This is a genomic window from Curtobacterium sp. PhB191 (assembly GCF_004346515.1).
Classification (GTDB): domain Bacteria; phylum Actinomycetota; class Actinomycetes; order Actinomycetales; family Microbacteriaceae; genus Curtobacterium.
Genome location: NZ_SMBV01000001.1, coordinates 592,030 through 648,540 on the forward strand (window position 1 = coordinate 592,030; position 56,511 = coordinate 648,540).

General features: G+C 71.2%; 55 protein-coding genes (1 of these 55 only partly in view). 35 read left to right on the forward strand and 20 right to left on the reverse strand.

Annotated elements, in window-relative coordinates:
* Positions 1–375 precede the first annotated feature (375 nt).
* From EDF48_RS02930 to EDF48_RS02945, 4 genes are all read left to right on the forward strand, one after another.
* Complete coding sequence (locus EDF48_RS02930; RefSeq protein WP_131877986.1) at positions 376–2,943, forward strand: carboxylate--amine ligase/circularly permuted type 2 ATP-grasp protein; 2,568 nt, start codon at positions 376–378, stop codon at positions 2,941–2,943.
* Positions 2,943–4,727 carry an N-acetylglutaminylglutamine amidotransferase gene (locus EDF48_RS02935; protein ID WP_131877988.1) on the forward strand — a complete coding sequence of 595 codons (1,785 nt, stop codon included), beginning with the start codon at positions 2,943–2,945 and terminating at the stop codon, positions 4,725–4,727. The genes EDF48_RS02930 and EDF48_RS02935 overlap by 1 nt, the downstream gene beginning before the upstream one ends.
* Positions 4,724–6,673: a prolyl oligopeptidase family serine peptidase gene (locus EDF48_RS02940; protein ID WP_131877990.1), complete on the forward strand. Its 1,950-nt coding sequence runs from the start codon at positions 4,724–4,726 to the stop codon at positions 6,671–6,673. The genes EDF48_RS02935 and EDF48_RS02940 overlap by 4 nt, the downstream gene beginning before the upstream one ends.
* Before the next feature lie 155 nt (positions 6,674–6,828).
* On the forward strand, positions 6,829–7,746 hold the full coding sequence (locus tag EDF48_RS02945; protein WP_207906618.1) for a GNAT family N-acetyltransferase: 918 nt from the start codon (positions 6,829–6,831) through the stop codon (positions 7,744–7,746).
* 20 nt (positions 7,747–7,766) lie between these two features.
* Here the strand turns inward: EDF48_RS02945 and EDF48_RS02950 are convergent, their stop codons facing one another.
* A complete protein-coding gene (locus EDF48_RS02950) occupies positions 7,767–8,654 on the reverse strand; it encodes an aminoglycoside phosphotransferase family protein (protein ID WP_131877992.1) in 888 nt (295 codons plus the stop codon).
* A 130-nt stretch (positions 8,655–8,784) separates the two neighbouring features.
* Here EDF48_RS02950 and EDF48_RS02955 point away from each other — a divergent pair, with 130 nt between their 5' ends.
* The 9 genes from EDF48_RS02955 (at position 8,785) to EDF48_RS02995 (ending at position 18,324) form a co-directional block, all read left to right on the forward strand.
* Positions 8,785–9,762, forward strand: coding sequence for a matrixin family metalloprotease (locus tag EDF48_RS02955; protein WP_165918698.1), 978 nt, complete (start codon positions 8,785–8,787; stop codon positions 9,760–9,762).
* Between the two features lie 84 nt (positions 9,763–9,846).
* A complete protein-coding gene (locus EDF48_RS02960) occupies positions 9,847–10,866 on the forward strand; it encodes a PDDEXK nuclease domain-containing protein (RefSeq protein ID WP_131877996.1) in 1,020 nt (339 codons plus the stop codon).
* Between the two features lie 44 nt (positions 10,867–10,910).
* On the forward strand, positions 10,911–11,627 hold the full coding sequence (locus EDF48_RS02965) for a GntR family transcriptional regulator (RefSeq protein WP_131877998.1): 717 nt from the start codon (positions 10,911–10,913) through the stop codon (positions 11,625–11,627).
* Between the two features lie 91 nt (positions 11,628–11,718).
* Positions 11,719–12,759, forward strand: coding sequence for a TIM barrel protein (locus tag EDF48_RS02970; protein ID WP_131878000.1), 1,041 nt, complete (start codon positions 11,719–11,721; stop codon positions 12,757–12,759).
* Positions 12,756–13,709, forward strand: coding sequence for a 3-hydroxyacyl-CoA dehydrogenase family protein (locus EDF48_RS02975; protein WP_131878002.1), 954 nt, complete (start codon positions 12,756–12,758; stop codon positions 13,707–13,709). Before EDF48_RS02970 ends, EDF48_RS02975 begins: the two co-directional genes overlap by 4 nt.
* An 11-nt stretch (positions 13,710–13,720) precedes the next feature.
* Positions 13,721–14,500, forward strand: a complete 780-nt coding sequence (locus EDF48_RS02980; RefSeq protein WP_123292891.1) for an SDR family NAD(P)-dependent oxidoreductase — start codon at positions 13,721–13,723, stop codon at positions 14,498–14,500.
* A gap of 139 nt (positions 14,501–14,639) precedes the next feature.
* Complete coding sequence (locus tag EDF48_RS02985) at positions 14,640–16,031, forward strand: MFS transporter (protein WP_123339283.1); 1,392 nt, start codon at positions 14,640–14,642, stop codon at positions 16,029–16,031.
* Complete coding sequence (locus EDF48_RS02990) at positions 16,028–17,734, forward strand: dihydroxyacetone kinase family protein (RefSeq protein ID WP_131878004.1); 1,707 nt, start codon at positions 16,028–16,030, stop codon at positions 17,732–17,734. Before EDF48_RS02985 ends, EDF48_RS02990 begins: the two co-directional genes overlap by 4 nt.
* Entirely contained in the window at positions 17,731–18,324 is a 594-nt protein-coding gene (locus EDF48_RS02995) for a triose-phosphate isomerase family protein (RefSeq protein ID WP_347812844.1), read from the forward strand. Before EDF48_RS02990 ends, EDF48_RS02995 begins: the two co-directional genes overlap by 4 nt.
* 166 nt (positions 18,325–18,490) lie before the next feature.
* On the opposite strand, the gene EDF48_RS03000 is transcribed toward EDF48_RS02995, so the two are convergent.
* Positions 18,491–19,333 carry an NAD(P)H-binding protein gene (locus EDF48_RS03000; protein ID WP_131878006.1) on the reverse strand — a complete coding sequence of 281 codons (843 nt, stop codon included), beginning with the start codon at positions 19,331–19,333 and terminating at the stop codon, positions 18,491–18,493.
* Positions 19,334–19,412: 79 nt separating this feature from the next.
* Between EDF48_RS03000 and EDF48_RS03005 the strand changes: the two genes are divergently transcribed.
* A complete protein-coding gene (locus EDF48_RS03005) occupies positions 19,413–20,144 on the forward strand; it encodes a TetR/AcrR family transcriptional regulator (protein WP_235036037.1) in 732 nt (243 codons plus the stop codon).
* On the opposite strand, the gene EDF48_RS03010 is transcribed toward EDF48_RS03005, so the two are convergent.
* The 3 genes from EDF48_RS03010 to EDF48_RS03020 all read right to left on the reverse strand — a co-directional run bounded on the left by EDF48_RS03010 (position 20,141) and on the right by EDF48_RS03020 (position 23,137).
* A complete protein-coding gene (locus EDF48_RS03010) occupies positions 20,141–20,815 on the reverse strand; it encodes a response regulator transcription factor (RefSeq protein WP_131878010.1) in 675 nt (224 codons plus the stop codon). The two genes, EDF48_RS03005 and EDF48_RS03010, sit on opposite strands and share 4 nt — an antisense overlap.
* On the reverse strand, positions 20,812–22,023 hold the full coding sequence (locus EDF48_RS03015; RefSeq protein WP_131878012.1) for a histidine kinase: 1,212 nt from the start codon (positions 22,021–22,023) through the stop codon (positions 20,812–20,814). The genes EDF48_RS03010 and EDF48_RS03015 overlap by 4 nt, the downstream gene beginning before the upstream one ends.
* Before the next feature lie 343 nt (positions 22,024–22,366).
* Positions 22,367–23,137: an alpha/beta fold hydrolase gene (locus EDF48_RS03020; RefSeq protein ID WP_131878014.1), complete on the reverse strand. Its 771-nt coding sequence runs from the start codon at positions 23,135–23,137 to the stop codon at positions 22,367–22,369.
* Between the two features lie 50 nt (positions 23,138–23,187).
* On the opposite strand from EDF48_RS03020, the gene EDF48_RS03025 reads away from it, so the two are divergent.
* Together EDF48_RS03025 and EDF48_RS03030 are read left to right on the forward strand one after the other, a co-directional pair.
* Entirely contained in the window at positions 23,188–23,601 is a 414-nt protein-coding gene (locus EDF48_RS03025; RefSeq protein ID WP_131878016.1) for a helix-turn-helix domain-containing protein, read from the forward strand.
* Between the two features lie 91 nt (positions 23,602–23,692).
* Positions 23,693–24,484, forward strand: coding sequence for an NAD(P)-dependent oxidoreductase (locus EDF48_RS03030; protein ID WP_131878018.1), 792 nt, complete (start codon positions 23,693–23,695; stop codon positions 24,482–24,484).
* Between the two features lie 490 nt (positions 24,485–24,974).
* On the opposite strand, the gene EDF48_RS03035 is transcribed toward EDF48_RS03030, so the two are convergent.
* A complete protein-coding gene (locus EDF48_RS03035; protein WP_131878020.1) occupies positions 24,975–25,661 on the reverse strand; it encodes an SDR family oxidoreductase in 687 nt (228 codons plus the stop codon).
* A 113-nt stretch (positions 25,662–25,774) separates the two neighbouring features.
* Here EDF48_RS03035 and EDF48_RS03040 point away from each other — a divergent pair, with 113 nt between their 5' ends.
* Positions 25,775–25,981: a hypothetical protein gene (locus EDF48_RS03040; RefSeq protein WP_131878022.1), complete on the forward strand. Its 207-nt coding sequence runs from the start codon at positions 25,775–25,777 to the stop codon at positions 25,979–25,981.
* A gap of 57 nt (positions 25,982–26,038) precedes the next feature.
* Here EDF48_RS03040 and EDF48_RS03045 read toward each other — a convergent pair whose 3' ends face one another.
* Together EDF48_RS03045 and EDF48_RS03050 are read right to left on the reverse strand one after the other, a co-directional pair.
* Positions 26,039–26,689, reverse strand: a complete 651-nt coding sequence (locus EDF48_RS03045; protein WP_243692337.1) for a helix-turn-helix domain-containing protein — start codon at positions 26,687–26,689, stop codon at positions 26,039–26,041.
* A complete protein-coding gene (locus EDF48_RS03050; RefSeq protein WP_131878024.1) occupies positions 26,686–28,203 on the reverse strand; it encodes an APC family permease in 1,518 nt (505 codons plus the stop codon). The genes EDF48_RS03045 and EDF48_RS03050 overlap by 4 nt, the downstream gene beginning before the upstream one ends.
* A 220-nt stretch (positions 28,204–28,423) precedes the next feature.
* Here EDF48_RS03050 and EDF48_RS03055 point away from each other — a divergent pair, with 220 nt between their 5' ends.
* From EDF48_RS03055 to EDF48_RS03080, 6 genes are all read left to right on the forward strand, one after another.
* Positions 28,424–29,917: an APC family permease gene (locus EDF48_RS03055; protein ID WP_123292882.1), complete on the forward strand. Its 1,494-nt coding sequence runs from the start codon at positions 28,424–28,426 to the stop codon at positions 29,915–29,917.
* Positions 29,918–29,997: 80 nt separating this feature from the next.
* Complete coding sequence (locus tag EDF48_RS03060) at positions 29,998–32,031, forward strand: primary-amine oxidase (RefSeq protein WP_131878026.1); 2,034 nt, start codon at positions 29,998–30,000, stop codon at positions 32,029–32,031.
* Between the two features lies 1 nt (position 32,032).
* Positions 32,033–32,659 carry a hypothetical protein gene (locus EDF48_RS03065; RefSeq protein ID WP_131878028.1) on the forward strand — a complete coding sequence of 209 codons (627 nt, stop codon included), beginning with the start codon at positions 32,033–32,035 and terminating at the stop codon, positions 32,657–32,659.
* Positions 32,660–33,222: 563 nt separating this feature from the next.
* Positions 33,223–33,405: a hypothetical protein gene (locus EDF48_RS03070; protein ID WP_123292879.1), complete on the forward strand. Its 183-nt coding sequence runs from the start codon at positions 33,223–33,225 to the stop codon at positions 33,403–33,405.
* Positions 33,406–33,423: 18 nt separating this feature from the next.
* Positions 33,424–33,960 carry a MarR family transcriptional regulator gene (locus tag EDF48_RS03075; RefSeq protein ID WP_123292878.1) on the forward strand — a complete coding sequence of 179 codons (537 nt, stop codon included), beginning with the start codon at positions 33,424–33,426 and terminating at the stop codon, positions 33,958–33,960.
* A 151-nt stretch (positions 33,961–34,111) separates the two neighbouring features.
* Complete coding sequence (locus EDF48_RS03080; protein ID WP_131844991.1) at positions 34,112–34,726, forward strand: TetR/AcrR family transcriptional regulator; 615 nt, start codon at positions 34,112–34,114, stop codon at positions 34,724–34,726.
* Between the two features lie 102 nt (positions 34,727–34,828).
* Here the strand turns inward: EDF48_RS03080 and EDF48_RS03085 are convergent, their stop codons facing one another.
* The gene (locus EDF48_RS03085; RefSeq protein WP_111083744.1) at positions 34,829–35,944 is read right to left on the reverse strand and encodes a Gfo/Idh/MocA family oxidoreductase; all 1,116 of its coding nucleotides are present in this window, start codon (positions 35,942–35,944) and stop codon (positions 34,829–34,831) included.
* Positions 35,941–36,741 (reverse strand): sugar phosphate isomerase/epimerase, encoded by an 801-nt coding sequence (locus EDF48_RS03090; protein WP_207906619.1) that lies wholly within the window; start codon positions 36,739–36,741, stop codon positions 35,941–35,943. The genes EDF48_RS03085 and EDF48_RS03090 overlap by 4 nt, the downstream gene beginning before the upstream one ends.
* A gap of 255 nt (positions 36,742–36,996) precedes the next feature.
* Between EDF48_RS03090 and EDF48_RS03095 the strand changes: the two genes are divergently transcribed.
* The 5 genes from EDF48_RS03095 to EDF48_RS03115 all read left to right on the forward strand — a co-directional run bounded on the left by EDF48_RS03095 (position 36,997) and on the right by EDF48_RS03115 (position 42,072).
* A complete protein-coding gene (locus EDF48_RS03095; RefSeq protein WP_123294465.1) occupies positions 36,997–38,295 on the forward strand; it encodes an MFS transporter in 1,299 nt (432 codons plus the stop codon).
* 4 nt (positions 38,296–38,299) lie between these two features.
* Positions 38,300–39,532, forward strand: coding sequence for an MFS transporter (locus EDF48_RS03100; protein ID WP_131878030.1), 1,233 nt, complete (start codon positions 38,300–38,302; stop codon positions 39,530–39,532).
* A 10-nt stretch (positions 39,533–39,542) separates the two neighbouring features.
* Positions 39,543–40,865 carry a carboxylesterase family protein gene (locus EDF48_RS03105; RefSeq protein ID WP_131878032.1) on the forward strand — a complete coding sequence of 441 codons (1,323 nt, stop codon included), beginning with the start codon at positions 39,543–39,545 and terminating at the stop codon, positions 40,863–40,865.
* Between the two features lie 97 nt (positions 40,866–40,962).
* Positions 40,963–41,553, forward strand: a complete 591-nt coding sequence (locus EDF48_RS03110; protein WP_131878034.1) for a TetR family transcriptional regulator C-terminal domain-containing protein — start codon at positions 40,963–40,965, stop codon at positions 41,551–41,553.
* A 78-nt stretch (positions 41,554–41,631) separates the two neighbouring features.
* Positions 41,632–42,072 (forward strand): NUDIX domain-containing protein, encoded by a 441-nt coding sequence (locus EDF48_RS03115; protein ID WP_131878036.1) that lies wholly within the window; start codon positions 41,632–41,634, stop codon positions 42,070–42,072.
* Positions 42,073–42,141: 69 nt separating this feature from the next.
* Here EDF48_RS03115 and EDF48_RS03120 read toward each other — a convergent pair whose 3' ends face one another.
* Together EDF48_RS03120 and EDF48_RS03125 are read right to left on the reverse strand one after the other, a co-directional pair.
* Complete coding sequence (locus EDF48_RS03120) at positions 42,142–42,330, reverse strand: hypothetical protein (RefSeq protein WP_131878038.1); 189 nt, start codon at positions 42,328–42,330, stop codon at positions 42,142–42,144.
* A gap of 76 nt (positions 42,331–42,406) precedes the next feature.
* Positions 42,407–42,775 carry a VOC family protein gene (locus tag EDF48_RS03125; protein WP_131878040.1) on the reverse strand — a complete coding sequence of 123 codons (369 nt, stop codon included), beginning with the start codon at positions 42,773–42,775 and terminating at the stop codon, positions 42,407–42,409.
* Between the two features lie 54 nt (positions 42,776–42,829).
* Here EDF48_RS03125 and EDF48_RS03130 point away from each other — a divergent pair, with 54 nt between their 5' ends.
* Positions 42,830–43,468, forward strand: coding sequence for a nucleoside/nucleotide kinase family protein (locus EDF48_RS03130; RefSeq protein WP_131878042.1), 639 nt, complete (start codon positions 42,830–42,832; stop codon positions 43,466–43,468).
* A 37-nt stretch (positions 43,469–43,505) separates the two neighbouring features.
* Complete coding sequence (locus EDF48_RS03135) at positions 43,506–44,339, forward strand: SDR family oxidoreductase (protein ID WP_131878044.1); 834 nt, start codon at positions 43,506–43,508, stop codon at positions 44,337–44,339.
* Positions 44,340–44,448: 109 nt separating this feature from the next.
* Here EDF48_RS03135 and EDF48_RS03140 read toward each other — a convergent pair whose 3' ends face one another.
* The 4 genes from EDF48_RS03140 to EDF48_RS03155 all read right to left on the reverse strand — a co-directional run bounded on the left by EDF48_RS03140 (position 44,449) and on the right by EDF48_RS03155 (position 48,636).
* Complete coding sequence (locus EDF48_RS03140; protein WP_243698017.1) at positions 44,449–45,780, reverse strand: MFS transporter; 1,332 nt, start codon at positions 45,778–45,780, stop codon at positions 44,449–44,451.
* Complete coding sequence (locus EDF48_RS03145) at positions 45,777–46,433, reverse strand: HAD hydrolase-like protein (protein WP_123937185.1); 657 nt, start codon at positions 46,431–46,433, stop codon at positions 45,777–45,779. Before EDF48_RS03145 ends, EDF48_RS03140 begins: the two co-directional genes overlap by 4 nt.
* Before the next feature lie 139 nt (positions 46,434–46,572).
* Complete coding sequence (nucS, locus tag EDF48_RS03150) at positions 46,573–47,268, reverse strand: endonuclease NucS (protein WP_111083752.1); 696 nt, start codon at positions 47,266–47,268, stop codon at positions 46,573–46,575.
* Between the two features lie 9 nt (positions 47,269–47,277).
* Positions 47,278–48,636: an MFS transporter gene (locus EDF48_RS03155; RefSeq protein WP_243698018.1), complete on the reverse strand. Its 1,359-nt coding sequence runs from the start codon at positions 48,634–48,636 to the stop codon at positions 47,278–47,280.
* 118 nt (positions 48,637–48,754) lie between these two features.
* On the opposite strand from EDF48_RS03155, the gene EDF48_RS03160 reads away from it, so the two are divergent.
* A complete protein-coding gene (locus EDF48_RS03160) occupies positions 48,755–49,882 on the forward strand; it encodes a LacI family DNA-binding transcriptional regulator (protein ID WP_200849238.1) in 1,128 nt (375 codons plus the stop codon).
* A 57-nt stretch (positions 49,883–49,939) separates the two neighbouring features.
* Here EDF48_RS03160 and EDF48_RS03165 read toward each other — a convergent pair whose 3' ends face one another.
* Positions 49,940–50,536 carry a TetR-like C-terminal domain-containing protein gene (locus tag EDF48_RS03165; protein WP_123294474.1) on the reverse strand — a complete coding sequence of 199 codons (597 nt, stop codon included), beginning with the start codon at positions 50,534–50,536 and terminating at the stop codon, positions 49,940–49,942.
* Positions 50,533–51,624, reverse strand: coding sequence for an amidohydrolase family protein (locus tag EDF48_RS03170; protein WP_131878046.1), 1,092 nt, complete (start codon positions 51,622–51,624; stop codon positions 50,533–50,535). Before EDF48_RS03170 ends, EDF48_RS03165 begins: the two co-directional genes overlap by 4 nt.
* A 48-nt stretch (positions 51,625–51,672) precedes the next feature.
* Between EDF48_RS03170 and EDF48_RS03175 the strand changes: the two genes are divergently transcribed.
* Positions 51,673–52,611, forward strand: coding sequence for an amidohydrolase family protein (locus EDF48_RS03175; protein WP_123680480.1), 939 nt, complete (start codon positions 51,673–51,675; stop codon positions 52,609–52,611).
* Here EDF48_RS03175 and EDF48_RS03180 read toward each other — a convergent pair.
* Complete coding sequence (locus EDF48_RS03180) at positions 52,577–53,215, reverse strand: TetR family transcriptional regulator (RefSeq protein WP_123294477.1); 639 nt, start codon at positions 53,213–53,215, stop codon at positions 52,577–52,579. The genes EDF48_RS03175 and EDF48_RS03180 overlap by 35 nt on opposite strands.
* A 116-nt stretch (positions 53,216–53,331) precedes the next feature.
* Here EDF48_RS03180 and EDF48_RS03185 point away from each other — a divergent pair, with 116 nt between their 5' ends.
* On the forward strand, positions 53,332–55,071 hold the full coding sequence (locus EDF48_RS03185; RefSeq protein WP_131878048.1) for a CocE/NonD family hydrolase: 1,740 nt from the start codon (positions 53,332–53,334) through the stop codon (positions 55,069–55,071).
* Positions 55,068–55,724 (forward strand): hypothetical protein, encoded by a 657-nt coding sequence (locus tag EDF48_RS03190; RefSeq protein ID WP_131878050.1) that lies wholly within the window; start codon positions 55,068–55,070, stop codon positions 55,722–55,724. The genes EDF48_RS03185 and EDF48_RS03190 overlap by 4 nt, the downstream gene beginning before the upstream one ends.
* Before the next feature lie 30 nt (positions 55,725–55,754).
* Here the strand turns inward: EDF48_RS03190 and EDF48_RS03195 are convergent, their stop codons facing one another.
* The gene (locus EDF48_RS03195) at positions 55,755–56,336 is read right to left on the reverse strand and encodes an acetyltransferase (protein WP_131878052.1); all 582 of its coding nucleotides are present in this window, start codon (positions 56,334–56,336) and stop codon (positions 55,755–55,757) included.
* A 166-nt stretch (positions 56,337–56,502) separates the two neighbouring features.
* Here EDF48_RS03195 and EDF48_RS03200 point away from each other — a divergent pair, with 166 nt between their 5' ends.
* On the forward strand, positions 56,503–56,511 hold the 5' end (the start) of the coding sequence (locus EDF48_RS03200) for a GNAT family N-acetyltransferase (protein ID WP_131878054.1). 633 nt of this gene lie beyond the right edge of the window; 9 of the gene's 642 nt are visible here — the first part of the coding sequence; it begins with the start codon at positions 56,503–56,505; the stop codon falls past the right edge of the window.

Consider the following 56,511-nt stretch of genomic DNA (forward strand, 5'->3'; position numbering starts at 1 on the left):
AACCGGGCACGGTGCGTGGAACCTCGCACGGGGTGGCGAGGTGCGCACGGTGCGGGCGGGAGGCGCGTGGCGGGCTGGCGTCGTGCCTCCCGTCCGAGCGTGTGGTGCGTCCACAGCACGGTGCGGCTTTCGCGGACCGGTGCGCGATCCGCGCGGGTCGCACGGTGCGAGGTGAGTGAGCTGGTGCGGGGTTGCGCGCGTGGTGCGCGCTTGTAACCGGGCACGGTGCGTGCAACCTCGCACGGGGTGACGACGTGCGCACGGTGCGGCGGGGAGGCGCAGCGCTCGTGACGTCCGGTGAACGGGCGTGTTACGGACGCGAGTCAGGCGGTGTGCCGCGGCGCACGCCACAGCGGCCGCGCGTAGGTTCCAGCCATGAGTGCAGAGCTGACGCTCGGCGCCGAGGAAGAGCTGCACCTCATCGACCTCGAGTCCGGCCGACTTTCCGCGAAGGCCCCGCGCCTTCTGCCCAAGCTGCCCGCCGACCGCTTCGGCGCGGAACTGCAGCGCACGACCATCGAGACGAACACCCCCGTGGTGCGCACCCTCGACGACCTGCGGCGGGTGATCGTCGACCTGCGCCGGGAGCTCAGCGCCGCGATCGCACCGGCGGGGGTCACCATCGCGTCGGTCGGTACGGCGCCGCGGTCCGAGTACGCCGACTTCGAACTGACCAGCGGCGGGCGCTACGGCCGGATGCAGGAGCAGTACCGGATGCTCGTCGACGAGCAGCTCATCTGCGGCCTGCAGGTGCACGTCGGTGTGAGCGACCGCGACCTGGCGGTGCAGATCGCCCAACGGGTCGCGCCGGTGCTGCCGGTGCTGCTGGCCCTGAGCGCGTCGAGTCCGTTCTGGAACGGGCAGGACACCGGGTACTCGTCGTTCCGCAGCATCATCTGGCAGCGGTGGCCGTCGGCCGGCAGCTTCGGGCGGGTGTCGAACGCGGCGGAGTACGACAAGGTGCTCGACGACCTGATCGCGTCGGGGGTGATCGCCGACAAGAAGATGGCGTACTTCGACGTGCGGCCGTCGTCGCACGCTCCGACGCTCGAACTCCGGGTCTGCGACGCCACCCCGATCGTCGACGACGCGGTGCTCATCGCCGGACTGTTCCGGGCCGCGGTGCGGAAGGCCGAGGTCGCCGTCGAGTCCGGCGCCGAGTGGCACCCCCGCAGCGAACCCCTGCACCGTGCAGCGATGTGGCAGGCGGCGCGCACGGGGCTGAGCGGCGAACTGCTCGGCCTCGGGCAGCACCCGGACCGCCTGCCCGCCGAGGTCGCCGTCCGGCAACTGGTGTCCCGCCTGCGTCCGGAACTCGAGGAGCTCGGCGACTGGGGCACGGTGACGGACCTGCTCGAGGACACCCTGGCCCGCGGCAACTCCACCGATCGGCAGCGCACCGCGTACGCCGAGCGCGGGGAGCTCGACGACGTCGTCGCCCTGGTGGTCGAGGACACCGCCGGCACGCCGTCCGGACGTGACGAGGACCCGGCGGTCGCGGTCCCCGGGTACCGCGTGCGCGCCGGCGACGAAGCGGTCGGCCCCGGTGCCCGCCCCCGTCCGGCGTTCCGCGACCTGGCGACGTACTTCACGGCCTGGGACGCCGACGCCACGAACGAGCACTGCGCCGCGCGCGACGCCTGGACCCGCGAGCACGAGGTCGGCTTCGTCGTGGACGGCGGCGTGCAGGCGTTCGGGTGCGACCTGGTGCCGCGGACGATCAGCGCGTACGAGTGGTCGCAGCTGGAGCGCGGCCTCGGGCAGCGCGCACGGGCGATCGAGCTGTTCCTGCGCGACGTGTACGGCGAGCGGCGGATCGTGGCCGACGGGGTCATGGACGAGCACCAGTTCGTCGGGGCGAACGGCTGGGACCCCGACGCCTCGCGCCTGCCCGGTCACGCGGTGCGGGCACCCGTGCTCGGCTTCGACCTGGTGCGGAACGAGTTCGGCGGTTGGCGGGTGCTCGAGGACAACGTGCGCTCACCCTCGGGTGTGGCGTACGGCATCGCCCTCCGCGAGCTCATGGACGACGTCGTGCCCGACGCGCCCCGTCCGGCGCTGTTGCGGGACCCGCACGGCGTGACCGACCGGCTGCGCGAGACCCTGCGCACCAACGCGACCGCGGTGACCGGCAACCCGGACCCGGTGCTCGCACTCGTCAGCGACGGCCCCGCCGCCGGCGCGTGGTTCGAGCACCGCAGGCTGGCCGACGGAGCCGGGCTGCGCCTCCTGGCCGGGTCTGACCTGGACGTCCGTGACGGACGCGTGGTCGACGCGACGACCGGCGACGTGCTCGACGGGCTGTACCTGCGGATCGACCGCGACGTGCGGGCCCTGACCGCGGACCACGCGCCGGAGCTGGGCGCCCGCGTCCTCGACGTCGCCGAGGCCGGACACGTCCACCTGGCGAACGCCCCGGGCAACGCCCTGGTCGACGACAAGGCGATGTACGTCAACGTGCCGGACCTGATCTGGTACTACCTGGACGAGAAGCCGCTGCTCGAGTCGGTGCCGACGTACCGCACGAGCATCGAGGGCGAACGCCTGTCGGTCCTCGACCGGGTCGGCGAACTCGTGACGAAGCCGGTCGACGGCGAAGGCGGACGCGGGGTCCTGATCGGGCCGAGCGCGAGTGCCCCGGAGGTCGCCGAACGACGGCGCGAGATCGCCGCGGACCCGGCCGGTTGGGTCGGGCAGGAAGTCGTGCAGCTGTCGTCGCACCCGACCATCGGACCGGCGGGCCTCGACCCACGGCACGTCGACCTGCGCGCGTTCGTCTACCTGACCGGTACCGGCGCGGACGACGCGCACCTCGCCGACGTCGCCCTGACCCGGGTCGCACCCGAGGGCAGCATGGTCGTCAACTCGTCGCGCGGCGGCGGGGCCAAGGACACGTGGATCGTGGGATCCGCCGCGAAGGCGGCGGCCGAGGGAGAGCGCTGATGTGTGGACTCGCGGGTGAGATCCGGTTCGACGGCACGGCCCCGGACGTCGGAGGAGTGGCGCGGATGACCGGGTGCATGGTGCACCGCGGCCCCGACGGTGACGGGCTGTGGGCACGCGGGCCGGTCGCGCTCGGGCACCGACGACTGTCGATCGTCGACCTGTCCACCGCCGGTGCGCAGCCGATGGTGCTGCCCCGGGCCGGACTGACGATCGCGTACAACGGCATGGTCTACAACTACGAGCAGCTGCGTGACGAGCTGCGCGGCAAGGGGCACGAGTTCTTCTCGACGTCGGACACCGAGGTCATCGCCGTCGCCTACGCCGAGTGGGGCACGGCCTTCGTCGAGCACCTGATCGGCATGTTCGCCATCGCGATCTGGGAGCACGCCAGCGGCCGACTCGTGCTCGCGCGGGACCGGCTCGGCATCAAGCCGTTGTACGTGGCACAGGTACCGGGCGGGCTCCGCTTCGCGTCGTCCCTGCCTGCGGTGCTGGCCGGCGGCGGCATCGACACGTCCATCGACCCCGTCGCCTTCGCGTCCTACATGAGCTTCCACTCGATCGTGCCGGCACCCCGCACGATCCTGTCCGGTGTCGGCAAGCTCCCGCCGGCCACCGTCCGGGTGATCGAGCGCGACGGCACGTCCCGCGACACCGTCTACTGGGAGCCGCGGTTCGAGCGCGACCCCGCCAGGGCCGACTGGACCGACCAGGACTGGGAGCAGGCGTTCATCGGGTCGCTCCGCACCGCGGTCGAGCGCCGCATGGTGGCCGACGTCCCCGTCGGCGTGCTGCTGTCCGGCGGCATCGACTCCTCCCTGGTCGTCGGACTGCTCGCCGAGGCCGGGCAGCAGGACCTCGCCACGTTCAGCATCGGCTTCGAGGCCGCTGGCGGTGAGTCCGGCGACGAGTTCGAGTACTCGGACCAGGTCGCGAAGCACTTCGGCACCGACCACCACCGCATCCACATCCCGTCGACGCGCCTGCTCGACGGCATCGACGGTGCGGTCGCCGCCATGAGCGAGCCGATGGTCAGCCACGACTGCGTCGCGTTCTACCTGCTGTCGCAGGAGGTCTCGCAGCACGTCAAGGTCGTGCAGTCCGGCCAGGGTGCCGACGAGGTGCTCGCCGGCTACGACTGGTACCCGCCGCTCGCCGACGTCCCCCGCGACCAGGCGGCCGAGGCCTACCGCTCCGTGTTCATGGACCGCAGGTGGCCGGCGCTGCAGGGGCTGCTCGGGGAGCGCTGGAAGAGCGACGACGACACCCCGTCGGCGTTCGTGGACGCTGCGTTCGCGGTTCCGGGCGCGGAGACGAGCGTGGATGCTGCGCTCCGCAGCGACACGATGACGATGCTCGTCGACGACCCGGTCAAGCGCGTCGACAACATGACGATGGCGTGGGGCCTCGAGGCCCGCGTGCCGTTCCTGGACCACGAGTTCGTCGAGCTGGCCGGCGCGATCCCGCCCGCGCTCAAGCTGTCGGACGGCGGCAAGGGCGTGATGAAGCGGGCGTCGCGCGGCATCGTCCCCGACAGCGTCATCGACCGCAGCAAGGGGTCGTTCCCGGTGCCCGCGATCCGGCAGCTCGAGGGCCCGTACCTGGAGCGGGTGCGCGCGGCACTGCACGCGCCGGAAGCACGTGAGCGCGGCCTGTTCGACCCGGGTACGGTCGAGCGGATGCTCCAGGACCCGAACAGCACGCGGACCGAGATCGGCGCCAACGCGCTCTGGCAGCTCGGCCTGATCGAGATGTGGTTGCAGCAGCAGGGGGTGCGGTGAACGTGGGTTCGATCCGGACTGGAGGCTCGGCGAGCGTCGCGTCGTCGGTCGACGTCCGTCCCTCGGTCACGACCAGGGCCGCGGCCGACCTGGGTGAGCGGCTCGCCGCCGCCTGGGGGTCGTGGGGCCCCACCATGACCCGGAACGCCCGGCGCGTGGCGTTCGTGAGCGACCGGCACGGCACCCCCGAGGTGTTCGTGCAGGACGTCGTCGTCGACGGCGAACTGCCGGAACCGGTCCGGATCGCGCTGTCCGACGACCCCGTGATCCGGGTGTCGTGGTCGTCCGACGGGGAGTGGCTCGCCGTGGCGATCGCGACCGACGGTGGCGTGAAGCAGCAGGTCTGGGTGGTCCGGCCGGACGGCACCGACGCCGCGCAGATCGCCGGTTCGCGCTACCAGCACGCCGAACTCGGCCCGTGGAGCCGCAGCGGGCACCGGGTCGTCATCACGCTGCCCTCGACCGAGGCCGACCAGCCGGCCCGCTCGTACCTGGTCGACCCGGTCTCCGGCGACCGCGACGACCTGGCCGTCGGCGAACTCATCCACATCCTCGACCTGTCGGTGGAGGAACGCCTCGTCGTGCTCAGTGACGGGCAGCGCGGCCAGGAGTTCGTGGTCGTCGTCGACCGGCTGACCGACGAGAGCCACGCCCTGTTCGCCGACGACCCCGACGGGTCCGCGGAGATCGCGTTCCTGCGGCCCTCGCCCGCGAGCGAGACCAGCCCCCTCGTCGCCTACGTCGCCACCGAGGCCGGACTGCCCCGCCGCGGACTCGTCGCCCAGCCGGTCGGACCACACGGCTGGCGTGGCACACCCCGACGGATCATCGAGCGCGCCGACGCCGAACTCGAGTACCTCGACGCCGACGACGCCGGCCGCACGCTGCTGCTCGTCTGGAACGTCGACGGGCGCAGCGAACTCGACCTCATCAACACGCACGACGCCTCGCGCACCCCGGTGCCGGACCTGCCCGGGTACGTCGTCACCGACCCGGTCCTGAGCCGCGACGGCCGGAGCGTCCTGCTCGCCGTCGAGGGACCCACGCGACCGCGGGAACTCTGGCGGCTCGACACGAACGCGCTCACCTGGAGCCGGGTCACCGACGTCCCCACGCTGCCCGATGTGCAGCTGGTCGAGCCGACGCTCGAGCGGTTCGCCGCGCGTGACGGACTGGAGCTGACCGGCTGGCTGTACCGGGCGGTGGAGCCGGCCACGTCGTCAGCCGTCGGCGCTCGTGCTGCTGCTGCCGTGCCTCCCGGCCCGCGCGCAGCGCTCGTCCACCTGCACGGCGGACCGGAGTCGCAGGAACGACCCACGTTCTCGCCCCAGCACCAGGCGCTCGCCGCAGCGGGCGTGACCGTCCTCGCCCCGAACATCCGCGGATCGTCCGGGTACGGACACGAGTTCGTGCACGCCGACGACCTGGCCCTGCGTTGGAACGCGCTCGCCGACGTCGTGGACTGCGCACGGTTCCTGGTGTCGAACGGGTACGCCGACCGCTCCCGGGTGGCCGTCGAGGGCCGCTCCTACGGCGGGTACGCGACCCTCGCGTCGTTGGCGTTCACGCCCGACGTGTTCGCGGCAGGTGTCGCCGTGTGCGGGATGAGCGACTTCGCGACGTTCTACCGGGACACCGAACCGTGGATCGCCTCTGCCGCTGCGACGAAGTACGGGCACCCCGTCGACGACGAAGCGCTGCTCGCGGCCCTGTCGCCGATGCGGGCGATCGACGACGTCACGGCGCCCTTGCTCGTCGTGCACGGTGAGCTCGACACGAACGTCCCCATCGGCGAGGCGCACCAGGTGGTCGCGGCGCTGCGGGAGCGGGCGCACGACGTCGAGTACCTGGAGCTCGCGGGTGAGGGGCACGAGTACCGACGGGCGTCGTCGCGGGCGCTGCTGGTGCGGCGGATGGTGGAGTTCGTGGCGTCGCGGCTGGGGTGAGGCGGGGCGCTCGGTCTGGTGGGGGTGCTCGCTGGTGCGAGGTTTCACACTCGGTGCGAGGTTGTTTCCTCGCACCAGGTGAACAACCTCGCACTGTGCCGTCACGGGGTGCAACGATGCGGTGGCGGCGCTCGCCGCGGGCAGAGAATGGTGGGATGACGACGACTGCGCCGACCTCGACCGCGCTGCCCCGACCGGGAGAGGTCCTCGTGGCCTCGGCAGCGGACGTCGAGCAGGTCGTCCAACGCGCCACGAACCACTACGCCTCCGGTGTCGTCGCGGACACCGCCGGGTGGGCGGACGGCGATCGTCGGCGGATCGAGGACCTCGGGTTCCGCGGTGGTGATGCCCGCGGCGAAGCACTCCGGACCCTCGACCTGACGATCGCCGACGACGGCACCCCGACGCGCGTGCTCGACGCACCCGCCATGGCCGCGCTGAACAGCCACCACGCACGGTTCGCCGAGCGGCGCGGCGACGTGGTCCGTTACCAGACCGACGTGTCGGTGTGGACAGGGATCCCCGAGCAACCCACTGCGCAGGACTGGGAGGACGTCCGGGCACTGCTCGGATCGGGCGGGATGCTCGGCGTCGGTGCGGCTGCCGTCCTGCCGTCGGGGTGGGAGCTCGTCGAGGGTGCCGGCGGCGTGCAGCTCACCGGCGAGGCGATCGAGGGGGCGCCCGACGACGAAGCCGTCGTGCTGACACCCGACGACGTGCCGGAGATGACCGCCCTGGTGGAGCGGACGAAGCCGGGGCCGTTCCTGCCGCGCACCATCGAGCTCGGCACGTACCTGGGCATCCGGCGGGACGGACGGCTCGTCGCCATGGCGGGGGAGCGGTTGCACCCGCCGGGGTGGACCGAGATCAGCGCCGTGTGCACCGATGCGGAGTACCGAGGCCAGGGGTTCGGGCGGCGGCTGGTGCTCGCCGTCGCGCACGGGATCCGCGAGCGTGGGGAGACGCCGCTCATGCACGCGGCCGCCGGGAACACCGGGGCGATCGGGTTGTACCAGCACCTCGGGTTCCGGCTGCGGGATCGCGGGGCGCCGCGGTTCGTGCGGGTGCCGTGAGCTGGGCTCGTTCCTGACCGTCAGAAGGCGGTGAGGGCGCGCCGGAGCATGTCGTGGCCCTGCGCCTCGAAGCCCTCGTCGCCGACGGCGTAGGCCCAGGTCGCGGTGCCGACGGCCTCGCGGAGTTGCAGCCAGCGCCAGGCGTCCGACTCGCGCGGATCGTCGCCGTAGCCGTCGAAGAACGCCGCTTCGAGGGCCGGATCGTCCTGCCAGTGCAGCACCGCGAGGCGGGTGAGGTCGAAGGAGGCCGGGCGCCAGCCGAAGCGGCCGAAGTCGATGACGCGGAGCCTGCCGTGGCCGTGGCCGTGGCCGTGGCCGTCGCCTTCGTCGTCGACGATCCAGTTGCGCGGGTGGAAGTCGCCGTGGGTCGGGACCAGGGGCTCGTCCGGGTGGTCGGTGGGGAGCATCTCGAGTGCCGCGCGGGTCCGGGCGACGACGTCGGACGAGATCCGGTGCGGGGTATCGAGGGCACGGAAGGCCTTCGCCTGTTCGTGCAGCAGGAACGTCGGGTCGTGCCGGGTGCCGTGGTCGTGCAGACGCCGGAGGACTGCGCCGGCCTGCCGGTGGACGTCAGGGGCGTGCTCGTCCGGGGTCCCGAGGGCGAGGTAACCGGGGACGCGCTCGAGGATCAGGACCCGGTGCTGTTCGTCCGCGGCCACGAGGGCACCGGTGTCCCCGGCGGCGCACAGGTCGTCGGTCACGGTCCGGTGCGCGTCGAGTTCGCGGGGAAAGTGGGTGTTGTCCTGGCCCGAGGCCTTCACGGTGTAGCCGACGTCGCCGTCGACGACGTGCAGGACCCTCGTGTCGAGCAGGCCCCACGAGTCGTCCGCCACGAGGACGGCATCGGGGAGCGTGTGGAGCACGAACGCGATCTGGTGGTCGTCGAGTCCGGTGTCGCCCCAGTGCATGGCGGCACGTTACCCGGTCCGCTCTGCGCACCGCGGCCGTTCTGGGGGCTTGTCGACCCTTCCGCACCCTCGGACACTGATGCAGCCGTCCGCCACCGGGGTGCGGGTGCGGCGTGATCAAGGAGGCGCTGTGCGCACGTCGTCGAAGGCCGCAGCCGCGGTCGCACTCGGGCTCGCCCTGACGGCGGTCGTCGCCGCACCGGGAATCGCGGGAGCGCCAAGCTGCCAGGGGAGCAGCATCTCGATCCACGACCTGGCGTCCGGGTGTCGCGTCAGCTCCGGCGTGGTCGCGCTCGAGGACGGCCGGACCTTCGCGGTACCCGCAGCCGGCGTCACGCTCACCGCTGCCCCGGTCGCCGAAGGGGACACCGACCCCGGTGACGTGGTGATCGCGAACCGTGGTGCCGCGGGCATCGCCGTGCAGGTCGACGAGGTGTGGGCCGGATCGCCCACCGCCGTCCGGCAAGAACGCGCAGCCCAGCAGCGCCGAGCGCTCGGAGCGACGATCCGTGGCACCGTCTCGCACAGCGGCGCCACGACGTCCGCGAGCTGCGGGAGCAAGGCGTACGTGCTGACCGGCGCGCACTGGGAGTCCACCGTCCAGTGGCGGTACAACCCGACGGGGTCGAAGGTGTCGAACGTCGCAGCGATCCAGCGCGGTGCTGAGGCCTGGACCGGCACGATCACGGCGTGCGGTGAGAAAGTCCAGTCGACGGCGGCCCAGGAGTACCTCGGCACCGCGACGCAGAAGCCTGCGGTCACCGCCGATGGTGGCTGCGGGACCTCGAACCGGACGAGCGTCGTCGGGTGGGGCAAGCTGCCGTCGAAGACCCTGGCGCTGACGTGCATCTGGTCCTTCACGGGCGGGGTCGCATTCGAGACCGACCAGCGGTACTCGACGAGCCACCGGTGGGCATCGACCAGCACCTGCTCGGGCAACCGGTTCGACCTGCGCGGCATCGCGACGCACGAGTGGGGGCACTCGTACGGGCTCGGGCACACGGCGCAGAAGTCGGGGCTCGTGATGAAGCCGTCGTCCACGGTGTGCGACACAGCGCAGCGGACGCTCGGGCTCGGCGATCTGCGGGGGATCGCGGTGCTGTACTGAGCGGACGCGACGGCGTCGTCGATCTGTCCACAGGATCAGCTGGACGGGCCCGCTGACCGCGCGCACTGGCTACGGTCGTTCGCGATGACCCAACCTGCCCTGCCCGAGAATTACGCGGCAACGCTCGATGCGCTGAAGAAGCGCGTCCAATCCGCCAGGTTCACGGCGCAGCGCCGTGTCAACACAGAGCTGGTCCGCCTCTACTGGCAGATCGGCGCAATGATTCTCGACCGCCAGCAAACCGCAGGGTGGGGGAGTGGGCTCGTGGACCAGTTGGCGCGTGATCTCCGGACCGCCTTTCCTGAGATGAAGGGCTTCTCACGGCGGAACGTGTTCTACATGCGCAGTTTCGCGGCAGCGTGGCCTGGTCCGGATGTCGTGCAACAGCCTGTTGCACAACTTCCGTGGGGTCACATCACCGTGTTGCTCGGTCGCCTCGACGGCCGAGAGCGCCGTGACCGGTACGCGGCGCAAGCGCTCGAGCACGGTTGGTCCCGGAACGTCCTCGAGCACCACGTCGCGACGAACGCCCACGAGCGATTCACCTCAGCACTGACCAACTTCGACCGTGTCCTCGACGAGGCTGACTCCGATCTGGCGCAGCAGATCACGCGCGATCCGTACGTGCTCGACTTCTTGGCGCTCGACGCAGGTGCAACGGAGCGACAGCTGGAGGAGCGGCTCGTCGACCGCATCATCGACACGCTCCGGGAGCTCGGCACTGGGTTTTCGTTCGTCGGGCGGCAAGTCCACTTCGAGGTTCACGGTGACGACTTCTTCGTCGATCTTCTCTTCTTCCACGTCGACCAGCTCCGGTACGTCGTCGTCGAACTCAAGAGCGGCAAGTTCAAACCCGAACACCTCGGCCAGCTGTCGTTCTACGTGTCCCTGGTAGACGACCGGCTCCGGCGCCAACAGCACTCGGGCACCGTTGGGCTCCTGCTCGTGGCTGACAAGAACGACCCGGTCGTGCGGTACGCCCTCAGCGGGCACGGAGCCCCGGTCGGCGTCGCTCGGTACGACCTCCTTCCATCGACGCTTCGTGCGGCACTGCCCTCGGAGGACGACCTGACGGGGATGCTCGCCGATTCTGCCGTCAACTGATCAGGGTCGAGCTGTCGGATTCGTGGATTCTCTAGGATCGACCCATGTCCACGACCATGCCCGGCTTCGGGACCGAACGCATCTCGCAGCTCGGCCTGCGTGACCGCGTCTACGACCGGGTGCTCGAGGTCCTGATGGGCCACGACGTCGAACCCGGCATGCGGCTGTCGATCGATGGGCTCGCCCGAACCCTCGGCGTCTCCCCGACGCCGGTGCGCGAAGCCCTCGTGCAGCTCGAACGCACCGGCCTCGTCACCCGTGAAGCGAACAAGGGGTACCGGGTCTCCCCACCCCTGGCCGGCGACCAACTCGAGGCCCTGTTCGACGCCCGACTCATCGTGGAGAGCGGCGCCGTCGAGCTCGCTGCGCGCGGTGACGTCGACGCCCTGCGGGAGCGGCTCGGCATTGCGCTCGACGAGCAGACTGCGGTGGCCGACGAGGTCGCGGCGGTCGGTGCGGCTGAGGCGTCGGAGGAACTCATGGCCCGCTTCTTCCGGAGCGACTGGCAGTTCCACCAGCTGATCTTCGATGCCACGCGGAACCCGTTCCTCGAGGAGATGTCCGAGATCATCACGACGCGGGTGCACCGTATGCGGCAGATCGTCGAGGGCGGCGGGGACGACACCGACCGCGCCGTGCACGAGCACCGAGCGGTGGTCGATGCCCTCGCGGTCGGGCCGGCTGAAGCGGTCGCGGCGATGCGGCACCACATCGACGCCGTCCGGCTCCGGTCGCGCGAGGACGCTTCGCACACGAGCTGATCCCGCAGGGGTTGCGCTCTGTCGAGGTGCGAGTATCTTTCCTATAGGAAAGAGGTTCACCGCCGAACCCCGACATGCGAAGGAGCATTCCGTGAGCACACCGCAGGACTGGGTCGACCAGGATTGGGACCCCACCACCTGGACGTCGGACACCTGGCCGATCGCCGCCTGTCTGCACGGCTTCGCCCAGGTCACGCGCGACGGCACTGCGTTCCACGATGCCCCGGCTGAGGTCTGGGACGACGTGTTCGCACAGATCGCAGCCGCAGGGTTCTCGCTCGCTGAACTCGCCGACAGCCACATCCGCCCCGCGGACCTCGAGCGCTCCCGCCGCGACGAGCTGTTCGCCGTCGCGAAGGTGCACGGCATCGGGATCCCCTCGGTGCACCTGCAGCGCAAGAGCGTCATCCAGCCCGGGCACGAGGAGGACAACCTCGCCTACGCCCACCGCACCATCGACGCGGCGGCCGAGTGGGGCATGCAGGTGTTCTCGACGGGCCTGCACCAGCCGTTCACCGAGGCCCAGAAGCGCGCGCTGTGGTTCTGGACAGCGCAGGGCCCGAAGGACCCGGACGACCCCGAGGTCTGGAACGCGGCGGTCAAGCGCCTGCGGGAGCTCGGTGAGCACGCTGCGAGCGTCGGACTGCCGATGGCCCTCGAGCTGTACGAGGACACCTACCTCGGCACCGCCGACAGCGCCGTGCGCCTGGTCGAGGACATCGGGCTCGACAACGTCGGCTTGAACGCGGACGTCGCGAACCTCATCCGCCTCCACCGGCCGATCGAGGACTGGCGGGAGCTCTTCGCGAAGACCATGCCGCACACGAACTACCTGCACGTGAAGAACTACACGCGTGACGAGGCCGGCGACGGCAGCTGGGCGACGAGCGCGCCGAGCACCATGGAGACGGGCCTCATCAACTACCGCCAGGTCCTGCGCGACGCTGTCGCCGACGGGTTCCGCGGGATCGTCATGACCGAGCAGTACGGCGGGGACAGCCTCGGCGTCTGCGCCACGAACCAGCAGTACATCCGATCCGTCCTCGCGACGACGAAGCTCGACGCGACGGCGACGGCGACGGCGACGGCGACCCCGACTGCAGCAACCAGCACCGAAGGAGCAACCCGATGAGCACCCTCGACATCGCCGTCGTCGGATCCGGCTACATGGGCGGCGGGATCGCCCAGGTCCTCGCCCTCGCTGGCCACACCGTCCGGATCGCCGACGTCTCGGCCGAGATCGCCGCTTCCAACCGAGCCCGGCTCATCGCAGAGACCGAGCAGTTCGTCGCGGACGGCCTGTTCCCCGCGGACGCCGTGGCACGCGTCGACGCCCACCTCAGCGCAGCCGCCTCCATCGAGGAAGCAGTCGCGGAGGCCGACTTCATCGAGGAGGCCGTCCCCGAGAAGATCGAGATCAAGCACGCGACCCTCCGCCGCATCAGCGAAGCCGCCCGCCCCGACGCGATCATCGGCTCGAACACCTCGACGATCCTGATCGAGTCGCTGGCCGAGGCGGTCGTCGGCCCGGAGCGGTTCCTCGGCGTGCACTTCTCGAACCCGGCGCCGTTCATCCCCGGCGTCGAGCTCATCCCGCACCCGACCACGAACGAGCACGCGATCGCGGTCGGCGAGACCGTCGTCGCCGCGACCGGCAAGCAGTCGGCGCGGGTGAAGGACTCGACCGGGTTCGTGCTGAACCGCCTGCAGTACGCGCTGTTCGAGGAGGCCACGAAGATCGCCGACGAGGGCATCGCCACCCCCGACGACATCGACACCATCGTGCGGACCACGTTCGGGTTCCGCCTGCCGTTCTTCGGCCCGTTCGCGATCGCCGACATGGCCGGTCTCGACGTCTACGCGTTCTGCTTCGAGTCGCTGCAGACCCGCTGGCCCGAGCGCTTCGCCACCCCGCCGTCGCTGCAGCAGCACGTCGACGCGGGCGAGCTCGGCACGAAGTCCGGCGCCGGGTACCTCGAGGTGCCGGCCGACCGCACGCCGGAGCTCGTCGCCTACCGCAACAAGGCCTACGTCGCGATGCAGAAGCTGCTCGACGACCTCGGCCCGGCGCCGATCCACTGAGGGGGACGAGCATGAACACGAACACGAACACGCAGAACCAGCCCCGCACCGCCGTCCTGACCGGAGCGGCATCACCGCGGGGCATCGGTCGTGCCACCGCCCACCACCTGGCCGAGGCCGGCTGGGACATCGGCATCATCGACCTCGACCAGACGGCCAGCGAACATGTCGCCACCGAGATCCGCGAGCGGCACGGCGTCCGTGCGGTCGGCGTCGGCGCGAACGTCGCCGACGAGACCGCGGTCCGGGCAGCGTTCGACACGATCGAGGCCGAACTCGATCCCGTCGTCGCCCTCGTCAACCTGGCCGGCGTCTCGTCCGCGCACGCCTACCTCGACCTGCCCGAGGGGGAGTGGCACCGCGTGCTGTCGATCAACCTCGACGGCGTGCACTTCGCCAGCCTGCGGGCAGCGGAGTCGATGGTGCAGCACGGCTACGGCCGCATCGTGAACCTGTCGTCGGTCTCGGCCCAGCGCGGTGGCGGCACCTTCAGCAAGACCCCGTACACGGTGGCGAAGGCCGGCGTGATCGGCCTGACCCGTGGCCTGGCCCGCGAGCTCGGCCCGCGCGGCGTCACCGTCAACGCGATCGCTCCCGGCCCGATCGACACCGACATCATGGGCGGCACCCTGACCGAGGAGCGCAAGACCGAGATGGCAGCGGACGGCGTGCTGCCGCGCATCGGTACGCCGCGGGACATCGCCGCGGCGATCGCGTACCTGATCAGCGAGGACGCCGGGTTCGTCACCGGCCAGACGCTGAACGTCGACGGCGGCCTGTACATGCACTAGAGCCGACCGGCCACGGATCGCGCGCCGTCCGCGCGACGCGATCCGTGCCTCCCGTCCGACAGGCCGAACGGCCAAACGGCCACCAGGCCCCACCGCCGGACGCCCCGAAACCGCACCGTGCTCGCAAAGGAGCGAACCCGTGTCACTTCCCCCTGCCCCCGCGCTCGGGTCAACGAACGACCCCGGCCTCAAGTCCGCCATCGGCAAGGCGACGAAGCACCTCATGCCGATGCTCGTCATCCTGTACTTCGTCGCGTTCCTCGACCGCACCAACGTCGGGTTCGCCGAAGAGGCCCTGAGCGTCGACCGCGGCATCTCCGACGCGGCCTTCGCGCTCGGCGCCGGCATCTTCTTCATCGGCTACGCGATCTTCGAGATCCCGTCGAACCTGCTGCTCAAGCGCTTCGGTGCCCGGTTCTGGCTCGCCCGCATCGCGGTCACGTGGGGCATCGTCGCCGCGCTGTTCGCCTTCACGACGAACGACACGATGTTCATCGTCCTGCGCTTCATCCTCGGTGTGACCGAAGCGGGGCTGTTCCCGGGCGTGATCATGTACCTGTCGGAGTGGTTCCCGAACAAGGTGCGCGTGCGGATGTTCGCGATCTTCTACCTGGCGCAGCCGTTCTCGCAGATGATCGGTGCCCCGTTGTCCGGCGGGCTGCTGAGCTTCGGTGACCAGGCGACCCCGTTCCACGGCTGGCAGGTCATGTTCTTCGGCGAGGGGATCCTCGCGGTGCTCGCCGGCATCGCGGCCCTGGTGTTCCTGACGAACAGCCCGCAGCAGGCGAAGTGGCTCGAACCGGGCGAGAAGCAGTCGCTCACCGCGGCGATGGCGCGCGAGGACACCGCCCGCAGCGCGGACGGCCCGACCGGCATCTGGAAGGCCATGGCGAGCGGCCGGGTCTGGTACTTCACGATCATCTACTTCTGCCTGCAGGTCGCCGTGTACGGCACGACGTTCTACCTGCCGCAGCAGGTCTCCTCGCTGCTCGGGCAGGACGTCGGGTGGCAGGTCGGCCTCGTGACCGCGATCCCGTGGCTCGTCGGACTCGTCGCTTGCTACCTGGTCGGCTCGAAGGCGGACTCCGTCGGTCGTCGTCGTCGCTGGGGCACCATGTTCTACATCACGACCGGACTGTCGATCCTCGGGTCGGCGTGGGCCGGTGCGAACGGGCAACCGATCCTGGGCATCGTGTTCATCACGCTGGCGGTCGCGAGCTTCCTGGCCGTCGGCCCGATCACCTGGGCGTACCCGACGGCGTTCCTCACCGGGGCCGCCGCTGCGGCGGGCATCGGCCTGATCAACTCGCTCGGCAACCTCGGCGGGTTCGTCGCCCCGATCATGCGCACGGCGATCAACGAGGTGGTGCCGACCGACAGCGGTGCGTTCGGGATCGTCTCGCTCGGGGTCCTGGCGTTCGTCGCGGCCGTGATGATCTTCTGCACGAAGTTCTTCCGGGGGTCGAAGGCGGATGACCTCCTCGACACCTCGCATGTCCGCACCACGACGTCGAAGGAGACGAACGCGTGACCAGACTGTTCAACGACCCGGTGGACTTCGCCGACGAGGCGACCGACGGCTTCGTCGCCGCGAACGAACGATGGGTGCGGAAGGTGCACGGCGGCGTTGCCCGCGCCACCACCAGCCCCGACGGCACGGTCGCCGTCGTGATCGGTGGCGGCTCGGGCCACTACCCCGCGTTCGGCGGGCTGGTCGGACACGGCCTGGCCGCCGGTGCCGCGATGGGCAACCTGTTCGCCAGCCCCAGCGCCCAGCAGGTGGCCGGCGTCGCGCGGGCCGCCGAGCACGGCGGCGGGGTGCTGCTGAGTTACGGCAACTACGCCGGTGACGTCCTGAACTTCGACGCCGCGGCCCGCACACTCGAGGCCGACGGCATCCCGGTCCGGACCGTTCGCGTCACCGACGACGTGGTGAGTGCGCCCGCGGACCGCCCGCAGGAGCGGCGTGGCATCGCGGGCGACCTCTGCGTCTTCAAGGTCGCCGGCGCCGCCGCCGAGCAGGGCCGCAGCCTCGACGAGGTCACGGCCGTCGCCGAGCGCGCCAACAACCGCACGCGGTCGTTCGGCGTCGCGTTCTCCGGGTGCTCCCTGCCCGGTGCCGACGAACCCCTGTTCACGGTGCCCGAGGGTCGGATGGCCATCGGCATGGGCATCCACGGCGAACGCGGGATCGACGAGACGGACGTTCCCACCGCGGACGGCCTGGCGTCGCTGCTGGTGACCCGACTGCTCGACGAGCTGCCGGAGGGCGTGACACCCGACGGCGCGCGCGTCGTCCCGATCCTGAACGGGCTGGGCAGCGTCAAGTACGAGGAGCTCTTCGTCGTCTACCGCTCGGTGCAGCAGCGGCTCGCCGACGCGGGGGTCGTCATCGTCGAGCCCGAGGTCGGCGAACTCGTCACGAGCTTCGACATGGCCGGCGTCTCGCTCACCTTGTTCTGGCTCGACGCCGAACTCGAGGAACTCTGGGCAGCGCCCGCGGACACCCCGGCGTACCGCAAGGGCGGCGCCGTCCCGCAGGAACGCGTCGACCCCTCCACCGTGGAGGCGGACGCCGAGGGCGTCGCCATCGGCGCTGCGAGCGACGACTCGCGCGCAGTCGGCGAGCAGGCTGCGGCCGGCTTCGCCGCAGTCCGCACGCTCCTCGACGAGCACGCCGACGAGCTCGGCCGGATCGACGCCGTCGCGGGTGACGGCGACCACGGCATCGGCATGCAGCGCGGGGCGCACGCCGCAGAGGCCGCAGCCGCGGATGCAGTAACCGCCGGCGCAGGTGTCGGTTCCGTCTTGCGGATCGCTGCAGACGCCTGGTCCGACAAGGCCGGCGGCACGTCCGGTGCGATCTGGGGAGCCGCCCTGGAGGCACTGGGTCGCGTCCTCGGGGACGACGAGCGTCCGTCGGCCGCCACGGTCCAGAGCGCGGTGCACGCCGCCACCGAGGCGGTCCTCGCGTTCGGCGCGACGGTCGGCGACAAGACGATGGTGGACGCGCTCGTGCCGTTCGACGAGGTGCTCCGCACCCGGGTCGACGCGGGAGTGTCGCTCGCGGACGCCTGGGCCGACGCCGTCAGCGCCGCTCGCGACGCCGCCGACGCCACCGCGTCGCTCGTGCCGAAGATGGGCCGCGCACGCACCCACGCCGAGCAGGCCGTCGGCACACCGGACCCCGGAGCGGTGTCGTTCGCGCTCATCGTGGAGACCCTCGCGCCGTGATCACCATCGGGGTGTCGCTGAAGACGTACTTCTCGCACGCCCGGACCCTGGAGTGGTCGGGGGCCGTCGCCGAGATCGCCCGGCGGCACCCCGCGACGCGGTCGGGAGCGGCCTCGCTGTTCGTGGCGCCGACGTTCCCGGCGCTCGTGCCCGTGCGCGATGTGCTCTCCGGGTCGGGAGTGCTCCTCGCCGCGCAGGACCTGTCGTGGGCCGACGAAGGAGCGTTCACCGGCGAGGTCTCCGGCGCCGAACTGCGGGAGATCGGGGTCGACCTGGTCGAGATCGGGCACGCCGAACGACGTTCCCTGTTCCACGAGGACGACGCGACCGTCACCGCGAAGGTGCACGCGGCCTTCCGCAACCACCTGCGTCCGCTCCTCTGTGTCGGGGAGACGACCCGGGCCTCCCATCCGGGTGCAGCGGAAGCGGTGGCGGAGGTGACCGCGCAGCTCGACCGTGGTGTCTCGACGGCCATCGCTGACGGACTGGCCGGGGCGATGACCGTCGCCTACGAGCCGGTGTGGGCGATCGGTGCGCCCGCGCCGGCGCCGGACGACCACATCGTGGCGGTGCTCGCGGGGCTCGAGTAGCACCTCGCCACGCGACCCGAGCTGCGCGGGAGCACGGTCCTGTACGGGGGCAGCGCCGGGCCCGGTCTGCTCACCCGTGGGCAGGGGCGGATCGGCGGGTTGTTCCTCGGTCGGTTCGCGCACGACCCGGCTGCGGTCGAGGTGATCCTCGACGAGGTCGCAGCCCTCAGCTGAACTGGTCCTCGACCGTGCGCGGTGCACGTCCGAGCAGTTCACCGAGCAGGGGATCGGTGCCGGCGAACAGGCCCTGTGCTGCAGCCTCGTACATGCCGAGCAGGAACCCCACCATGTGCGGGTCCTGTCCGGCGGCGACCGCGCGAGCTCGCCACTCGTCCTCTCCGAGGGCCTCGAAGCCGATGGTCCGGCCGGTGCGCTCCGATGCGGAGTCGGCGAGGTCAGCGAAGGTCGGGGCCGCCGGCGCGGTGAGCGTCACCGGGCCGTCGAAGGGCTGCTCGGCGAGCAGGATGCGAGCGGCCGCCTCGGCGGCGTCCTCACGCGCGGTCCACGACACCGGGCCGTCGACGGGCACGGACACGGTGCCGGTGGCCTGCCACGGTCCCATCAACCACGTGGTGCTGTGGGCGTAGAACCCGTTCCGCAGGCTCGTCCACGGCAAGCCGGACTCGCGGAGCACGTCCTCGGTCGCGGCGTGGTGGGCCGCGGGGACGAACGGCGACCCGTGCGCCGCACCCTGGTGGCTCGTGTACAGGACGCGCCCGACACCGGCGGTCACCGCCGCGGCCACGGCGGAACGGTGCAGCGCGACGGCGTCCGCACCCGGGTCGTTCGACGAGACGAGCAGGAGCTGGTCGGCACCGGCGAAGGCGCGGGCGAGCGTGTCGGGCTCGGCGTAGTCGCCGCGGCGGACCTCGACGCCCTGGTCGGCGAACCGCTGGCCCTTCGCCGGATCGCGGGTGACGACCACGAGCTCGCTCGGGTCGACCTGTCCGAGCAGGTGGTCGGTGGTGGCGCCGTTGAGTGCGCCCGTGGCGCCGGTGATGACGATCATGGGATCTCCGAATCAATGGTAACGGTCAAGTTGTATCGACGGTAACACACTGATAGCACGGATCCGTTATCGTTGTTCCGTGATCGACCAGGGAACCCAACGCGAGGAGACACGAGCGCGCATCGTCGAGGTCGCGGGCTCGATGCTGCGGGAACTCGGCGCGGCCGCGGTGACCACCCGCGCAGTCGCCGACGGCGCAGGCGTGCAGGCGCCGACGATCTACCGGCTGTTCGGCGACAAGGACGGGCTGCTCGAAGCGGTGGCTGAGCACGCGATGACGACCTTCGCTGCGGTGAAGGCCGACGCGGTGCGGGCAGCGCGTGACGGACGGACGGACCCCGTCGACGACCTGCGCGCCGGGTGGTCGATGACGATCGGGTTCGGGCTCGCGAACCCTCACCTGTTCGTGCTGCTGAGCGACCCCGAGCGTGGTCGGCGCTCAGCAGCGGCGCGGGCCGGCACGGCGTTGCTCGCCGAACGGATCCAGCGCGTGGCCGAGGCCGGGCGGCTCGCCGTGCCGGAACGACGTGCCGTGGAGCTCGTGCACGCGGCCGGCACCGGCGCCGTCCTAGCGGTCCTGGCCGCCCCGGTGGACGAGCGGGACCCGTCGCTCGCCGACGACGTGCTCGACGCCGTGCTCGGTCGGATCCTCGTGCCGAGCGCGTCGACGACGGACGACGGTGGCACGGGCGGCGACGCCGTGACGAGCGCCGCGATCACGCTCCGTGCTGCTGCACCCCGGCTGGATCGGCTGTCGGCTGCCGAGCGGACGATGCTCGCGGAGTGGCTCGATCGGATCGCGACCGGCTAGGACCCGTCGCGGGTGCCCGCCAGTCCGTGGTCGTGCGCGTAGACCACGAGCTGCACGCGGTCCCGCAGCGAGAGCTTGCCGAGGATGCTCGAGATCTGCGTCTTCACGGTCGACTCGGTGACGTACTCCTTCGTCGCGATCTCGGCGTTCGAGAGCCCGCGCGAGGCCCAGCCGAACACCACCCGCTCCCGCTCGGTCAGCGCCTGGAACTCGGGTGGCTGCGGTGCGGGCGCCCTCGCGACGTCGGCCCCGAACAGTTGCGCGAGGTCGTTCGGAGCGATGACGGAGCTGCCCTCGTGGACCGCCCGGACCGCCGCGAACAGGAACGTCGGGGTGGCGTCCTTGAGCAGGAACCCGCTCGCACCGAGCCGGATCGCGGTCGCGGCGGCGGGGTCGAGGCCGAACGTGGTGAGCACGACGACGCGGGGGAGCGGACCCTCGACGGCGCCGGAGAACAGCTGCCGGACGGTCTCGACGCCGTCCATGCCGGCCATCCGCATGTCGAGCAGCATCACGTCGGGTCGGAGTTCCTGGATGCGGGCGAGGGCCTCGGCGCCGTCCGCGGCTTCGCCCACCACCTGCATGTCGTCCTGGGCGTCGAGCACCACGCGCAGACCCGCGCGGAACAGTGCCTGGTCGTCGGTGAGCAGGATCTTGATCGGTTCGGTCATCGGACGGGTCCCCCTTGGACGTCGAACGGGATGCGGGCGCGTGCGGCGAACACGTCGTCCAGCGCGGCGGCGTCGAAGGACCCGCCGAGTGCGGTGAGGCGGGTGTGCATGCCGTCGATCCCCCGGCCGGAGCCCCCGGTGGTGCCGTCACCCACGACGTTCTCGACCTCGAGCACGACGTCGGCGCTCCGCCAGGTCTCACGGACCACGACGGGCAGCCCCGGGGCGCCGTGTCGGAGCGCGTTGGTCAGCATCTCCTGGAGCACGCGTCGGGCTGCCGTGCCGGTGTCCGGGCGGAGCGGGACCGGGACGCCGCGCACCGTGCGGTCGACGTCGACTCCGGCGTCGCGGATGCCCTGCACGATCTCCTCGAGCGAGCCGGGATCGGTCGTCTCCCCGGAGCCGTCGATGTGCCCGAGGACCTGCCGGACCTCGAGCAGGGAGCTGCGGGCGGTGCTGGCGATGGTGGCACTGACCTCGCGGATGCGGGCCTCGTCGGCCAGGAACGGCACCGAGTCGGCCTGCGCGATGATCACCGCGAGCGAGTGGCCGACGACGTCGTGCACGTCACGGGCGATGTCCGCGCGGATGCGCTCCGACTCCGCGACGTCGATGGCCCGGGTGGCGGTCGCCTCGGCTTCGCTGGCGACGGCCTCGGCGCGCGACGCGGCAGCCTCGGCATCGGCTCGACGGACGGATTCGCGGTCGCGCGACCGGAAGGCCCGGACGGCGACCCCGCCCGCCCACACCCCGAGGAGGGCGGCGACCGGTGCGGCCATCGCGAGGAACGCCTGGTCGCGGGGGCCGTTGAGCAGCACCAGGTACCGGAAGCCGGTGACGGCGAGGTAGAACGTCGCGCCGACACCCGCGACGAGCGCGAGCACCCCGGAGAGGATGACCTCGGTCCGGGTCCCGACGACCGCCGCCGTGCCGATGACGACGAAGATGGCGAGGTCGACGAGTGACGGGCGCTCGCCGCCGCCGACCTGGATGATCCCGAGGACGACCACCATGAGCATCGCCGCCGACGGGGAGACCCGACGGAGGGCGATCGCGCCGGCGGCAGCGAGCACGGCGAAGAAGCTCGCGTGCTCGAGCTCGACCTCGAGCGGCAGCAGGAAGACCAACGCCGCGAGGACCGCCCACGCCACGTCGACGACGATCGAACGGGTGGCGAGCGGCCGGATGAACGTGCGCCGGTCCGTCACGGCTCGATCATCGCATGCCGCCCACGCCGGGCAGCGCGGACCGACGTCACGCGCCCGGGGTCATGGCGGCGAGGGCGATGACGGTCGTGGCGACGATCGCGGCGCAGAGCAGCAGCGTGGCGATCGTGTGTTTCGTCGAGGACTCCATGTCACCAGACTCGCGGTCCGGAGTCGCCGGGGCATCGGGCGCACGGGCGAAGCGCTTCGTCCCTGCGGGTGAAGCGAGGGGCGAGCACCCGGTACTCGGCGTCGACGAAGACACCCGCAGTTGGGCGACCGGTCGTCCTGCACGGTCCCCGCGCGGAGCCGCGTTCCTTCCGGTGTGTGCCGCCGTGCGTGCTGGTCAGCTCAGGAAGGCGTCGATCGCGGCCCAGGTCGCTTCGGGTGATTCGAGGTGCGGGAGGTGACCCGCGGCCGGGATCTCGGCGTAGGCCGCACCCGGTACCGCCGCGGCGACTGTTCGCCCGTAGGCCGGAGTGACGACGCGATCGCTTGCGCCCCAGACGACGAACGTCGGCACGTTGACCGCATGGAGTCGGCTGAGCAACGTCGGGTCGCTCATCGCCGCGCCGGCGACCGCTGCCATCGTGCGGCCGTTGGACTGCTGTACCGCTCGTTGCTCTTCGGTGGAGTCGGCGGGATCCGTGTACCCGCGTTCGGGGTCGTGCCACGCGACCTCGGCCAGGCCGCGAGCATCGAGGGCGAAGAAGTCGGCGATCGGCTCCCCGTCGACGATGGCACCAACGGTGTCGATGACCACCACGGCCCCGATGAGGCCGGCGAACCGCTGGTCGGCTGCGGCCTGGACGGCCATCTCGAGCGCGATCCATCCGCCGATCGAGGACCCGACCACGACCACGTCGCGGTCGCCGTGTTCGGTGAGCCGCGCGAGGTACGCGTGGGCGAGCTCGGCAACGGAAGCGATCGACTCAGGGCGTGCGGTTCCGTCCCAGCCCGGGTGGGTCGGGGCGAGGGCGTGCATGGTCGCCGACAGGTGTCCGACGATCGGCGCCACGGTCCTCGGCCCCCCGCCACCGTGCAGGACGAGGGCGGTGCGAGCGGTCGAGCTGCCGGCCTCGATGACCGGCAGGGGTTCGGGGAGGGAGCTGTTCATGATCGTCCTGTCTAAACATGTTGATGTAAGCGTGTTGATACAGTAACACCATGGCGGCGGACCTCGAGGTACTCGGACAGATGATCAAGCGCGCGCAGTACCGGAACCACCGGACGATGGACGCGGCGCTCAAGGACGTCGGCGTCTCTCTCGTGCAGTGGGATGCGCTCCGTGCCATCGATCGGATGCCCGGCGCATCGGGCCACGAGCTGGCCGTCGCGACCTTCCAGAGCGACCAGGCATTCGGGACCCTCGCGACACGGCTGGTCGAACGAGGGCTCATCACCCGGTCGGCAGGGCGCGGACGGCGTCTCGAGCACGCGCTGAGTGGTGCCGGTCGGACTGCGCTCCAGGACGGCCACTCGGTGGCGTCGAGCGTCCTCGATGTCCTCTTCGCTCCGCTCGACGGCGACCAGCGCAGCGACCTGCTCCACACGCTGCGCCTGCTCACCGAAGCGGACTGAACCGGAACGGCGGCGAGACGTCGCTCAGGCTTGGCCGCGATCGAAGACCCGGACAAGGCCGCTCCGCTGGCGTCGCCAGTACGATCGCACGATGTCGAGCATCGCCGGAAGCCGTTGGGTCGTCACCGGTGCTGCCGGGAACATCGGGTCTGCGCTCCGGTCGGCGCTGTTGGAGCGCCATGCGGTCCTCGTCTCCACCGACATCCGTCCGATCACCTCCAGCAGCCCACAGGAGTCCGTCGCATCGGTCGACCTCGCCGACCTGGAGAACCTGGTGGAACTCTTCGCCGGAGCTGACGGTGTGGTCCATCTGGGCGGAATCGCGGACGAGGCTGACTTCCACGACCTGGCCGAGGTGAACATCGTCGGGACCTACCACGTGCTCGAGGCCGCCCGGCGGGCACGGGTACGTCGGGTCGTGTACGCGAGCAGCAACCGCCTGACGGGCTCGTACACCGCGGGTCACCACGTGACGCCCGACATGCCGCCACGACCTGACGGCTTCTACGGAGTGTCGAAGGCCGCGGGGGAAGCACTCTGCCGGCTGTACGCGGACAAGTTCGGCATGAGCACCATCTCGTTGCGCATCGGCAGTTACGAGGAGCAGCCGTCTTCGGCTCGAGAGCAGCAGACGTGGCTCAGCCCCGCGGACGCGATCCGCGCCTTCGTCGCGGCGATGACGACCACCGAACACACGGCAGTGTTCTACGCCGTCTCCGCGAACACCGATGGATGGTGGGACCTCCAGCCCGGGGAAGCCGTCGGCTTCTTCCCGCAGGACGACGCGGCTGCGTGGAGCACGCGCGCGCCCCTTGCCCCGGACGTGCCGCAAGGTGGGAGGTACGCCACACCCGAGTACTCAACCGACCGCATGCGCCGGTAGTGGAGCGTCCATCCGACGCTTCACAGTGCCGTCGACCGCTGTTCCGATCGACGCGAGAGGTTCCGAAGTCGACGGCCGGAGAGACCCTCGCTCCAGCGCGCCGTGGACCCGGGCAGCACGGCGACGTGCATCCCGTCGTGCGCGGGGGCCAGCCCGCAGCGCCACCGATCGAAGACGCTGCCGCACCACTCCTGCGGGCAGGCTCCAGGGACCGACGGCGCTCCGTCGGCAATCGAGGGTGGACCGCCGGCGCCATCGGATCCAGGAGCGGGCAAGAGGTTCTCGGTCATTCATGATGAAGACGGGGAGCGGCCCCGATTCGTCACGAACTCGGCGTGCCGGTCAGCGCTCCGTGGCACGGCACCGCCTGGCGTGCGCGAGCGGCACGTCGACGCAGCACGGACGGACGTGGGGCTCGCCTCCGGAAGCCCACCTGCGGTGCACCGGTACTTCTGCAGGCAAGAGCAGATCCTGACACTCGTACTCGGGATCAGATGACGACGGATCCCCGCTGGCGGTGCGCGATCGAGACGGACTCGCCGGACACCGCGTTCAGCGGCGACGACAGGAACGCGATGAGATCAGCGATCTGCTGCGGGGTCGAGTCGCCGGGGCCGCCCGGGCGGACCTCGGCGGACGGGGTGTCCGTCACCGTCCCGGGGTTGACGACGTTCACCGTGACCCCGGTCCCCGCCACGTCGTCGGCCAGGTTCTTCGCGATGACGCTCACCGCGGTGTTCCGGAGCGACGCCGTGATGTTGCCGGAGAAGTAGGCGTTCTGCCCGCTCACGACGACCACGCGGCCGAACCCGGCCTCGCGCTGAGCGGGGAGCACGGCGTTCGCGACGCGGAGGAACCCGAGCGCCTTGCCGTCGATCGCGTCGAGGACCTGCTCCGGGTCGGACTTCCGAGCCGGGTCGAGGGTGCTCGCGCTCGGGGCAGCGGTCACGACGAGCACGTCGATGCGCCCGTGCCGCTCGAGGACGGTGGCGATGCCCGCGTCCACGGAGTCCTGCGAGGCGGTGTCGATCGACACGCTGCCGTCGGAGTCGTCGGCGCTGCGGGACGCGACGACGACGGTCGCCCCCTCGGTACGGAGACGATCGGCGACAGCGGTACCGATGTACCCCTTGCCTCCGACGACGAGTGCGACACGGTTCTTGAGTTCGAGGTCCACGCGCCCACGCTATGCCGGGGCGCTGCAGTCTGCCCGCCCGTCGCGGCTCGCCGGTCGACGAGCACATGCTCTTCTCGTAGTGTCGGTGGGTATCGCAACGGAACGAGGTGGACATGGGCTCACGATCAGCTGGCAACGTCGCGACGATCATCGCCGCAGGGTGTTTGGTCCTGCTCCTCGTCGTCGTGTGGCTCGGCGGACAGCAGTCGATCGGAGACGCGTTCGCGATCCCGGTCGTGTCCGCGCTCGTTCTCGGGTTCGCCGGCTGCACGGTCTGGGCCGGTGTCGTCGCCTTGCGTCGACGCGGATCCGGGCGCTGAGTACCGTGCACTGCGGTTCGCGGCGGGCCGCAGCGACATCGGACGTGTGACCACGCCTCACCCGAGCAGCGGCTCGAGCCGCGTCACTGCCCGGCGCAGGTGCACCAACGCGTCACCCGGCGACGACACCCGGGCCGCCGGCGCCGACAGGGTCAGCCCCGCCACGAGTTCGCCGCGCTCGCCGCGGACCGGGAGCGCCAGGCACCCGAACCCCGCCGTGAACGCGCCGACCTGGTGCACCGGTCCGAGGCCCCCTTCGGCGTGCAACCGCCCCATCGCACTCGACCCGGGCGTCGCCCGCAGCGCGGCCTCGTCGAGCAGCGGGAAGTCCGGGTCGACGTCGATGTCGCGCACACCGGCGGCGTCGTAGCGCGCCAGGTGCACGCCCGCCCGGACGGCGGAGCGGACGTCGGCGAGCACCGATCGCACGGCTCGGGGCAGCGGTGCGAGTACCGGAGCCGGCGACACCCCGGCCAGGTCGGCGACCTTGTGGCCGAGGGCGAAGCCGCGCAGGTCCGGCAACCGGACGAGGTACTCGTCCTCGACGAGCAGCGTGATGAGCCGGTAGGTGGTGGCCCGCGGCATCCCGAGGGCGTCCGAGATCTGCTGGGCGGTGACACCCGGTCCCGCGTGCGCAGCAGCCTCCAGCACCGCGAGGGCGTTCTGGATCGCCTTCGGCTGCCGCGCGCGGAGTCCGGGTTCGCTCACCGCACCTCCGCCGGCTGGCCGGTTCCGGCGGACGGACGGGAGGCCCCCAGCAGGTCCGCCTCGACCGGCACGTCGTACACGGCGCGGCTCCGACCCCGCCGCCAGGGTCGCCGACGCGTGGCCACCAGGAACGCGACCACCACCGCGGCGACCGTCCCGACGGCGAGGGCGACGGCCGGCCAACGGGACGACGCGGCCTCGACCCCGAGGTAGGTGAGCAGGACGGCGGTCAGCAGGACCCCGGTCGTGACGGCGACGACCGCGACCCCCGCCGTCAGCTCGCCGATGCGCCGCAGGAACACCGGGGCCGCGAAGCACGTCAGGGCGTACGCGGCGATGTACCCGAGGGCGGCGACGACGAGCTCGGCCTCCATGAGTGTCCACGTCGGGATCCCGCTCGTCAGGCCGAGGACCGGCAGCACCGTGAGCACGCCGCACGCGACCGCGCCGGCCACGAACGGGGTCCGGAAGCGCGGCGATGCCCGACCGAGCACCCGGGGCAGGACTCCCTCGCGGCCCATCGCGAACAGGACCCGCACGAGCGCCGTGGTCGAGGCGATCGCGCACGCCGCGAACGACGCCGCGATCCCGAGGTCGAGCGCCCACCCGATCCACTGCATGCCGAAGGCGTTCGCCAGCTCGTTCACGGGCGAGGCGCTCGACGCGAGGTCGGCGCCCACGGCGGCGAACCCCATCTGCTGGGCCGCAGCGCTGACCACGTAGAGGACGCCGGCGACCAGGACGGTCCACGAGATCGCGCGGGGGATCGCCTGGAACGGGCGCCGGGCCTCCACACCGAGCACCGACGCGCTCTCGAACCCGACGAACGCGGTCACGGCGAGGGCGGTGCCGACCGCGAACGACGCCGGCTGCGTCGGCCCGAGGGCGACGGCGGAGGCATCGGCCGGGTGCAGGCGCGCGACCAGCGCGACGATCAGGACCACGATGACCGCCACCGACAGCGACTCCACGAGCAGGGTCAGCCGGGTCGACAACCGGACCCCGAGCGCGATCACCGCGAAGACGGCCGCGCCCATGACCAGCACGACGACGATCGTGACCAGGGCGTCGTCGCCGGCGGCCGGCACGAAGCGGGACAGCAGGTAGTCGAGGTAGTAGCCGCTGCCGGTGAGCGAGAACATCGCGATGAAGCCGTACCCGAGCAGGAGCGCTGCGCCCGCGACGACCCCGGCGACCGGGCCGAGCCCGAGCGAGACGTAGGTGTAGAGCGACCCGGTGCCGGCGACGCGTCGGACGAACTGGTTCACCGTCCGCCCGACCAGGAACGACAGCGCCATCGCGGCCAGCAACGACCACGTGGCCCCCTGGCCGGCGACCGTCGCGACGAGGACCGGGATCGTGGTCGCGGCAGCGGACGGTGCCACGGCCGACACCGACTGGGCGAGGACGTCGACCGGGCCGATGCTCCGCCGCGACAACCCGTCGACGGGGGAGCGCGTGCCGACGCCGGGCACCCGTGGCGGGTCGGCGATGGCTCGGTCGAGCGCGGTCATGCGGCAACCGTAGGGCTGCGCCGTTGCGCCCGTGTCTCGGTGGTGTTTCGGCCGCGTCTCACGTAAATGAGACGCCTCCGACGAGCACGTCCCATTCGGCGGCGACAGGGCTTCACGCCGGTGGAACGGCACCGCAACGGCGGCGCGGGACCGTGGTCACACCCCGCACCACCACCAGCGATCCCCACCCACCCCGTCCCACCCGAACTGGAAGGCCACGATGTCCAGCATCACGAAGGACCCCGCGTCACTCGGAGCCGCACCCGCGCCGCAGCGGACCATGCGCGGCTCGCTCGGCGTCACCGCGATCGTGTTCATGGTCGTCGCGGCCGCCGCACCGCTCACCGTCGTCGGCGGCGCCGCCCCGCTCGGCATGCTGCTCGGCAACGGCGTCGGGTTCCCGTCGCTGTACGCCGCGTCGGCCGTCGTGCTGCTGCTCTTCTCGGTGGGCCTGGCGGCGATGACCCGGCACGTGCCGCGGCCCGGCGCGTTCTTCACGTTCGTCGGGCACGGGCTCGGTCGTCCGGCCGGCGCGGGAGCCGCCACGCTGGCGCTCCTGACGTACACGACCATCCAGGTCAGCGTGCACGGGTACATCGGGTACCTGCTCGGCGTCACCGTCACGGGTCTCGGCGGACCGGACATCCCCTGGTACGTCTGGTCCCTGGTCGTCGTGGCCCTGGTCGGGATGCTCGGCTACCGGCACATCGACCTGTCGAGCAAGGTGCTCGGCGTGATGCTCGTCGGCGAGGTCGGCATCGTGCTCGTCCTGGTCGCCGCGATCGTGTTCCGCGGCGGGGCGGACGGCCTGTCCCTCGCCCCGTTCGAGCCGACGCAGATCATGTCCGGGTCGCCCGGCGTCGGGCTGATGTTCGCCATCGCCGCCTTCATCGGGTTCGAGGCCACCGCGATCTTCCGCGACGAGGCGAAGGACCCGGAGCGGACCATCCCGCGTGCGACCTACACGGCCGTGATCGGCATCGGCGTCTTCTACACGCTCGCGTCGTGGGGGCTCGTGATGGCGTGGGGCCCCGACGGCATCCTCGCCGAGGTCGCGAAGGACCCGGGGTCGCTCATCCTCACCACCGCCGCGCAGTACATCGGCAGCGCCGGGGAAGCCGTCCTCAACGTGCTGCTGCTGACGAGCATGTTCGCCTGCGTCCTGTCGTTCCACAACGTGATCACCCGGTACCAGCACTCGATGGCGAACGCGTCGCTGCTGCCCGGCCGGCTCGGCGACGTGCACCGGAAGCACGCGTCGCCGCACACCTCGAGCCTGGTGCAGACCGTCACCGCCGCCGTGCTGATGGTGCTGTTCGCGGTGCTCGGCCTGGACCCGGTGCTGCAGGTGTTCAGCTGGTTCGCCGGCGTCGCCACCCTGGGCGTCGCGATCCTGATGGCCGCGACGAGCCTCGCCGTCATCGTGTACTTCCGCCGCAACCCCGGTGACCGGCGGGTCTGGAACACCATCGTGGCCCCCGTCCTCGGGTTCCTCGGGCTCGTCGCCGCTGCCGTCCTGATCTGGGTGAACTTCCCGACGCTCGTCGGCGACGTCGACGCCTCGGGCGCGAGCGTCTTCGGCGTCGTGAGCATCGTGCTCACCGGCCTGGTCGTGGTCGTCCCCGTCATCGGCGTGGTGCAGGCCGTGGTGCTGCGACGCCGCAGTCGGAGCCGCTACGAGCTGATGCTCGACCGTCTCGCCACCGAGAGCTGACCCGCCGGGCGCACCACGCGCCTCCCGGCCGAACCGACCCGACCCCACGCACGACGCAACGCGCAAGGAGCACCACGCACATGACGATCACCGACCCGACCACCGTGACCACCGACGCAGACACCACCGCGCACCCGCTCGGCAGCCTGACGCCCGACGAGTTCACCGCCGTCCGCGACCTCGTCACGGCGCAGCCGGACTGGACCGACACCACCCGCTTCGCCTACGTCGGCCTCGAGGAGCCGCACAAGCAGGAGGTCCTGGCGTGGCAGGCCGGCGACGGCCCCCTGCCGGACCGCACGGCCCGGGTGATGCTGCTCGACATGGCGACCGGTCGCTCCACCGACCGCGTCGTGTCGATCACCACCGGCACGGTGCTGCGGACCGACGTGCTCGACGGGTCCCGTGGCCAGCTGCCCGTCCTGATCGAGGAGTTCGACGCCGTCGGCGAGATCGCGAACGCGGACGAGCGCTGGGTCGCTGCCCTGGCGAAGCGCGGACTGTCCGCCGACGAGGTCAAGTGCGTGCCGCTGTCCGCCGGGTACTACGACTACCCGGAGGAGCAGGGGCGGCGCATCCTGCGCGTGCTCGCCTTCAAGCAGGACCACCCGGCCGACCACGTGTGGGCGCACCCCGTCGACGGCCTGTCGGCGTACGTCGACGCGGCGAACCGGGCCGTCACGCGGATCGTGGACGTGGCGGACATGCCCGTTCCGACCACCTCGGGGAACTTCGACGACCCCGCGATGCAGGGCGAACCGCTCGACCTCAAGCCGATCGTCATCACCCAGCCCGAGGGGCCGTCGTTCCGCGTCGACGGCGAGTTCGTCGAGTGGGCGAACTGGCGGTTCCAGGTCGGCTTCGACGCCCGCGAGGGACTCGTGCTCCGCCAGCTCTCGTGGCAGGACGGCGAGCGGCTGCGCCCGATCGTGTACCGGGCGTCGATCGACGAGATGCTCGTGCCGTACGGCGACCCGTCTCCGGTGCGGTTCTGGCAGAACTACTTCGACACCGGCGAGTACCTGTTCGGGCGGTTCACGAACTCGCTCGAGCTCGGCTGCGACTGCGTCGGCGAGATCCAGTACTTCGACGCCGTCCTGGCCGACGAGCTCGGCAACCCGCAGACCATCCGCAACGGCATCTGCATGCACGAGGAGGACTTCGGCACGCTCTGGAAGCACGGCGACATCTACACCGGCTCGCAGGAGGTCCGTCGATCCCGCCGCCTGGTGATCTCGTTCTTCACCACCGTCGGCAACTACGACTACGGCTTCTACTGGTACCTCTACCTGGACGGCACGATCGAGTGTGAGGCGAAGCTCACCGGCGTGCTCTTCACCAGCTCGTACCCGGGGCGCTCGGAGTCCGGCGACGACTACCCCTACGCCTCCGAGGTCGCCCCCGGCCTCGGTGCCCCGTACCACCAGCACCTGTTCTCGGCGCGACTCGACATGATGGTCGACGGGCTGTCGAACGCCGTGGACGAGGTCGACGCCGTGCGGGTGCCGGTCGGACCGGGCAACGAGCACGGCAACGCGTTCACGAAGTCGGTGGCCCGGATCGCGTCGGAGTCGTCGTCGGGTCGTCTCGCCGACGCGTCCAAGGCGCGCACGTGGTTCGTCTCGAACACCGAGGAGCGCAACCACCTCGACCGCCCCACCGGCTACGTGCTGTACCCGCAGGACGCCCCGGTGCTGCTCGCCGACGACTCGTCCTCCGTCGCCGCCCGTGCCGAGTTCGCGCGCAAGCACCTGTACGTCACGCAGTACGACCCGGCGGAGCGCTTCGCCGCCGGCGACTTCGTGCACCAGAACCCCGGCGGCGACGGGGTCGCCCGCTACGTCGAGGGGGACCGACCGCTCGACGGCGAGGACATCGTGCTCTGGCACACCTTCGGCCCGACGCACTTCCCGCGGCCCGAGGACTGGCCCGTCATGCCGGTCGACTACGCCAAGTTCACGCTCAAGCCGTACGGGTTCTTCCCGCGGAACCCGGCGCTGAACGTGCCGGCGGCCATCGGCGCGACGGCGGCGTCGCACTGCTCGCACCACGCGTCCGGTGGCGTCGAGGCGGCGCACGACGCCGTCGCACACGACCACGGGCACGGACACTGACGTGACCGACCTGCTCGGGCTCGCCGCGATCGTGCCGGCGTCCGCCGGGGCCTGCTGCACGGTCGGGGCGTGGCGCCCCGGCCGTGCGGTCGACGTGGTGGCGGCAGTGGTGATGGTGGCCGCGATGGTGGACGGGGCCTTCGGGCCGCGCGTGCTGCCCGGGGTGCTCTGGTTCGTGGTGCTCGCGCTGCTGGCCGTCGTGGTCGCCGCGGTGCACCGGGTACAGAGTGCATCTGGTGCGTCTGGTGCGTCTGGTGCGTCTGGTGCGTCCGGTGCGTCCGGTTCGGACGGGAGGCCCGGGTCGGCTCCGTCGGTCCGGGTCGCGTCGGCGCACGGTCGGTTCGGGCGACTGCACGCGGCGCTCGGTCTGCTGGTGATGGGCGCGCTGGGCGTCGGCATGGCGCACGACCCCGGCATGACCGGCATGACGGGTGTCGGCGTGCACGGGCACGGTGGTGCGGTCGCCGTGACGTGGCAGGTCGTCCTCGGCGGCCTGACCACCGGCTACCTGCTGCTCACCGCCCACATGGTGCGGGACGGCATCCGGCGTCGGACCCGCGCGCTCCCCGTCGTCGAGACGCTCGCCATGGGGATCGCGGTCGCGGTGATGGCCGCAGCGATGGTCTGACGGCTCCGGAAGGCATCCCGCGACGATGGAACCGCCGCGGGATGCCTCGAGCACCTAGCCCTTCCGCCCCAGGTCGTACAAGAACCGCGCCACGGTCACGAGCAAGCTCGCGATCCCCAACCACGGAACCTGACGCCTGCGGTCGGACTCGTTGTCCTTCGACATCGAGTCCTCCTCTCGGTGTCAGCCGGCCGACACGAAAGAGCGGAGAGCCAGGGATGCGTACGCGAGCGTGCCCGCGTACACTTGCTCCCGAGCGCTCAGCTCGGGAAGACTTGTTTCCCTGGCTTTCCACTCGGAGAGCTGATCGAAGCCCACCACCGTTGCTGCGGTGGTGGGCTTCAACTTTGCCCGGATGCACTCCCCGGCGAGAGTGGCATCTGATGTGCAGCGTATCGGAGGGTCTTCGACCGCAGGCCCCCACCGCGCGCTGATGTGCGAAGCGAACGGTTCGGTGCGCGAAACGTACAGTTTGCGAATCGTTCGTTGCGAAAAACGTTCACGTCGTGAAAGAGTTCGAGCGTCCGCAGGGGACGAACGGCCGCAGAAGGGCGGGATCAGACATGCACAGCACGTACTCCGGGATGCCTCGGGCGGCACGGATCGGTGGCAGCCACACCCGCATCGGTCTGACCGACCCGGCCGTCATCGACGCCTACGTCGAGCGCCGCATCGAGGACCCGTCGCTCCTCGCCGGGCGCGCCGAGCCGGCGTACGCCGACTTCTTCACCGTCCCCGCCGCGTAGCAAGGAGCGCATGATCACATGCCGTTGACCGTCGTCCGTCGAGAGCACGTCCACCTCTACGCCCACGAGCCCCGATCCGAGGCCGCGAAGACCGCCGTCGACGCCCTGCTGCGCCTCCAGCACGCCGAGGAGCAGCAGATCGAGTCCGCACGCATCGAGAGCGGGCTGAGCAAGAACGAGTCGCTGGCGATCCGGTACATGCTCCAGGCCCACCGCGACGGCCGCACCATGGGCCCCAAGGACCTCGCCGTCATGCTGACCGTGTCGAACGCCTCGGTCACGAAGCTCGTGGACGCGCTCGTCGACAAGGAACTCCTCGTCCGCACCGCGCACCCCACCGACCGTCGTGCGCAGGTCCTCGAACCCACCGACCTCGCCGCCGAGAAGATCGATGCCTCGTACGCCCGCTTCCACGAGGCCGTGGTCGGGGTCCTCGACCACCTGTCCGATGCCGACAACGCCGTCCTCGCGGAGTCGCTGACCAGGATCGTCGACGCGCTCGCCGACGGTGAGCCGGCACCGGTCGACGAGTACACCGTCGACGACCAGGACTGACGAGCCCGGGCTGAAGCGAGCCGGGCCGACGCGACCGGACCGACGCGACCGAGGCGGTCGACGCGACCACCCGTCGACGGGAGGCGCGGTACCGGATCGCTGCGGGCCTCCAGACGGTGGCGGAAAAACCTTCCAGCGGTAAGTTGGGTGCATGACGCACCCCGCCGACGACGACGCGGCCCCGCCGCGACGCGGCGGGTACCGCAAGGGAGCCGAGCGCCGGACCCAGATCCTCGACGAGATGATCCGCATGGTCGCGGAACAGGGCGTCGACGCATCGTCGCTGCGGTCCGTGGCCGAGGCCCTCGGGATCACCCACGCGGCGCTCCGCCACTACTTCCCCAGCCGTGACGAACTGCTGCTCGCCGTCTACCGCGAGCACGAGGTGCGCGAGCAGGGGGCGCCCGACCGGTTGAAGTCGGCGATCGGGGACATGCGCGACAGTGCCTCGCGCAACCGTGCGGTGCCGGGCCTGGTGCAGCTCTACACGACGCTCGCGGCCGACGCCGTGCAGGAGGGGCACCCGGCGACCCGTGACTTCATGCGGGAGCGGTTCACGCGGCTCCGGGCCGACCTGGCCGCGTTGATCGCGGCGGACCAGGCGGCGGGACGGATCCGCGGCGACCTGGACCCGGTCGACCTCGCTTCGCTGAGCATCGCGGCGTCCGACGGGCTGCAGGTGCAGTGGTTGCTCGACCCCGAGGCCGTCGACGGCGAGAAGGTGCTGCGGTTGCTCGAGCAGATCGTGCCCGCGCCGCCGGAGTGAGCGCGGCGCGTGCGTTTCGTGAGCAGAAATGGTCGGGTCCCCGTTCGGGACCCGACCATTCCTGCTCACCAGGTGCGGCGCGGTGCGCGACGCACGACGTGACTACGCGTTCGCGGCCTCGGCGAGGACCGCGGCGGCGGGGTCGAAGTCCTCGGGGAGCGGCTGGATCGGGTCGATCGACGAGGTGATCTCGACGGACTGACCCGACTCGGCGGCATCGCGGATGCCGAGCATGACGTCCAGCGCGTGCGACGCGACGGCACCGGAGGCGCGCTCCGGGCGGCCCTCGGCGATCGCGCGGGCCAGCTCGACGACGCCCGTGCCGCGGCCCCAGGTGGAGCCCTTGTGCGTCAGCGTGGTCGGCTCGTCCTTGCCGAGCGTCCACAGCGTGCTGTCGCCGTCGAAGACGTTCGGGTCCGGCAGCACGATGGTGCCCTCGGAGCCGTTGATCTCGACGAAGCCGTTGCGGGGCAGCGCGTGCTGGAACGACAGGGTCGTCTGCGCCGACTGGCCGCCCTCGAACGAGATGAGCGCTGCGTGGTGCGTGGGCACCTCGACGGCGAACTCGGTGCCGGCGCGGGGGCCGGAACCGATCACGCGCGTCTCGCGGGACTTCGACGACACGGCCTGCACGCGCGAGGCGGCGCCGAAGGCGTGCAGGAGCGTCGTGACGTAGTACGGGCCGATGTCGAACAGCGGACCGGCACCCTGGGCGTACAGGAACTCGGGGTCCGGGTGCCACTGGTCCGGTCCGGGCACGTGGAACATCGTCGTCGCGGTGAGCGGCGTGCCGATGTCGCCGCGGGCGATGGCGCGGATGGCGGTCTGGATGCCGGCACCGAGGACGGTGTCGGGGGCGCAGGCGTAGCGGACACCGGCAGCGGCAGCGGCTGCGAGCAGCTCCTGCGCGTCCGAGGCGTTCGTCGCGACCGGCTTCTCGCTCCAGGTGTGCTTGCCGGCAGCGATGATCTGCTGGCCGACCTTGGCGTGCTCGGCGGGGATCGTGATGTTCACCACGATCTGGATGTCGTCGCGGGCGAGGAGCTCCTCGACCGTGCCGGACGCGGGGACGCCGTACTTCTCGGCCTGGGACGCGGCGCGCTCGAGGATGAGGTCGGCGACCATCAGGACCTCGACGTCGGCGAACTGGGTCAGGTTCGTCAGGTACTGGTCCGAGATGTTCCCCGCACCGATGATGCCGACTCCGATGCGGCTCACTTGTCGTTGTCCTTCAGCCATGCGAGGGACTCGGTGATGCCCTGGAAGACGTCGCCCGAGTAGGCGTCGAACTCGACGACGCGGATGGCCTGCGGCGCCGCGGCGAGGATGCCCGCCACGTCCACGTCGCCCTGGCCCGCGGGGGTCTGGTTCTCGAACGCACGCTGCAGCGCCTCGGGCACGACGAGCGCGCTCTCCGACGAGGGCAGTGCGGTGAGGATGTCACCGTCGACCTTGCCGTCCTTGACGTGGATGGCGACGACGCGGTCGCCGAGTGCCTTCAGGACGGCGGGGGCGTCGGCGCCACCGACGGTCGCCCAGAAGGTGTCGAGCTCGAGCACCGTCTCCGGGCTGATCTGCTCGACGAAGTGGTCGTAGACCGTGCGGCCGTCGACCTTGTTCGTGAACTCCCACTGGTGGTTGTGGTAGCCGAACTTCAGGCCGCGCGAGGCTGCCTCAGCGGTCAGGACGTTGACGCGCTCGGCGATCTTCGCGACGTCGTCGGCGGTCTGCCAGCGGTCGGTCGGGATGAACGGGTCGATGACCGTCTGGATGCCGAGGCGCTCGGCGGCGTCCCAGATCGGCGCGGTGTCCTCGGCGTCGATCACGGCGACGTGGCCGGACGGCGCCTTGAGGCCGGTCGCGGCGAAGGCACGCTCGAGGTCCGTGGCACGCTCGACGAACGCGTAGGGCTCGACGTTCTCGTACCCGATCTCGGCGACGCGGGCGATGGCCTTGTCGAGGTCTTCGGCGATGGCGTCTCGCAGCGAGTACAGCTGCACAGAAGTGGTGGGCATTGCAGAGGCTCCTTCGGTCCTGTCTGGGTGTCGCGGCGACCAGGTGTCGAAGCACCGGGTGTCGCAGTCCGTCGAGGAGCGATGCTCCACGGCGAGATCGATGACGACGCTACCCCAAAAACCACCCGGTGTGTAGTTTTTGCGTCCCCCCGTGTCGCACGTCGGTACATGAACGACACCTGTCGATGTATGCTCAGCCAGTCAAAACCGTGCACAGGACGGTTTTGGCCACCAGCATCGACTCGAGGAGGCGTCATGAGCACACCCGAACCCGGCAGCCCGGCACTGTTGCACCCCGAAGAGGGCATCACCCAGCCGATCAGCACCGTGAAGGTGGGCATCGGCTACCAGATCGCCCTGTTCCTCGGGCAGTTCGGCCTCTTCGTCGCACTCATGGCACCGGTCTACGTCAGCATGCAGCTCAAGGCGCAGGCCCTGGTCGGCGACGACGCGGCGAACGTCATCGGCTCGGTGCTGCCGATCGGCGCGTTCGGTGCGCTCATCATGAACCCCCTCGCCGGCGCGCTGTCCGACCGCACCCGCACCCGTTGGGGTCGTCGTCGGCCCTGGCTGCTGAGCGGTGTCGTCGTCTTCGCGATCGCCCTCGCCTGGATCGCCTACTCGCCCGACGTCCTGAACCTGACGCTGGCCTGGCTCCTCGCCCAGCTCGCCGCCAACGCGACGCTGGCCACCCTGCTCGCGAGCTTCGCCGACAACGTCCCCCAGCTGCAGCGCGGCCGCTCGTCGAGCATCATCGCCCTCGCGCAGAACATCGCCGTGCTCGCCGGCACCTACCTGTCGGTGTTCTTCGTCGCGAACCTGCCCGTGCTGTTCATCGCACCCGGCATCCTGGCGATCATCCTCGTCGCGGTGTACGCCGTGGTCGCCCGTGACGACCTGCCGACGTACAAGCTGAAGAAGTTCACGTTCCTGAACCTCATCGCCTCGTTCTGGACGAACCCGATCAAGAACCCGGACTTCGCGTTCGCCTGGTGGTCGCGCTTCCTGATCATCTTCGCCACCTTCATGTTCACGACCTACCGCCTGCTCTACATGGAGAAGCACCTCGGCATCGAGGACGCGAAGGAGGCCACCGCGGCCGTCGCCTTCGGTGTGCTGCTCTACACGATCGCGCTCCTGGTCAGCGCGGCGCTGTCCGGCTGGGCGTCCGACAAGATCGGCCGTCGCAAGGTCTTCGTCGGCGGTTCGACGGCGATGTTCGCCGTCGGCCTGGTCGTGCTCGCGCACGCCGACACCGTGAACGGCTTCTACGTGGCCGAGGTCATCATGGGCTTCGCGTACGGGATCTACTCGGCCATCGACACGGCGCTGGTCGTCGACGTGCTGCCGAACGCCGACCGCCCCGGCAAGGACCTCGGGGTCATCAACATCGCCAACGCGCTGCCGCAGTCGCTCGCTCCGGCCGTCGCACTGTTCTTCCTGAAGATCGGGTCGGGCGACGCCGCCGACAACTACACGCTCATGTGCTGGGCCGCCGGTGCGATCGCCATCATCGGTGCCCTTGTGGTGATCCCCATCAAGCGGGTTCGATAGCCGGATGCACACCTCCGGGGTCGACGTGGACCGCAGCCAGCTCGCCGGGTGGCGGAACGCGATCATCGTCGCGTTCGCCATCGGCGGGATCAGCCTGGCCGGCTGGGGTCCCCGGCTCCCGGAGCTCCGCGTCGAACTCGGTGTCGACATCGGCACCATCGGTCTCATGCTCGGCGGTGTCACGATCGGCTCGATCGGCGGCCTGCTCAGCGCCGCCCCGCTGCTCCGGCGCCTGGGCGGCCGACGCGCCCTGACGGCGGTCGCCGTCCTGGTCCCCGCCGCACTGGCACTCATCGGCATCGCCGCTGCGCTGCACTCCGTGCCGCTGGCGAGCGTCGGGTTCGTCGTCGCCGGTGCCGGGATCGGCGCGCTCGACGTCATGGCGAACGTCGAGGGCACGGCGATCGAGGCGCTCGCCGGTCGCACGTTGCTCCCGTTGATGCACGCCGCCTGGTCGGGAGGCGCGGCCCTCGGCGCCGGGATCGCCGCCCTCTGCGCATGGCTGGGCATCGCCCCCTCGGCCCAGTTGATCGGTGAGGCCGTCGTGATCCTGGTGGTCGGCGTGATCGCCATGCGTGCGATCCCGGACGGCACGCGCGCCGAGGAACACGACACGACGCTCACCCCGCGGCAGCGCCTGCGGCAGTGGGCGCGAGGCTGGGCGGACGTCCGACTGCTGCTGATCGGCGTCGTGATGCTCGGCGTCGAACTCGGCGAGGGGTCGGCGAACAACTGGCTCGCCCTGGCGGCCACCGACGGACACGGCCAGACGGCGACGGTCGGGGCCCTCTTCTTCACCGTGTTCGCGGTCTCCGAGGCCGCGACGCGCGTCTTCGCCGGCCCCGTCGTCGATCGACTCGGACGGGTCCGGACGGTCCGCTGGACGACCGCGCTCGGCATCCTCGGCGCCGTCCTGTTCATCGTCGGCACGACCTGGTGGCTCACGCTCATCGGCGTGGTCCTCTGGGCGGTCGGCGTCTCGATGGGGTTCCCGCTCGGCATGTCGGCAGCGGCGCAGAGCGGCCCGAACCCGGCTGCCCGGGTCAGCGTCGTCGCGTCGATCGGGTACTTCGCGAACTTCGCCGGCCCGCCCGTCATCGGCGCGATCGCCGAGCAAGTCGGCGCGCTCAGCGCACTCTGGTTGATCGCCGTGCTCTTCGTGGCCGCCTTCGCCGCATCCGGGTCGCTGCGTCCGGTCGCCGAACCGACCCACGAGCGGGTCAGCGACCCTCGGTAGCGTGGAGCCCATGCTCGACGCGACGCCTGCCCCGTTCGACACCCCGGCCGGTCGCATCGTCGGGACGGTGGACGGCGACGTCGTCCGCGTGCTCGGGATCCCCTACGCGCGGGCCGACCGGTTCGCGCCGCCGGAGCCGATGCCGCCCTTCGCGAGCGAACTGCACGCGTCGACGCCGTCCCCCGTGGCGCCGCAGCCGCACGCGCAGTTCGTCGACCAGCTGCTCGGCGAGGTCGAGGACATCACCGTCGACGAGCACTGCCAGCGCCTGTCGATCACGCTGCCCGCCGACGTGACGCCCGACGAGCGCCTGCCCGTGATGGTCTGGATCCACGGCGGCTCGTACGTCATCGGCGGCGGCGACCTGCCGATCTACGACGCCCGCGACCTCGTGACCGAGCAGCGCGTGATCGTGGTGTCGGTGACCTTCCGGCTCGGGGTCCTCGGGTTCCTGGGCGACGGGGCGTCGATCCCGGCGAACCTCGGACTGCTCGACCTGCTCGAGTCGCTCCGCTGGGTGCAGGCGAACATCGCCGCGTTCGGTGGCGACCCCGACCTCGTCACGGTGTTCGGGCAGTCGGCCGGCGGCGACGCAGCAGCCCACCTGATGATCAGCGACGGCGCGGCCGGGCTGTTCCGCCGGGCGATCATCCAGAGCGCACCGCTCGGGCTGTCGCGCGGTCGGTCCCGGATGAACCGCGCGATGATCCGGGCCGTCGGTGCCGTGCACGCCGACACCCCGCTCGACGACCTGCTCGAACGGCAGGCTCTCGGCACCCGGGCGGCCGCGCCGTACGGACTCGCGGGCGGGATGCCGTTCGGCACCCAGTACGGGTTCGCCCCGTTGCCCGTCGAACGCGACCTCGACGACGCCTGGAGCCGAGTCGCTCCCGACGTCGACGTCCTGATCGGTTCCGCGACGGACGAGACCGGCATGTACGTGCCGTTGGTCCGCGGTCTGTCGCGGGTCGCTCGGTCACGGATCCTGCGCCCGGCGCTCCGCTGGTGGGTGGTCCGTCCGCTCTCCGACGTCATCTACGGCCGCGACGTCCGACGCTTCACCGCGCGGCACCGCCGAGCCGGCGGGCGAGCGACGTCCTACCGGCTCCTCCGTGGCGTGACGACCGCGCCGACCGGCGCCGTCCACATGAGCGACCTGCCGCTGTTGCTCGGCGGCCGCGAGGCCTGGGCCGGCACCCGCTTCGTCCCCGAGCGCGACTGGCCCGAGGTCGAGCGGCGCGGCCGGGCCTTCCGTGCGATCTGGGCCGAGTTCGCCCGGACCGGCGCCGTCACCGCCCCGGACGACGAGACGCTGACCTTCGACCGGCACTGACGTTCGACTGGCACTGACCTTCGATCGGCTCTGACCGTCTTCGCGCCCCCTGAACTGGCGGTCGCGTGGTCGCCCCCGGGACCGGACAATCGTCAGCATGCCCACGCCCGACGCCGATCTCCGTGCACGCATCGTGTCCGGTGCGATCGCGGCGTACCGCGCGACGGACTTCCACCGGGTCGGACCGGACGAGGTCGCCGAGCACGCCGAGGTGCCGGTCGCCGAGGTCAGCCGAGCGTTCCCGATGTGGGAACTCCTCGTCGTCGCGGTCATCGACCGGTGGAACAACGGCAGCCGACTCGCGCTGTGGCCCGTCGCCGAACGGGACGGTGCCGTCGCGTACCTGCGTGCCCGGCTCGAGGCCGGCGTCACGGACCCGGCGCTCGTCCGGCTCCGGATCGCCGTGCTCAGCGCCGCGTCGAACCCCGGCCACCCCGCAGCCGGGTGGTTCCGTACCCAGTACACCCGGGCGTTCGAGGACCTCACCCTCGCCCTGGTCCGTGACGTCGTCGCTGCCCGCGAGCCACGGGGCGCCTCGCCCCGGCACGCCGCCGAGCAGCTCATGGCACTGTTCGAGGGGCTGCAGCTGCAGGCGATGGTCCGCGACGACGCCGAGCCGCTGAGCGGCTTCGACCGCGCCGTCGCCCGGATGCGGGTCGGCTGGGCAGCAGCGCGCGTCGACGCCTGAGGGCTCCGAGCGGGAGCACGGAGGGGAGGCACGGCGCGGCTTGCGTGCGTCGGCGCGCCCACCTGGCATGGTCGGCCCATGGAGTACACCGACTACGACACCCGGCTCGCCGCGTACGGCGTGATCACGGACGGTGACCGGGTGCTCCTGGCGAAGCTGCGCTTCCCCGAAGCCGGCACGTGGACGTTGCCGGGCGGTGGCGTCGAGTTCGACGAGACCGTCGAGCAGGCCGTCGTGCGCGAGGTCCGCGAGGAGACCGGGTACGAGTCCGAGGTCGGCGCCCTGCTCGGCGTCCGGCACCACGTCGTCCCCGCGGAGCGCCGGATCCACGCCAACGGGCGCCCGATGAAGGCCGTGCAGGTCGTGTTCCGCGCGACGGTCGTCGGCGGCGCACTGCGCGACGAGATCGACGGGTCCACCGACGAGTCGCGCTGGCTGCCGATCGCCGAGCTCCCGCACCACCGGCACGGGCTGCTCGTACCCGTTGCACTGGCGTGGGCGGGTGCGCTCACGCGCTGACCCCTCATCCGGCGGCCAGCGTCGCGAACTGTGCCAGGACGTCAGTGGGTACCGGCGTGGCTGACTCGGTCATCGCTCGCCCAGCAGGAATGAGATGCTGTCGAGCCAGTCCTGAGGCAGGTACTCGTCGGTGAAGAGATCGCGCCACTGCTCGGTCGGCGCGAACTCTCGTTCATCGAGGTCCCACTGCGCCCGGACCCGCGCGCGTTCGATGAGGAGTTCCTCGCGGGTCCAGTGTCGTCCCACTACAGCGGTCATGGCCGTCCTCTCGTCGGTGTGGGACGACGGTAGGGCGGTCAGTGGGGCCGGCGCGAGCTTTCTGAACACAACATGTTCAATCGGCGACGACGCTCAGGACGTTGCCCGACGGGTCGGTGAACCAGGCGATGAGCGGGCCGCCCTTGCGGTTCACACCCTTCTCGTCGGTCATCCCCTCGTACTGCAGGAACGTGATGCCCTTCGCGGTGAGCTCGTCCACCGCGGCGTCGACGTCCGGCACGGGGAAGTTCAGCACCGTGAAGGCCGCGGGTTCGTGCGCAGGCCCCTTCGGGTAGACGAGGACACCGTGGCCGTCGCCGAGCTGCAGGAAGAGCATGCCGTGGTCCTCGGAGACCTCGACCCCCAGGACGTCCTGGTAGAACTCCTTCGCCTCCGGGACGTCCCGTACCGAGAACCCGCTGAACGCCTTCGTCGCATCGACCATGCCGCCAGTGAACCACCCCGGTCCGGTGTCGGCGCGCTCTGCCAGGATGGGGCCGTGAGCCACCCGGACAGCAGCGTCGACGACGCCGTCGAGCGTGCGGTCGAGCTCGCCTCGGCGGGGCCCCGGGCAGTGCTCGGCATCGCGGGTGCTCCCGGTGCCGGCAAGTCGACCCTGGCCCGCCGCGTGGTCGCCGCCGTCGACGAGCGACTCGGGGCCGGCACGGCGGTGCAGGTGCCGATGGACGGCTTCCACCTGTCGAACGCGGCGCTCGACGCCCTCGGCCGGCACGACCGCAAGGGCGCCGTCGACACGTTCGACGCCGACGGCTACGTCGCCCTGGTCCGACGACTCGTCGCTGCCGACACCACCGTGTGGGCGCCGGACTTCGACCGCCGCATCGACGAGCCCGTCGCCGGCAGCATCGCCGTCCCGCCGACCGCCCGGCTCGTGGTCTCCGAGGGGAACTACCTGCTCGACGATGCCGAACCGTGGGCAGCGCTCGGTGACCTGTTCACCGAGACCTGGTTCTGCGCCGTCGACGACGGGGTGCGGGTCGACCGCCTGGTCGGTCGGCACATGCGCCACGGACGCGACCACGACGCCGCGCGCGCGTGGGCGGTGGAGGTCGACGGCGTGAACGCGGCGAGGGTCGCGCCCACGGTGATCCGTGCCTCCAGGACGGTGCGGACGTGACCAGCAGACCGACGCGACACCGATCGAAGGAGCGACCATGACCATCGCCATCACCGGAGCGACCGGCAACATCGGGGGCGCCGTCGCACGCGCGCTCGCCGCGGACGACGTGCCGTTCCGGATGATCGTGCGCGACGCAGCGCGCGCGCCGGAGCTGCCCGGCGCCGAGGTAGCGGTCGCGACGTTCGCCGACGCCGACGCCAGCCGGGCGGCGCTCGAGGGGGTCGACGTGCTCCTGATGGTGTCGGCGGCCGAGGCCGAGGACCGGCTCGACCAGCACCGCACCTTCGTCGCAGCAGCTGCCGAAGCCGGTGTGCGGCACGTCGTCTACACGTCGTTCCTCGGCGCGGCCGAGGACGCGACCTTCACCCTCGGGCGCGACCACTGGGCAACCGAGCAGGCGATCCGCGCGACCGACACGGCGTACACGTTCCTGCGGGACAGCTTCTACCTGGACTTCGTCGAGGACCTGGTCGGCGAGGACGGCGTGATCCGCGGGCCGGCAGGCGACGGCGCCATGGCGGCGGTCGCCCGTGCGGACGTCGCACGGGTCGCGACCACCGTGCTGCAGGACCCGGGTGCGCACGTGGACCGCACGTACGAGCTGACCGGGCCGGCGGCGTTCACGCTCGCCGAAGCCGCCGCGGTGGTGACCGAGGCGCGTGGCCGCACGGTGACGTACCACCCGGAGACGTTGGACGAGGCGTACGCGTCTCGTGCGCAGTGGAACCCCGAGCCGTGGCAGGCAGACGCGTGGGTGAGCACCTACACGGCCATCGCCGAGGGGGCTCTCGCGCACGTGTCCGGCGACGTCGAGCGCATCACCGGCCGGCGCCCGATGTCGCTGCGCGAGGTGCTCGCCGCGCGGTAGTGGGCGCGGGCGGGACTTCGTGAGCAGAAATGGTCGGGTCAGGTGCGGCGACCCGACCATTTCTGCTCACGAAGCGCAGCGCAGCGCTCGGCAGCGGGCGCGGCGCTCCTCAGGACACGCGGCGCGCGGCGATCGTGCCGACGACCCCGAGCGTCAGCACCGACACGAGCACGACGAGCAGCGGTGCCGTCCAGTCCCCGGTCGCACCGTGCAGCGCCCCGGCGACGAGCGGCCCGGCCGAGCCGATCAGGTACCCGCCGCCCTGCACGAACGCGGACATCCGACGGGCATCGGCGTCGCTCGACACGATCCGCACGATCACGATGAAGATCACGGTGATGCCGCCGCCCTGGGCCGCGCCGCCGAGCACCGACCACAGCAACCAGAGCTGCGGGGCGAAGAGCAGCCCGAGGGGCATCGCCAGCCACAGGAACGCGACGAGCGCGATGATCGCCCGCGGCCGCCACTTCGCCGCGAGCAGCGGGACCCCGAGCGCACCGACCACGGCCAGGATCTGGAACACAGACGAGCTCGCCCCGGACGACGCCTTCGAGAACCCGATCTCGTCGTGCAGCAGGGTCGGGATCCAGGCGGTCAGGGCGTAGTACGAGAACGCCTGGCCACCGAACGCCAGCGTGAGCCCCCACGTGATGAGTCGTCGTGCAGGGCGGACCGGCTCGGGGGCGGTGGCAGCAGCGGCCGCCGCGGCCCGGTCGGCGCGGATCGTCCGGATCGCCCCGGTGTCGAGCACCTGGTCGATCGGACCGGTGATCGGCAGGGGCTCGTCGTCGTCGGACCGCACCGGGCGGCGCCACGCGGCCCGGGCACCCACCGCGTACGTCCAGGCGAACCCGGCGATGACCGCGAAGACCGCCCACACGGCGATCGCGACGGGCCAACCCCACAGCGCCGCCAGGGGAGCGGTCGCGAGTGAGGTGATCATCGACCCGACGTTGAGCGCCGACGTGTAGACGCCGGTGACCAGGCCGACACGCTCCGGCGAGGTGTCCCGCCGGATGACGACGGGGATCACCACGTTGCCGATCGTGATGCCGATGCCGATCACCGCGGTGCCGACGAGCAGTGCGGCGGACGACGGCATCGAGCGCACCACGGTGCCGGCGAGCACGATGACGAGCGACAGGGACACCGCACGCTCGGGGTCCGCCTTCGCGATGACCCAGCTGGCGAACGGCGTCGCCAGGGCGAAGCAGAGCACGGGGATCGTCGTCAGCAGCCCGGCGATCGTGGACGTCAGGCCGAGGTCGAGCCGGACGTCGCCGATGACCGGGGCCGTCGCGACGATCGGCCCGCGGAAGTTCAGTGCGATGAGGACGATGGCGGCGGGCAGCACCCACGCGGCGGCACGCAGCCCCTGCCGCGTCGCGCCGGTCCGGCCGCGCCCGCTCGTCGCGTCGGTCCCGCCGGTCCCGTCCGTCACGGCAGCAGGATCGGGAGCAGGTCCAGCGGGGTGGCGGCCGTGGCGATGGTGCCCTCGGCCTCGGCGGGGGAGCCGTACCCCCACTCGGCGAAGACCACCGGGACGCCGTGCACCGTGGCGCCCTCGACGTCGTGCACCCGGTCGCCGATGAGCACCGGGCGGCTGATGTCGAACCCGCGGGCGTCGAGGCGGCGCAGGGCTTCCTCGACGACGTCGGCCTTGCTCGACCGGACCTCGTCGTCGCTGGCGCCCGTGATGATGTCGATGTCCCCGGTGAGCCCGTAGTGCTCGAGGATGTACGTCGCCGGCGTCTCGGGCTTGCTCGTCGCGGTCGAGATCGGCAACCCGGCGTCGTGCAGCGCGCGGAGCACGACGTCGATGCCGGGGAACATCGTCGAGTCGAGGGCGCCGTGCGAGAAGTAGTGCTCGCGGTACACGGCGAGGGTGTGCTCCGCCTGCGCCTCGTCCATGCCCATCGCGACCCGGAACGTGTCCATGATCGGCGGGCCGACGAACGACATCAGGGTGTCGTGGTCGGGCACCGGGACGCCCACGGTGCGGAAGGTGTGCGTCAGGCTCTCGAGGATGCCCGGCGCGGAGTCGCTGATGGTGCCGTCGAGGTCGAACAGGATGGCGGAGAACGGGCTGGTCATGTCCTGCCCACCCTACCGGCGGCGGTCGACGGGACCACCCTGGTGCCGCGCGCGACGGGGCGGACGTGCGCCGGGCCTCCCGGTCGGGCGGCGGGCGGGCGCGGTCGGGCGGAACACGCACCCAACCAACCAACCGCGGTCAGAACAGGCGGGTGTGCCCGCCCTCGATGCCGCGCATCGCGTCGTAGTCGAGCACGAGGACGCGGATGCCGCGGTCCTCGGCGAGGGTGCGCGCCTGCGGCGCCACCGTCTGCGCCGCCAGCACGCCCTGCACCGGACGCAGGTGCGGATCGCGGTTCATGAGCTCGAGGTAGCGCGTGAGCTGCTCGACCGCGTCGATGTTGGCGTTGCGCTTCATCTCGACCGCGACGCTCGCTCCGGCGTCGTCGCGCGCGAGGATGTCGACGGGCCCGATGGCGGTCATGTACTCGCGGCGGACCAGCGTGTGGCCGTCGCCGAGCAGTTCGATCTGCTCCGCGAGGAGCTGCTGCAGGTGCGCCTCGACCCCGTCCTTCACCAGGCCCGGGTCGACGCCGAGGTCGTGGGTCTGGTCCGCGATGACCTCGTGGATGGACACGATCAGGCGGTCCTGGGTCTTCTTCTGCGTCACCGTCCAGACCTCGGTGATGCCACCGACGGTCTGCTCCTCGTCCGGCTCGCTCATCTCGATCGAGCACGGCGGGCTCATCCAGTTCAGCGGCTTGTAGCTGCCACCGTCGGAGTGCACGAGCAGTGAGCCGTCCGCCTTGAGCATGAGCAGACGGGTCGCGAGCGGCAGGTGGGCGGAGAGCCGGCCCGCGTAGTCGACGGAGCACCGGGCGATGACGAGACGCACCCGGGAAGCCTAACGGGCGTCGCGTCCCGACCCGGACGGCGCGCTCGTGGCGTCAGCAGTGCTGGTTGCGTCGGCAGCGGTCGTCGCGTTGTCGGCGTTGTCGGCCGGGAGGCGCGGCTCGCCCCCGTCGTGTCCGTCGCCGCCCCCACGGGTCGGCCTGGCGGCGGCGCCGGTCTCACGGGCGGCACCCGACGCGAGTCCCGCCGCGATGATGAACACGAAGACGACCAGGAGCGCACCGAGCAGTCCGACGTGCTCGCCGAGGAACCCGATGAGCGGAGGACCGGCCAGGAACGCCACGTACCCGATGGTCGCGACGGCGCTGACCTTGGCGGCGGCCGTGCGGGGGTCGTCGGCGGCGGCCGACATGCCCATCGGGAAACCGAGGCTGGCACCGAGGCCCCAGAGCACGACGCCCACGATCGCGAGCGGCACGTTGTCGATGAAGATGAGCATGCCGAGGCCGATCACCGCGACGGCGGCGCTGATGCGCAGGATCGGGACGCGCCCGAACTTGTCGATGAGGGGGCTGCCGGCGACGCGACCGACGGTCATCGCCGCGAGGAACACGGTGAGCACGCCGGCACCGGCGGCGTTGTCGAGCCCGTGGCCGTCGATCATCGCGAGCGGCAGCCAGTCGTTCGCGGATCCCTCGGCCAGGGCCATGCCGAGCACGATCACGCCGATCAGGATCGTGGACGGCTGTGCCCAGACCTGCATGCGGGTGAGCGGCGTCGCGACCGGGCTGGTGTCGGTGGAGACCTGCTCGGCGAAGCGGTGCTCGTCCTGGAACTTCGTGACGGCGACGAGCATCACGGCGCTCGTGATGACGACCAGCACGATGAAGTGCACGGACACCGGGATCTCGAGCCGCTCGGCCAGCGCTCCGAGCCCGGCGCCCGCCAGCGTTCCGAGGGAGAACGCTGCGTGGAACAGCGGCATGATCGTGCGCCCGCCGGCCTTCTCGGCTGCGGCACCGGACACGTTCATCGACACGTCGCACAGGCCGTTGCCGAACCCGAAGGCGATCAGGGCGATCCAGATGGCGGCGAAGCCCCAGCCGAGCGTGACCGCGATGCCAGCGAAGACCATGCCGAGCGCCAGGCAGGCGGCGGCGATCTGGATCCCGCGCCGCGCGCCGAGCTTGGCGACGATGTGGCCGGCGAAGGTCAGGCCACCGATCGAACCGACGGCCATGCCGAGCACGAGCAGCCCCATCTCGAACGTGCTCGCGCCCAATGAGTCGCGGACGCTCGGGATCCGGCCGAGCCACGTCGCGATGTCGAGCCCGGACAGGGTGAACACCACGAACACCGCGATGATCCAGGCCCTGGTGGTCGGAACGGTGCGGGTGGACGGCGTCGTCATGGTGGTCCCATCGTGCTTCGTTGCTGGTGGTCGTGGTGCGGGTCGCGCTGCGCGTTTTGTTCGGTGTCGGTCGTTATCGAATCGATTCGACCGCTTGTTCCCGCTACGCTAACCGGCGATGGACGAACCGGCAACAGCACTCGGCGCGTCGCCTTCCCGCGGCGGAGGCACCCGTCCGTCGCGCCCGACGCTGGCCGCGGTCGCCCGTGCCGCCGGTGTCGCGCCGTCGACGGCCTCGCTCGCGTTCAGCGGCAGCGGCCCGGTGTCCGAGGACGCCAAGGCCCGAGTCCTCGCCGCCGCCGCAGAGCTCGGCTACGGCGGCCCCGACCCCCGTGCGCGTTCGCTCCGCCGAGGGCGTTCGGGCGTCATCGGTGTCGTCATGGACGAGCGTCTGAGCGATGCCTTCCGTGACCCCGTCAACGTCCTGACGCTCGACGGCATCGCCGAGGTCGCCGGGGCTGCGGGCGCTTCGCTCTTGCTGGTCCGGAGTCCGCTCGATGACGAACAGGGAGCCGGCCCCCTCGTCGATGCCCCGATGGACGCCGTCGTGCTCGTCGGGTGCAACGTCCGGATCGACCCGGCCGTGGCGGTGCTGCGGCGCCGGCAGATCCCCGTCGTCGCGATCGAGGCGGACGAGATCGAGGGTGCCGTCCCTGTTCAGCTCGACAACCGGGATGCCTCGCGCCGTGCTGCTGCGTACCTGCAGGACCTCGGGCACGCCGACGTCACGGTGGTGACGCTGCCGCTCGACGCTGCTCGTCGGCGGGGGCCGGTCGACGACGACCGGTTCGCGTCGGGCATCGCGTTCACGACGCTGGAGCGACTGCGGGGCGTGCGCGAGGTCTACCCCTCCGCCGTGGCGGTCGAGACGGCGGGGAGCTCGGTGGAAGAAGGACGCCTGGCAGGCGTGGAGCTGTTCGCTGCCGATGGCCCTCGCCCCACCGCCGTCATCGCCCAGAGCGACCTGATCGCCGTCGGGGTGATCTCGGCTGCCCTCGACGCCGGGCTGCGGGTGCCCGAGGACGTCAGCGTCGTCGGGTTCGACGGCATCACGGTGGACGACAGCCTGTTGCACCGCACGCCGATCCGGCACCTGACCACGCTCGTGCAGCCGTTCGTGCAGAAGGGCCAGGCTGCCGCTCGTGCTGCGCTGGCGATGCTCGAGGGGGCGGAGCCGCAGCCGGCGTCGTTCATCTCGGAGTTGCGAGTGGGGGACACGACGGGGCCGCCGCCGGCTGTGCGCTGATCCCACCCCCGGATTCCGCCACACCCCTACGAGTCGGTCAGCGCGACTTCGCGACGATCACCGCGACAGGGCGGGAAGTACGACGTCATCGACGACCTCGACGATGTCGTCGCGGGACAGCGGACCAGTGGTGAGGTGACGGGCGAGCACGAGTGCGGCGCCAGCGCTGACGCGTGATGGGCTGACAGCGCTCGAGGGGATCTCGCCACGGGCCGCGGCGCGTCCGAATGCTTCGGTCACGAGACGTTGGCGCGGCTCGATGAGCAGTGCGACGATGCGCTGCCACATCTCGGGTCGTCGCTCTCGCTCCAGGAGAAGTGGTGCGAGGACCCGTCCGACGGGGGTGGTGAGCCCGTCGGCGAGATCGGACAGGAACGCGATGAGTTCGTCGCGGAGGTCACCGACCGGCTGGAGTCGGGTCCCCCCGGGGTGATCGCTCCGCTCCGCGGTGTCTTCGGTCCAGGCGAGGGCAGCGAGGACGAGCTGCTCCGGATCGGTCCAGCGCCGGTAGAGCGAGGCCTTGCCCGCACCGGCTGCCGCGGCGACGTTCTCGAAGGTGAGGCCCGCCATGCCGTGGTCAGCCAGCTGTTCGAGTGTGGCGGCGAAGATCGCGTGCTCGAGGTCAGCACCGCGCCGCCGGACGGGAGCGTTCACGAGATGAGTGTCCCACCGACCCACACAGCGCCCGGCTGAGCGAGGACGGCTGGGTCGACGAGGGGATCGCCGGTCGTGAGCAGGAGGTCCGCACGCAGCCCCACTTCCACACGCCCGCGGTCGTGCAGACCGAATGCCGCCGCTGCCCCGTCCGTGGCAGCGGTCAGTACCGCGCCGTTCGTCATCCCGGTGTCCCGCAAGAGGAGCATCTCCTCGTGGAGGGCCTCGCCGTGGCGAACCGGCGCGAACGGGGTCTCGTTCGCGTCCGTGCCGGCGACGACTGGCACACCGGCGGTGTGCATCCGGCGCACACTCTCGACGGCGTTCTCGAACGCGGCGTCGGCACGGTCCCCGAGTCGCGCGCGGGCCATCGCGCGCATCATCACGAGGGTCGGTGACGCGATGGTGCCCTGGTCCGCCATCCGCCGGACGGTCGCGTCCGGCAGCGGCCGGTCGAGCGGCGCGTGCGTGAGGATGTCGACCCCGGCGTCGAGCCCGCGGACGAACGACGCGGCGGTCACGACGTGGGCCGCGGTCCGGAGCCCCCGGCGGCGTGCGCCGTCGACCAGGGCCGTGATCGTTGCGACGTCGAGCGCGGGGACGTCGGTGGCGTCGGGGTCCTCGATGATGATCTTGACCAGGTCCGACCCGTTCGCGGCCCGCCAGTCCAGGTACCGCTCGGCATCGGCTGCGCTGCTCACGCCGCTCGCGTCCGGGAAGCCCATCCGAGCGATCTGGGTGCTGCCCGGCGCCGAGGCGGCCGAGCCCGCGCTGAGGAGCCCCGGTGCCCCCGGTGCTCGTCGCTGCTCGTCGACGAGGGAGTCCGGGTGTGTCCCGAGGTCGACCATCGTCGTGACGCCGGCTCGGACTGCGGACGACAGCGCCGCCGGGGAGCCCAGGTGGACGTGCGTGTCGATCAGGCCCGGGACGAGGAACTGCCCCGTTCCATCGACGACCGGACCGCCGGCTGGAGCGACGGTCCCCGCGGGACGGACCGTGGTGATGTGTTCGTCGAACTCGACGTCGACAGCCTCGGTTGTGGTCACCCCGCCGGAGCTGGTGCGGACGTTGCGAATGGTCGTGGTCATGCGGTCTACGATACAGAATCGTTCACTACACGCAACGAGGAGCCATCGATGTCCGAACTGATCGACGTCCACGCACACTTCGTCACCGCGGACTACGTCGCAGCGGCCCGAGCAGCCGGGTACGAACAGCCGGACGGCATGCCCGCCTGGCCGAGCTGGTCGCTCGCCGGCCAGCTCGGTGACATGGACCGCCGCGGGATCGCCCGAGCGGTCCTGTCCATCTCGTCGCCCGGAGTGCACTTCGGGGACGACGACCGAGCCGCGGAGCTCGCGCGGACACTCAACGACGAAGCCGCCGCGATCGCGGCCGCGCACCCGGACCGGTTCTCGTACTTCGCGTCCCTCCCGGTGCCGGATGTCGACAGTGCGGTCCTGGAGGCCCGGCGCACGTTGCAGGGACCGGGTGCGGTCGGCGTCGTCCTCGAGTCCAACGCGCACGGCCAGTACCTGGGAGATCCCGCGTTGGAGCCGCTCTGGGCCGAGCTCGACGCCCGCGGCGCGGCCGTCTTCGTGCACCCGACCTCGCCCGTCGGGTGGGAGCACACCGCCCTCGGGCGTCCTCGCCCGATGCTGGAGTTCATGTTCGACAGCACCAGGAGCATCGTCGACCTGGTGTTCGCCGGCGTCCTCGACCGGTACCCGGACCTGCGCGTCATCGTGCCGCACTCGGGCGCGACCCTGCCGGTCCTCTCCGACCGGATCGCCCTGTTCCAGCAGTTGTTCGGCGCCACCGCCGGCACGATGCCCTGGAAGGACGCGATGCGGCGGCTCTGGTTCGACACGGCAGGCACGCCGTTCCCACTCGACGTGCCAGTCCTCGCCGAGGTCGCCGGGACGGACCGGCTGCTCTACGGCAGCGACTCGTGCTGGACGCCGACGCAGGGCGTGGACGCGCAGATCGCCGCGCTCGACGATGCCGAGCCGCCGCACGACGCGACGAGTTGGCGGGAACTCACGACCCGGAACGCTCGGCGTCTGCTCGACTGACTCCGGCGAGGACGCTCTGGATCGCGGGTCCGGCGATCGCGACGACGGTGTCGTGGTCGGCTGCGAGCACGGCAGGGACCCCGAAGACCTGCCGGCTCGTGATGATCCCGACGAGCATGGCCGCGGCGAGCCCAGCCCGGAGCGCACGGTCCTCGTGATCGGCGCCGGAGGCTCCGTGTACGAGGCGGGCCTGGATGAAGTCCCGCAGCTGCGCCGTCGCGTCCTCGTTGACCATCGCACCTCGGAGCATCGCCATCAGCGGTTCCGACTCCTCCGGGGCGCCTTCCCAGGCCTGTAGGAACGCCCGGACGACACGCTCGCCGAGATGCTCGTCCGGACCCTCGAAGGCCGTGTCGAAGCGCCGGAGCGCGGACGGGGACACGGCCATCACCGCTGCGAACAGGTCGGCCTTCGACCCGAAGAACTGCATCACCTGCGAAGGGTCGACGCCGGCGTCCGCCGCCACGGCTCGGATCGTCGTGCCGGCGAAACCGTCGCTGGCGAACCGCGCACTCGCCGCCGCGAGGACCGTCGTGCGGGTGCTGGCCGCCCCGGGACGGCGACCCACGCGGGAGGTCGTCGCTGCTTCCGTCGTTCCGTCCATGCCCGCAATCTACTCCGCCGACGGGTTTCTCAACACGCGTTGAGTTCTTGCCGGATCGGACGTACGCTCGCCTCGACGACGAGCCCACGGAGGACTCCCGCACGAAGGAGAACACGATGACCGACCAGAGGATGACCGTCCCCTCCACCCCGCTGCCCGCTCCGCGCACGGGTGTGCTCACCCCCTTCGAGCCCGGCACCCGAACCCTCGAGGCCGGGTTCCGGATCGCCCCGCAGTTCAAGCCGCTGCCCGTCGACACGGTGTTCGACAAGGACGTCGCGATGCAGCTGCGCGACGGCACGACCATCCACGTCGACGTGTTCCGCCCGGTCGGTACCGAGCCGGTGCCGGTGATCGTGGCATGGAGCCCGTACGGCAAGGCGCAGGGCACGTCGCTCAGCGTGATGGGGGTGTTCGGGCTCGTCGGGCTGCCGAACAGCACGGTGTCCGGACTCGAGAAGTTCGAGGCACCGGACCCGGCGTACTGGGTCGAGCACGGCTACGCGATCTGCAACGTCGACATCCGCGGCGTGGTCGACTCCGAGGGCGACAGCGTGCTCTGGGACCGGCAGGAGGGCCGCGACGCGTACGACGTCATCGAGTGGCTGGCCGAGCAAGAGTGGTGCGACGGCAAGGTCGGCATGAGCGGCACGAGCTACCTCGCCGTGTCGCAGTGGTTCACCGCCGCCGAGCAGCCCCCGCACCTCGTCGCGATCAACCCGTGGGAGGGCGTCAGCGACGTCTACCGCGACCTCGTGAAGCGCGGCGGCATGCCCGACACCGGGTTCGCGCAGCAGCTGCAGGACGGCAGCTTCTTCGGGAAGGGCCAGAAGGAGGACATCCTCGCCGAGGTCGACGCCCACCCGCTGATGACCGACCTGTGGGAGCAGAAGATCCCTGACTTCTCGCAGATCGAGGTGCCGGCGTACGTCGTCGCGAGCTACTCGAACACCCTGCACACCGCCGGGACCTTCCGCGCCTGGCGTCGGATCGCCAGCGACGAGAAGTGGCTCCGGATCCACAACACCCAGGAGTGGCCGGACTACTACGACCCGGCCAACGTCGAGGACCTCCGCCGGTTCTTCGACCACTTCCTCAAGGGCGCCGACAACGGGTGGGAGACCACTCCGACCGTCCGGTACTCGGTCCTCGACCTGCAGGGCGGAGACGAGGTCGCCGTGCCGGCTGAGTCGTTCCCGCCGCAGGACGCCGCTTCGACGAAGTACTACCTCGACGCCCGGACGCGAACGCTGACCACGGCCGCGCCCGAGGCACCTGCGGAAGCGTCCTACGCCGTCGACGCGAACCCGGACGCCGTCTCGTTCCTGACCCGCTTCGACGAGGAGACCGTCCTGGTCGGGTACCCGAAGGCGCACCTGTTCGTCGAGGCCCGGGGCGCCGACGACATTGACCTGTTCGTCCTCGTCCAGAAGCTCGACCGCTGGGGAACGCCGCTGCAGGCGTTCACCGTGCCGAACCAGTCGGCGATGGCGCACGACCTCACCGACCACGGCGCGACGATCCTGCGCTACAAGGGCTCCGACGGACGCCTCCGCGTGTCCGCCCGGCACCTCGACGAGGCCCTGTCGACCGACGACGTCCCCGCGCACTCGTTCGACCGCGTCGAGAAGCTCGCTGCCGGGCAGGTCGCCGAGATCGAGATCGACCTGTTCCCGGTCGGACTGCGCTTCCACGCGGGCGAGCAGCTGCGGTTCATCGTGAGCTCCCGCAACCTGCTCGGCACGCTCATGCCGGCGATCCGCGAGTACGTCGGCGCGAACACCGGGCGGCACGTCGTGCACACCGGCGGCGACCAGGCCTCGTACCTCCAGCTCCCCGTCCGGGCCGCACGGTGACCGGCGCGACCGTCCGCCTGGCCGGCGAGGACACCGACTCGACCATCGACGGGTTCGAGCTGTTCTCCGCCCGCCGGGCGCTCGCGCTCCTGAAACGGAAGCTGGGACGCGAGCGACTGCTCGAGCTGCTCGAGGACGAGATCGCTGCGGGTGACGCGTTCCTCCGCACCCACCTCGAACGCTCCGGCGGCGAGCAGGCAACCGGCACGACCACGCTCCGTGCACGGGGCATCAGTGCCGCGCAGTTCGGTGCGTGGCTCGGCGCCGCGTTCGCCCGCGAGGACGTCATGCTCGCCGGACACCCGGAGCACTACGGGATCCACGCCGAGCCGGGGCGCAACGTGAACATCGTCGAGACCCTCGACGAGTACGTCTGCTCGTTCTTCATGCGCCCCTGGGACGACAGTGCCGTCGTCGAGCAGGAGCTGCCCGCCGCAGAAGCGCCTGCCGGTCGCCGGTCGCACATGCTGTTGGCGGACGGGACGGTGATCGGCTCGATCGCGAACTCCTTCGACGAGGAGCAGGACGGCTTCACCGCACGTCTGTCCGTCACCCTGCCGGCGACCTGCGCCCCGGCGGTGATCGAGCAGCACCTCGAGCACTTCGCCGTCGAGTTCCGCACCTGGATCCGCCGAGCCGCCAACGAGCGGTGACCGTAGCAGCGCAGTCCGGTAGCCCATCGGCTACCGGACGTTTCGCCCGAGCGTTACCCATTCCTCGTCTTGGATGTAGCCCACCGCGTCGTTAGCTCGGAGGATCGCAAGATTGTCCGCAGAACCGCCGGTGCGGAACTGTGTGACGCCCTCCGCCGCGAGCGTGAGTACGGACGCCGCCTTTACCGCGATGCCCAGGCCCTGACCACGCCAGGCTCGGTGAACAACAGTGAACTGCGTCTCCGCCTTCGTTCCCTCCACGTCTACGAAGGTCATCGCGACGAGATCGCCATCCGGCCCAAATGCGCCGAACGCTCGCCTTGACGCACTCGGCGTCGCCGCGCGTCGGTCGAGGGGTGTGTGCTGCGTTGCGGCACTCCCGGGGTAATCCTCGGCGGTCATGGCATCCAGGCGCAGCACGGACTCAACGTCGGCGTCTGCCAGCTCCCGCACCGATCCTTCGGCCTTTGCAACCAACGCCTGCAATCTCTGGCGGTCGATCCGGGCGGAGTCGAGTTGGGCCCCGAACGAACGAGCGATAACGACCCACCCATCCGCTTCAAGTTCCGCGCGTCGCGACGTTTGAGCCGGCAGCACAATCGTTTCCCCCATGGTTCGATCTTGGCACGGCGACGGCCCCGGAACACCAGCACAGTTGCGCGGCTCTCGCGCAAACCCTCTAGAGCCGTCGGTCGCATGCTGAACCGCCCGGTAGCCGATCGGCCAACGGGACATCGCTGGCCCGTAACGTTCGACGCCGCGCTCTTATCGTTGGGCGATGGATCTC

Bases quoted from the DNA above. Each gene is read 5' to 3' on its own strand.
- EDF48_RS02930 (WP_131877986.1), top strand. From the start codon at position 376: ATGAGTGCAGAGCTGACGCTCGGCGCCGAGGAAGAGCTGCACCTCATC.
- EDF48_RS02935 (WP_131877988.1), top strand. From the start codon at position 2,943: ATGTGTGGACTCGCGGGTGAGATCCGGTTCGACGGCACGGCCCCGGAC.
- EDF48_RS02945 (WP_207906618.1), top strand. From the start codon at position 6,829: ATGACGACGACTGCGCCGACCTCGACCGCGCTGCCCCGACCGGGAGAG.
- EDF48_RS02950 (WP_131877992.1), bottom strand. From the start codon at position 8,654: ATGCACTGGGGCGACACCGGACTCGACGACCACCAGATCGCGTTCGTG.
- EDF48_RS02960 (WP_131877996.1), top strand. From the start codon at position 9,847: ATGACCCAACCTGCCCTGCCCGAGAATTACGCGGCAACGCTCGATGCG.
- EDF48_RS02965 (WP_131877998.1), top strand. From the start codon at position 10,911: ATGTCCACGACCATGCCCGGCTTCGGGACCGAACGCATCTCGCAGCTC.
- EDF48_RS02975 (WP_131878002.1), top strand. From the start codon at position 12,756: ATGAGCACCCTCGACATCGCCGTCGTCGGATCCGGCTACATGGGCGGC.
- EDF48_RS02980 (WP_123292891.1), top strand. From the start codon at position 13,721: ATGAACACGAACACGAACACGCAGAACCAGCCCCGCACCGCCGTCCTG.
- EDF48_RS03000 (WP_131878006.1), bottom strand. From the start codon at position 19,333: ATGATCGTCATCACCGGCGCCACGGGCGCACTCAACGGCGCCACCACC.
- EDF48_RS03010 (WP_131878010.1), bottom strand. From the start codon at position 20,815: ATGACCGAACCGATCAAGATCCTGCTCACCGACGACCAGGCACTGTTC.
- EDF48_RS03020 (WP_131878014.1), bottom strand. From the start codon at position 23,137: ATGAACAGCTCCCTCCCCGAACCCCTGCCGGTCATCGAGGCCGGCAGC.
- EDF48_RS03025 (WP_131878016.1), top strand. From the start codon at position 23,188: ATGGCGGCGGACCTCGAGGTACTCGGACAGATGATCAAGCGCGCGCAG.
- EDF48_RS03030 (WP_131878018.1), top strand. From the start codon at position 23,693: ATGTCGAGCATCGCCGGAAGCCGTTGGGTCGTCACCGGTGCTGCCGGG.
- EDF48_RS03040 (WP_131878022.1), top strand. From the start codon at position 25,775: ATGGGCTCACGATCAGCTGGCAACGTCGCGACGATCATCGCCGCAGGG.
- EDF48_RS03050 (WP_131878024.1), bottom strand. From the start codon at position 28,203: ATGACCGCGCTCGACCGAGCCATCGCCGACCCGCCACGGGTGCCCGGC.
- EDF48_RS03055 (WP_123292882.1), top strand. From the start codon at position 28,424: ATGTCCAGCATCACGAAGGACCCCGCGTCACTCGGAGCCGCACCCGCG.
- EDF48_RS03060 (WP_131878026.1), top strand. From the start codon at position 29,998: ATGACGATCACCGACCCGACCACCGTGACCACCGACGCAGACACCACC.
- EDF48_RS03070 (WP_123292879.1), top strand. From the start codon at position 33,223: ATGCACAGCACGTACTCCGGGATGCCTCGGGCGGCACGGATCGGTGGC.
- EDF48_RS03075 (WP_123292878.1), top strand. From the start codon at position 33,424: ATGCCGTTGACCGTCGTCCGTCGAGAGCACGTCCACCTCTACGCCCAC.
- EDF48_RS03080 (WP_131844991.1), top strand. From the start codon at position 34,112: ATGACGCACCCCGCCGACGACGACGCGGCCCCGCCGCGACGCGGCGGG.
- EDF48_RS03090 (WP_207906619.1), bottom strand. From the start codon at position 36,741: ATGCCCACCACTTCTGTGCAGCTGTACTCGCTGCGAGACGCCATCGCC.
- EDF48_RS03095 (WP_123294465.1), top strand. From the start codon at position 36,997: ATGAGCACACCCGAACCCGGCAGCCCGGCACTGTTGCACCCCGAAGAG.
- EDF48_RS03100 (WP_131878030.1), top strand. From the start codon at position 38,300: ATGCACACCTCCGGGGTCGACGTGGACCGCAGCCAGCTCGCCGGGTGG.
- EDF48_RS03105 (WP_131878032.1), top strand. From the start codon at position 39,543: ATGCTCGACGCGACGCCTGCCCCGTTCGACACCCCGGCCGGTCGCATC.
- EDF48_RS03110 (WP_131878034.1), top strand. From the start codon at position 40,963: ATGCCCACGCCCGACGCCGATCTCCGTGCACGCATCGTGTCCGGTGCG.
- EDF48_RS03115 (WP_131878036.1), top strand. From the start codon at position 41,632: ATGGAGTACACCGACTACGACACCCGGCTCGCCGCGTACGGCGTGATC.
- EDF48_RS03120 (WP_131878038.1), bottom strand. From the start codon at position 42,330: ATGACCGCTGTAGTGGGACGACACTGGACCCGCGAGGAACTCCTCATC.
- EDF48_RS03125 (WP_131878040.1), bottom strand. From the start codon at position 42,775: ATGGTCGATGCGACGAAGGCGTTCAGCGGGTTCTCGGTACGGGACGTC.
- EDF48_RS03135 (WP_131878044.1), top strand. From the start codon at position 43,506: ATGACCATCGCCATCACCGGAGCGACCGGCAACATCGGGGGCGCCGTC.
- EDF48_RS03145 (WP_123937185.1), bottom strand. From the start codon at position 46,433: ATGACCAGCCCGTTCTCCGCCATCCTGTTCGACCTCGACGGCACCATC.
- EDF48_RS03155 (WP_243698018.1), bottom strand. From the start codon at position 48,636: ATGACGACGCCGTCCACCCGCACCGTTCCGACCACCAGGGCCTGGATC.
- EDF48_RS03160 (WP_200849238.1), top strand. From the start codon at position 48,755: ATGGACGAACCGGCAACAGCACTCGGCGCGTCGCCTTCCCGCGGCGGA.
- EDF48_RS03170 (WP_131878046.1), bottom strand. From the start codon at position 51,624: ATGACCACGACCATTCGCAACGTCCGCACCAGCTCCGGCGGGGTGACC.
- EDF48_RS03175 (WP_123680480.1), top strand. From the start codon at position 51,673: ATGTCCGAACTGATCGACGTCCACGCACACTTCGTCACCGCGGACTAC.
- EDF48_RS03180 (WP_123294477.1), bottom strand. From the start codon at position 53,215: ATGGACGGAACGACGGAAGCAGCGACGACCTCCCGCGTGGGTCGCCGT.
- EDF48_RS03185 (WP_131878048.1), top strand. From the start codon at position 53,332: ATGACCGACCAGAGGATGACCGTCCCCTCCACCCCGCTGCCCGCTCCG.
- EDF48_RS03195 (WP_131878052.1), bottom strand. From the start codon at position 56,336: ATGGGGGAAACGATTGTGCTGCCGGCTCAAACGTCGCGACGCGCGGAA.